The organism is Methylobacterium sp. J-076 (genome assembly GCF_022829405.1).
Lineage (GTDB): Bacteria > Pseudomonadota > Alphaproteobacteria > Rhizobiales > Beijerinckiaceae > Methylobacterium.
This window is the reverse complement of record NZ_JAKSXW010000090.1, coordinates 168,285-225,955: the sequence shown is the minus strand read 5'-3', so window position 1 is coordinate 225,955 and position 57,671 is coordinate 168,285. Positions and strand designations below refer to the sequence as shown.

At 72.0% G+C, this 57,671-nt stretch carries 42 protein-coding genes and 2 tRNA genes (2 of these 44 cut by a window edge); 23 read left to right on the top strand and 21 right to left on the bottom strand.

The annotated features are described in order from the left end of the window. From MKK53_RS08665 to MKK53_RS08640, 6 genes are all read left to right on the top strand, one after another. On the top strand, window positions 1-288 hold the end of the coding sequence (locus MKK53_RS08665) for a glycosyltransferase family 2 protein (RefSeq protein WP_243928282.1). The gene continues 639 nt to the left of window position 1, outside the view; the window shows 288 of its 927 coding nt (coding positions 640-927); its start codon lies off the left edge, out of view; it ends in the stop codon at window positions 286-288. Continuing rightward, window positions 288-1,271 carry a glycosyltransferase family 2 protein gene (locus tag MKK53_RS08660; RefSeq protein ID WP_243928281.1) on the top strand — a complete coding sequence of 328 codons (984 nt, stop codon included), beginning with the start codon at window positions 288-290 and terminating at the stop codon, window positions 1,269-1,271. The genes MKK53_RS08665 and MKK53_RS08660 overlap by 1 nt, the downstream gene beginning before the upstream one ends. A gap of 21 nt (window positions 1,272-1,292) precedes the next feature. After that, the gene (locus tag MKK53_RS08655) at window positions 1,293-2,060 is read left to right on the top strand and encodes a glycosyltransferase family 2 protein (RefSeq protein ID WP_243928280.1); all 768 of its coding nucleotides are present in this window, start codon (window positions 1,293-1,295) and stop codon (window positions 2,058-2,060) included. Further along, complete coding sequence (locus MKK53_RS08650) at window positions 2,057-2,788, top strand: TVP38/TMEM64 family protein (RefSeq protein ID WP_243928279.1); 732 nt, start codon at window positions 2,057-2,059, stop codon at window positions 2,786-2,788. The genes MKK53_RS08655 and MKK53_RS08650 overlap by 4 nt, the downstream gene beginning before the upstream one ends. After that, window positions 2,785-4,230 carry a DUF2142 domain-containing protein gene (locus MKK53_RS08645; RefSeq protein WP_243928278.1) on the top strand — a complete coding sequence of 482 codons (1,446 nt, stop codon included), beginning with the start codon at window positions 2,785-2,787 and terminating at the stop codon, window positions 4,228-4,230. The genes MKK53_RS08650 and MKK53_RS08645 overlap by 4 nt, the downstream gene beginning before the upstream one ends. A gap of 72 nt (window positions 4,231-4,302) precedes the next feature. Next, window positions 4,303-4,719 (top strand): DUF4864 domain-containing protein, encoded by a 417-nt coding sequence (locus MKK53_RS08640; RefSeq protein WP_243928277.1) that lies wholly within the window; start codon window positions 4,303-4,305, stop codon window positions 4,717-4,719. On the opposite strand, the gene MKK53_RS08635 is transcribed toward MKK53_RS08640, so the two are convergent. Then, the gene (locus tag MKK53_RS08635) at window positions 4,709-5,188 is read right to left on the bottom strand and encodes a hypothetical protein (protein WP_243928276.1); all 480 of its coding nucleotides are present in this window, start codon (window positions 5,186-5,188) and stop codon (window positions 4,709-4,711) included. The genes MKK53_RS08640 and MKK53_RS08635 overlap by 11 nt on opposite strands. Beyond that, on the bottom strand, window positions 5,175-5,408 hold the full coding sequence (locus MKK53_RS08630; RefSeq protein WP_243928275.1) for a DUF4160 domain-containing protein: 234 nt from the start codon (window positions 5,406-5,408) through the stop codon (window positions 5,175-5,177). Before MKK53_RS08630 ends, MKK53_RS08635 begins: the two co-directional genes overlap by 14 nt. Window positions 5,409-5,620: 212 nt before the next feature. On the opposite strand from MKK53_RS08630, the gene thrC reads away from it, so the two are divergent. From thrC to MKK53_RS08605, 5 genes are all read left to right on the top strand, one after another. Next, a complete protein-coding gene (gene thrC, locus MKK53_RS08625) occupies window positions 5,621-7,033 on the top strand; it encodes a threonine synthase (RefSeq protein ID WP_243928274.1) in 1,413 nt (470 codons plus the stop codon). A gap of 7 nt (window positions 7,034-7,040) precedes the next feature. Further along, on the top strand, window positions 7,041-8,336 hold the full coding sequence (locus tag MKK53_RS08620) for a M16 family metallopeptidase (RefSeq protein WP_243928273.1): 1,296 nt from the start codon (window positions 7,041-7,043) through the stop codon (window positions 8,334-8,336). 310 nt (window positions 8,337-8,646) lie between these two features. Further along, window positions 8,647-11,511, top strand: coding sequence for an EAL domain-containing protein (locus MKK53_RS08615; protein WP_243928272.1), 2,865 nt, complete (start codon window positions 8,647-8,649; stop codon window positions 11,509-11,511). A gap of 224 nt (window positions 11,512-11,735) precedes the next feature. Continuing rightward, a complete protein-coding gene (locus tag MKK53_RS08610) occupies window positions 11,736-12,044 on the top strand; it encodes a hypothetical protein (RefSeq protein WP_243928311.1) in 309 nt (102 codons plus the stop codon). A 119-nt stretch (window positions 12,045-12,163) separates the two neighbouring features. Then, a complete protein-coding gene (locus tag MKK53_RS08605; RefSeq protein WP_243928271.1) occupies window positions 12,164-13,099 on the top strand; it encodes a ferredoxin--NAD(+) reductase in 936 nt (311 codons plus the stop codon). A 6-nt stretch (window positions 13,100-13,105) separates the two neighbouring features. Here MKK53_RS08605 and MKK53_RS08600 read toward each other — a convergent pair whose 3' ends face one another. From MKK53_RS08600 to recO, 5 genes are all read right to left on the bottom strand, one after another. Further along, on the bottom strand, window positions 13,106-18,370 hold the full coding sequence (locus MKK53_RS08600; RefSeq protein ID WP_243928270.1) for an alpha-2-macroglobulin family protein: 5,265 nt from the start codon (window positions 18,368-18,370) through the stop codon (window positions 13,106-13,108). 152 nt (window positions 18,371-18,522) lie between these two features. Next, a complete protein-coding gene (locus tag MKK53_RS08595) occupies window positions 18,523-20,553 on the bottom strand; it encodes a protein meaA (protein WP_243928269.1) in 2,031 nt (676 codons plus the stop codon). 211 nt (window positions 20,554-20,764) lie between these two features. After that, window positions 20,765-21,418: an SGNH/GDSL hydrolase family protein gene (locus tag MKK53_RS08590; protein ID WP_243928268.1), complete on the bottom strand. Its 654-nt coding sequence runs from the start codon at window positions 21,416-21,418 to the stop codon at window positions 20,765-20,767. Continuing rightward, window positions 21,418-23,664, bottom strand: coding sequence for a DNA topoisomerase IV subunit A (gene parC, locus MKK53_RS08585; RefSeq protein ID WP_243928267.1), 2,247 nt, complete (start codon window positions 23,662-23,664; stop codon window positions 21,418-21,420). Before parC ends, MKK53_RS08590 begins: the two co-directional genes overlap by 1 nt. Before the next feature lie 162 nt (window positions 23,665-23,826). Beyond that, window positions 23,827-24,546: a DNA repair protein RecO gene (gene recO / locus MKK53_RS08580; RefSeq protein WP_243928266.1), complete on the bottom strand. Its 720-nt coding sequence runs from the start codon at window positions 24,544-24,546 to the stop codon at window positions 23,827-23,829. Window positions 24,547-24,592: 46 nt separating this feature from the next. Here recO and MKK53_RS08575 point away from each other — a divergent pair, with 46 nt between their 5' ends. Next, entirely contained in the window at window positions 24,593-25,333 is a 741-nt protein-coding gene (locus tag MKK53_RS08575; protein ID WP_243928265.1) for a gamma-glutamylcyclotransferase, read from the top strand. Window positions 25,334-25,474: 141 nt separating this feature from the next. Here the strand turns inward: MKK53_RS08575 and MKK53_RS08570 are convergent, their stop codons facing one another. Next, complete coding sequence (locus tag MKK53_RS08570) at window positions 25,475-25,618, bottom strand: hypothetical protein (protein WP_238249536.1); 144 nt, start codon at window positions 25,616-25,618, stop codon at window positions 25,475-25,477. Between the two features lie 158 nt (window positions 25,619-25,776). Between MKK53_RS08570 and MKK53_RS08565 the strand changes: the two genes are divergently transcribed. Continuing rightward, window positions 25,777-26,310 (top strand): hypothetical protein, encoded by a 534-nt coding sequence (locus MKK53_RS08565; RefSeq protein WP_243928264.1) that lies wholly within the window; start codon window positions 25,777-25,779, stop codon window positions 26,308-26,310. Between the two features lie 102 nt (window positions 26,311-26,412). Here MKK53_RS08565 and dnaE read toward each other — a convergent pair whose 3' ends face one another. The 5 genes from dnaE to MKK53_RS08540 form a co-directional block, all read right to left on the bottom strand. Further along, on the bottom strand, window positions 26,413-29,931 hold the full coding sequence (dnaE, locus tag MKK53_RS08560; protein WP_243928263.1) for a DNA polymerase III subunit alpha: 3,519 nt from the start codon (window positions 29,929-29,931) through the stop codon (window positions 26,413-26,415). A 567-nt stretch (window positions 29,932-30,498) separates the two neighbouring features. Next, the gene (locus tag MKK53_RS08555; RefSeq protein WP_243928262.1) at window positions 30,499-31,212 is read right to left on the bottom strand and encodes an ABC transporter ATP-binding protein; all 714 of its coding nucleotides are present in this window, start codon (window positions 31,210-31,212) and stop codon (window positions 30,499-30,501) included. Between the two features lie 10 nt (window positions 31,213-31,222). After that, complete coding sequence (locus tag MKK53_RS08550) at window positions 31,223-32,473, bottom strand: lipoprotein-releasing ABC transporter permease subunit (RefSeq protein WP_243928310.1); 1,251 nt, start codon at window positions 32,471-32,473, stop codon at window positions 31,223-31,225. An 81-nt stretch (window positions 32,474-32,554) separates the two neighbouring features. Beyond that, complete coding sequence (gene proS / locus MKK53_RS08545) at window positions 32,555-33,880, bottom strand: proline--tRNA ligase (protein ID WP_243928261.1); 1,326 nt, start codon at window positions 33,878-33,880, stop codon at window positions 32,555-32,557. A gap of 523 nt (window positions 33,881-34,403) precedes the next feature. Next, the gene (locus MKK53_RS08540) at window positions 34,404-34,601 is read right to left on the bottom strand and encodes a hypothetical protein (protein WP_243928260.1); all 198 of its coding nucleotides are present in this window, start codon (window positions 34,599-34,601) and stop codon (window positions 34,404-34,406) included. A gap of 176 nt (window positions 34,602-34,777) precedes the next feature. On the opposite strand from MKK53_RS08540, the gene MKK53_RS08535 reads away from it, so the two are divergent. Next, window positions 34,778-35,056 carry a hypothetical protein gene (locus tag MKK53_RS08535; RefSeq protein ID WP_243928259.1) on the top strand — a complete coding sequence of 93 codons (279 nt, stop codon included), beginning with the start codon at window positions 34,778-34,780 and terminating at the stop codon, window positions 35,054-35,056. Window positions 35,057-35,325: 269 nt separating this feature from the next. On the opposite strand, the gene MKK53_RS08530 is transcribed toward MKK53_RS08535, so the two are convergent. From MKK53_RS08530 to rocF, 5 genes are all read right to left on the bottom strand, one after another. Continuing rightward, complete coding sequence (locus tag MKK53_RS08530) at window positions 35,326-36,921, bottom strand: hypothetical protein (protein ID WP_243928258.1); 1,596 nt, start codon at window positions 36,919-36,921, stop codon at window positions 35,326-35,328. Window positions 36,922-37,683: 762 nt separating this feature from the next. After that, a tRNA-Asn gene (locus tag MKK53_RS08525) sits at window positions 37,684-37,759 on the bottom strand. Window positions 37,760-37,994: 235 nt separating this feature from the next. Continuing rightward, window positions 37,995-38,068, bottom strand: a tRNA-Cys gene (locus tag MKK53_RS08520). Window positions 38,069-38,172: 104 nt separating this feature from the next. Then, window positions 38,173-39,042: an urease accessory protein UreD gene (locus MKK53_RS08515; RefSeq protein WP_243928257.1), complete on the bottom strand. Its 870-nt coding sequence runs from the start codon at window positions 39,040-39,042 to the stop codon at window positions 38,173-38,175. Further along, entirely contained in the window at window positions 39,042-40,010 is a 969-nt protein-coding gene (gene rocF, locus MKK53_RS08510; RefSeq protein WP_243928256.1) for an arginase, read from the bottom strand. Before rocF ends, MKK53_RS08515 begins: the two co-directional genes overlap by 1 nt. A gap of 154 nt (window positions 40,011-40,164) precedes the next feature. On the opposite strand from rocF, the gene urtA reads away from it, so the two are divergent. From urtA to MKK53_RS08480, 6 genes are all read left to right on the top strand, one after another. Continuing rightward, the gene (urtA, locus tag MKK53_RS08505) at window positions 40,165-41,460 is read left to right on the top strand and encodes an urea ABC transporter substrate-binding protein (protein WP_409564295.1); all 1,296 of its coding nucleotides are present in this window, start codon (window positions 40,165-40,167) and stop codon (window positions 41,458-41,460) included. Window positions 41,461-41,740: 280 nt separating this feature from the next. After that, the gene (urtB, locus tag MKK53_RS08500) at window positions 41,741-43,315 is read left to right on the top strand and encodes an urea ABC transporter permease subunit UrtB (RefSeq protein ID WP_243928255.1); all 1,575 of its coding nucleotides are present in this window, start codon (window positions 41,741-41,743) and stop codon (window positions 43,313-43,315) included. Between the two features lie 91 nt (window positions 43,316-43,406). After that, entirely contained in the window at window positions 43,407-44,552 is a 1,146-nt protein-coding gene (urtC, locus tag MKK53_RS08495) for an urea ABC transporter permease subunit UrtC (protein WP_243928254.1), read from the top strand. 14 nt (window positions 44,553-44,566) lie between these two features. Beyond that, window positions 44,567-45,355 carry an urea ABC transporter ATP-binding protein UrtD gene (gene urtD, locus MKK53_RS08490; RefSeq protein ID WP_243928308.1) on the top strand — a complete coding sequence of 263 codons (789 nt, stop codon included), beginning with the start codon at window positions 44,567-44,569 and terminating at the stop codon, window positions 45,353-45,355. A gap of 184 nt (window positions 45,356-45,539) precedes the next feature. Continuing rightward, complete coding sequence (gene urtE, locus MKK53_RS08485) at window positions 45,540-46,235, top strand: urea ABC transporter ATP-binding subunit UrtE (protein WP_243928253.1); 696 nt, start codon at window positions 45,540-45,542, stop codon at window positions 46,233-46,235. A 226-nt stretch (window positions 46,236-46,461) separates the two neighbouring features. Beyond that, the gene (locus tag MKK53_RS08480; protein ID WP_243928252.1) at window positions 46,462-48,618 is read left to right on the top strand and encodes a methyl-accepting chemotaxis protein; all 2,157 of its coding nucleotides are present in this window, start codon (window positions 46,462-46,464) and stop codon (window positions 48,616-48,618) included. 224 nt (window positions 48,619-48,842) lie between these two features. On the opposite strand, the gene MKK53_RS08475 is transcribed toward MKK53_RS08480, so the two are convergent. Further along, window positions 48,843-50,258, bottom strand: a complete 1,416-nt coding sequence (locus MKK53_RS08475) for an ATP-binding protein (RefSeq protein ID WP_243928251.1) — start codon at window positions 50,256-50,258, stop codon at window positions 48,843-48,845. Beyond that, window positions 50,255-50,974: a response regulator gene (locus MKK53_RS08470; protein ID WP_243928250.1), complete on the bottom strand. Its 720-nt coding sequence runs from the start codon at window positions 50,972-50,974 to the stop codon at window positions 50,255-50,257. The genes MKK53_RS08475 and MKK53_RS08470 overlap by 4 nt, the downstream gene beginning before the upstream one ends. A 137-nt stretch (window positions 50,975-51,111) precedes the next feature. Between MKK53_RS08470 and MKK53_RS08465 the strand changes: the two genes are divergently transcribed. From MKK53_RS08465 to MKK53_RS08455, 3 genes are all read left to right on the top strand, one after another. Then, on the top strand, window positions 51,112-52,338 hold the full coding sequence (locus MKK53_RS08465; protein ID WP_243928249.1) for an acyl-CoA dehydrogenase family protein: 1,227 nt from the start codon (window positions 51,112-51,114) through the stop codon (window positions 52,336-52,338). A gap of 104 nt (window positions 52,339-52,442) precedes the next feature. Further along, the gene (locus MKK53_RS08460; RefSeq protein WP_243928248.1) at window positions 52,443-54,311 is read left to right on the top strand and encodes a glycoside hydrolase family 15 protein; all 1,869 of its coding nucleotides are present in this window, start codon (window positions 52,443-52,445) and stop codon (window positions 54,309-54,311) included. A 245-nt stretch (window positions 54,312-54,556) separates the two neighbouring features. After that, window positions 54,557-56,248: a methyl-accepting chemotaxis protein gene (locus MKK53_RS08455; RefSeq protein ID WP_243928247.1), complete on the top strand. Its 1,692-nt coding sequence runs from the start codon at window positions 54,557-54,559 to the stop codon at window positions 56,246-56,248. A gap of 113 nt (window positions 56,249-56,361) precedes the next feature. Here MKK53_RS08455 and MKK53_RS08450 read toward each other — a convergent pair whose 3' ends face one another. Further along, window positions 56,362-57,671, bottom strand: the 3' portion of a protein-coding gene (locus MKK53_RS08450) for a DUF2336 domain-containing protein (protein ID WP_243928246.1). 154 nt of this gene lie beyond the right edge of the window; only the last 1,310 of its 1,464 coding nucleotides appear in the window; its start codon lies off the right edge, out of view; it ends in the stop codon at window positions 56,362-56,364.

Below are 57,671 nucleotides of genomic sequence, written 5' to 3'. Positions count from 1 at the left end.
GTCTCCCTCCCCCACCGGGTGGGCGGCGGGACGATCCGCGCCTTCGGGATCGCGATGCCCCGCCAGCCCCTGTTCCGCATGGCGACCTACCTGAGGAACAGCGTCTACGCGTGGCGGCTGCCGCACCTGCCCCTGTCGTGGAAGCTCGCCCAGGGGCTCTACCTGCCCGCCCAGGCCGCCCTGTACTGGGCCGATTCGGGCTGCCGGCCCGCCGTGCTCGGCCGCCTCGCCGGGGCGGCCCGCGACGGGCTCCTCGGCCGCCTCGGCCCGCCGGGGGACCTGCCGTGATGGCCGCCGCCGCGGATCTCGACGTGGTGATCGTCAACTGGAACGGCGGCACCCTGCTGCGCGACTGCCTCGCGGGCCTCGCCGCCTCGGACGGCGCGGCGCGGGTGGCGGTCACCGTGGTGGACAACGCCTCCACCGACGCCTCCCTCGACGGGCTGCCCGCCCTCCCCGGCCCGTTCCGGATCGTCCGCAACCGGGAGAACCTCGGCTTCGGCCGGGCCTGCAACCAGGGCGCGGCGGGGGGGACCGCCCCGGCGATCCTGTTCCTCAACCCCGACGCCCGGGTGGCGCCCGACGCGCTCCCCCGCGCCCGCGCCGCCCTGCTCGCCGAGCCCGGCTGGGGGATCGTCGGCGCGCGCTTGGCGGAGGCGGACGGCACCACCGCCCGCTCCTGCGCCCGGGCGCCGACGCCGGGCGGGATGCTCGGCCGGGCTCTCGCCCTCGACCGGCTCGGCCTCGTGCCCCCGCATTTCCTGCGCGACTGGGACCACGGGGACGACCGGGCCGTCGATCAGGTGATGGGCGCGTTCCTGATGATCCGCCGGGACCTGTTCGCCGCCCTCGGGGGCTTCGACGAGCGGTTCTTCGTCTACTACGAGGATGTCGACCTGTGCCTGCGGGCCCGCCGGGCGGGCTACGCCGTGCGCCACCTCGCCGGGCCCAGCGCCCGGCACCTGGGCCAGGGCACCACCCGGCAGGCCCGGGCGCACCGGCTGTTCTACATCCTGCGCAGCGAGATCCTCTATGCCGGCAAGCACCATGGCCGGGCCGTCGCCCTCGCCCTGGTGGCGACCGCCTTCTGCGCACAGGTCCCCCTGCGCCTGAGCCAGGCCCTGCTCCGGCGCTCCCCCGGCGAGGCCCGGGAGGTCCTGCGGGCCGCCCGCCTCCTCGCCGCCGCCCTGCCGGAGATCGGGGCCGCCCTCCTCCGCCCCGCGCCTTCCCCCCCTTCCGCCGCCGCCGCCCGTCCCGGCGAGCGGGCCTGAAGCCTGCCGAAGATCCAGCCGATGCTCCACGGACACCGAATCGCCGTCGTCCTGCCCGCCTACAACGCGGCGGCGACCCTCGATCGCACCCACCGGGAGATCCCGTTCGACATCGTCGACGACGTGATCCTCATCGACGACGCCAGCCGCGACGCCACGGTGGCGGTGGCCGAGCGCCTCGGCATCCATACGGTGCGGCACGGGAGCAACCTCGGCTACGGCGGCAACCAGAAGACCTGCTACCGCACCGCCCTGGAACGGGGCGCCGACGTGGTGGTGATGCTCCACCCCGACTACCAGTACGCCCCGCGCCTCGTCACCGCGATGGCCTCGATGATCGTCTCGGGCGAGTACGACGCGGTGCTGGCCTCGCGCATCCTCGGCAACGGCGCGCTGAAGGGCGGGATGCCCGTCTACAAGTACATCGCCAACCGCGGCCTCACCCTGGTGCAGAACTGGCTGATGGGCCAGAAGCTGTCCGAATACCATTCCGGCTACCGGGCCTGGAGCCGGGCCGTGCTGGAGGCCCTGCCCCTCGACCGGTGCTCGGATGACTTCGTGTTCGACAACCAGATGCTGGCCCAGGCCATGCACCGGGATTTCCGGATCGGCGAGATCTCCTGCCCGACCCGGTATTTCGACGACGCCTCGTCCATCAACTTCCGCCGCTCCTGCATCTACGGGCTCGGCGTCCTGCGCACGAGCCTCGCCTACCGCCTGCACCGCTCCGGCCTGCGGGCGGACCCACTCTTCGCCGACGGGGCGGCGCCCCTGGAGGTGCGGCCGTGAGCCTGGCGACCGCCTCCCGCCTCGCCGGCCTCGCGCTGCTGGCGGCCCTGGCCGCGGCGCCCCTGGCGGTGGGCCTCCTCGCCCCGGACGCCGCGGAGCGGCTGGCGGCCGGCCTCAGGGGCCTCGGCCCGGCCGGGCCGGCGATCCTCCTCGTCGTGCAGGCCCTGGTGGCCGCCTCCGGCGTGGTGCCCGCCTCCGGGGTCGGCATCGCGGCGGGCGCGCTCCTCGGGCCGGTGGAGGGGTTCTGCGTCGCGGCGATGGGCACCATGGCCGGCGCCCTCGTCACCTTCGGCCTCGCCCGGACGGTCCTCGGCGCCCGGGCGCTGGCCCGGCTCGGCGGACGGCGCCTGGCCGCCCTCGACGGGGCCCTGGCCGCGGAGGGCTGGCGCCTCGTCTGCCTGATCCGCCTCTCGCCGATCATGCCCTTCGCGCCCACGAGCCTCGCCCTCGGGGCGAGCGCGGTGTCCTTGCGCGACTACGCCCTCGGCACGCTCGCCGCCCTGCCGGCCCTGTTCGCCTACGTCGCCCTCGGCGCCCTGGGGCGCGGGGGCGGCCACCTCCTCTCCGGCGCCGGCCCGGCGGAATGGCTGCGGCTCGGCGTGCTCGGCGCGGGGGCGCTGGCCACGGCGCTCCTCATGCTGCGCCTGCGCCGGATCCTCGGCCGGGCCATGCCCGAGGGTGCCCCCGTACCGGGCGGGACTTCCCCCGGCGGAGACATCGCCGCGTGATCCGCCTGCCCTCCGGCCCCCGGTTCTGGTGCCTCGCCTACCTGTGCCTGTGCGCCCCGGTCTGCATCGCCCTGGCGCTGATCGTGCCGCCGGGCGAGGTCGCCGACGAGGCCGCCCACCTCGCCCGCGCCGCCGCCCTGATGCAGGGCGATGTCGTCGGCCACCGGGAGAGCGTGCGCTATGCCGACGGCTCGACCCATGTGGCGGCCGGCGTGCGGCTCGATCCCGTCTGGGCGCGGGCGGCCCTCTCGCGCCCCAAGGATTTCGGCGGCAGCCTCGCCGCGGAGGACGGCGCGCCGGATGCCAGGGGCCGGGTGTTCGTGCCCCTCTACACGGTGGGGACCTACCCGCCCTTCCTCTACGCCCCGGCCGCGGCGGGGCTCGCCTCCGGGCGGCTCCTCGGGCTCGCGCCGGAGGTCTGCCTCTATCTCGGCCGACTCGCCAACGCGACCGCGACCATCGCCCTCTCCCTCGCCGCCCTGGCGTTGGCGACCCGCGGGCGGGTGGCCCTATTCGCGCTGCTCGCCCTGCCGATGACCCTGTCGCTCGCGGCCTCGTTCAACCAGGACGCGCCGATCATCGCCCTCTCCGCCCTGGCCGCCGCGCTCCTGACGCCCCGGCCCCTCGCCGGGCCGGGCGCCCGCCTGCGCCTCATCGGGGCGATCCTGAGCCTCGCCCTCGTGGTGCTGGCCAAGCCGCCCTATGCCGGGCTCGCCGCCATGCTGCTGGTGCCCTTCCCCCGGGCCGGCGACGGCGACGGCGGCGGCGGCCTCGCCCGCCACGCCGCCCGGCGCCTCGCCGCCGCCGCGCTGGCGGTCCTGCCCGCCGCGCTCTGGACGGCGGCGGCGACCGCCACCGTGGCGACCCCGGTGCCGCGCAACGCCTACGAGGCCGGGCCGCTCTGGTCCGGCCCCCGCCCGGCGACCTTCGCCGCCACGGACCCGAAGGCGCAGGGGCAGGTCCTCCTCGACCGGCCCGCCCGCCTCCTCACCCTGCCGGGGCACTACCTCGGCACGATCAAGCACCTGACCATGCTGGCCAAGGGCGCCATCGGCATCTTCGGCTGGCTCGACAGGCCGCTGCCGGCGGTCGTGTACGGGACCTGGGCGCTGGCCCTGCTCGCGCCCCTCGTCCTGCTCCGGGGCGGCGTGCCCCCGCCCTGGCCGGAGCGCCTGATCCTGCCCGCCGCCGCCCTGGCCTGCCTCTGGCTGGTGCTGCTGTCGCAGTACCTGACCTGGACGAATGTCGGCGAGAGCCGGATCGACGGGCCGCAGGGGCGCTACCTGCTGCCCCTCGTGCCGATGCTCGTCCTGGCCTTCGCCCGCGCCCGGCCCGGCGCGGCCCCGGCGGGGCGCTGGCCGGCGATGCTGCCGGTGGCCGCCGCGGCCATCGACCTCGCCGCCCTGCCGCTGGCCGCCCTCGCCGCGGCCGTCCCGGCCTGAACGCCCCGGGGCGCCTTGCCGGGACGGCCGGGGCGCCTACAATCCATGGTTGCTCCCGTGGAGTGACCACCGATGCGCGCGCTCACCTGCCTCGTCCTCGTTCTGGGGTGCATCGGGTCCGGGGCTGCGGCCGGCGAGGCGGAGCAGGCCGCGGCCCGGACCGTCATCTCCCGGCAGGCCGAGGCCTTCGGCCGGGACGACGCGCCCACCGCCTACGCCCAGGCGGCCCCGGCGATCCGGGACGTCTTCCCCAACGCGGACCTGTTCCTCGGGATGGTGCGCACCCAGTACCAGCCGGTCTACCGCCACCGGAGCTTCGTCTTCGGCACGGCCCGGGACCTCGGCGACACGGCGGTGGGCCAGTCGGTGGCGATCCAGGACGAATCCGGCACCGACTGGACGGCGGACTACACCCTGGAGCGCCAGCCCGACGGCGAGTGGCGCATCACCGGCTGCCGCCTCACGAAGGCGCCGGGGATCAGCGCGTGAGGACGCGATCCAACTCCTTGCAGGCGAGCGCGACGAAGCGCGGGATCTCCCGCTCCTTGGCGTAGTAGGCCACGAGCCGCCGGGCGATCCCGAGATGGGCGGCGGCGGCATCCAGGGTGAGGTTGTTGCGCTTCAGGAAGACCGAGAAGTCGGCATTCGTCATGGCCGCCTCCGCCATGTCCTCGATCGTCTCGGCCCCGATATCGAGGTCGTCATGGCCCGGCCAGACCACCGAGGCGCCCCAGTCGCCCAGGCGCAGGTCCGCGAAGGGCACCGTGCCGTCGCGCAGGGGCCGGAAGACCTTGAAGGTGAAGATCACCGGCGCGAGGTCCACGAGATCCGTGCGGCCGGCGCGGCCCCCCTCGGCCCAGCGCGCCACGACCGTGAAGCGGCGCGGTCCCGGCGCGACGCCCGCGAGCTTCGGGAGCGGACGGCCGATGGTGACGATGTCGGTGTCAGTCTCGCTCATTGAGGCGCCTCCACTCGCTCATCAGGGCGTCCGTCCGCTGCCCCGCCCACGCGACGGCCTCGGCCAGGGCCTTCCGGGTGTACGTCCCCTCCAGAACCTCCAGGGTCCTGATGCTGACGAGGGCGTGGAAGTCCGGACCGATCATATGGAAATGCGGCGGGTTGTGATCCCGGGAGCGGATGTCGATCCGGAAGCCGTCGCAGCGATGGACCGTCGGCAAGGCCGGGTTCCGTGGAACAGGATAGTAGTGCACCCTGTGCACCGGGGCAAGGCGACGAATCCCCCAGCCTGGGGTTGGCAGGGCCGGGGCCGGGTCCGGACGAGAAAGCATCGCCGGGCCGCCCTGTGCCACCCCCGCCTCGCGCAACCCGCCCCCGTTTCGACATGCCCGCCCGCATCGTGTAGAGGGACCGCCTTCCCACGGAGGCCCCTGTGCTCCACGTCTCGACCCGCGGCGAGGCCGCCCCGCTCTCGTTCTCGGATGCGCTGCTCGCCGGATTGGCCCGCGACGGCGGGCTCTACGTCCCGCAGACCTGGCCGCGAATCGGCCGCGACGCCATCGCCGGACTCGCCGGCAAGCCTTACGCGGAAGCCGCCAAGCTGGTGCTGCGCCCGCTGGTCGATGGCGAGATCGCCGACGCCGACCTCGACCGGATGATCGACGAGTCCTACGCCACGTTCCGGCACCCGGCGGTCTGCCCGATCAGCCAGCTCGACGACAACCTGTTCCTGCTGGAGCTTTTCCACGGCCCGACGCTCGCCTTCAAGGACGTGGCGATGCAGCTCCTCGGCCGGCTGATGGACCATGTCCTGCGCCAGCGGGGCACCCGCGCCACCATCGTCGGCGCCACCTCCGGCGACACCGGCTCGGCCGCCGTCGAGGCGTTCCGCGGGCTCGATCAGGTGGACGTGTTCATCCTCTACCCGCACGGGCGGGTCTCGGAGGTGCAGCGCCGGCAGATGACCTCGGTCGAGGCGCCCAACGTCCATGCGCTGGCGCTCGACGGGACGTTCGACGATTGCCAGAACATCGTCAAGGCGCTGTTCCAGCACGGGGATTTCGCCGACGCGGTGCGCCTGTCGGGGGTGAACTCGATCAATTGGGCCCGGGTCGCGGCGCAGACGGTCTACTACTTCACCAGCGCGGTGGCGCTCGGGGCGCCCCACCGGGAGGTCTCCTTCGCGGTGCCCACCGGCAATTTCGGCGACATCCTCGCCGGCTGGGTCGCCAAGAAGATGGGCCTGCCGATCAAGCGCCTGATGATCGGCACCAACGCCAACGACATCCTGGTCCGCACCCTGGAGCACGGCGCCTACGAGCTGCGCGGCGTCGAGCCCACCACCTCGCCCTCCATGGACATCCAGATCTCTTCGAACTTCGAGCGGCTGCTGTTCGAGGCCCTGGGCCGGGACGCGTCGAGCCTGTCGCGGCTGATGGCCGGGCTCAGGCAATCGGGCGGGTTCCAGCTCGATCCGGCGGTGCTGGCCAAGGTCCGCGACGAGTTCGACGCCCACGCCGTGCCCGAGCGCGCGGTGATGGAGGAGATCGCCCTGACCCATGCGGCCACGGGCGTGACCCTCGACCCGCACAGCGCCATCGCCGTGAACGCCGGCCGGCGCCTTTTGGAGAAGGACCCGGCCACGCCGGTGGTGGCGCTCGCCACCGCCCACCCGGCGAAGTTCCCCGACGCGGTCGCCAAGGCGACGGGGGGGCGGCGGCCCGCCCTGCCCCCGCACCTCGCCGACCTGATGGACCGGCCCGAGCGCCTGACCCGCGTCGCCGCCGACCAGGGGGCCATCGAGCGCCTGATCCGCGAGCGCGCCCGCATCACGAAGGGCGGGTAGCCGCGCGATGAACCAGCATTTCTCGACCCACGCCGCCTCCCCCACCCTGCGGGTCACGCGGCTCGCCAACGGCGTCACCGTCGTCACCGAGCCGATGCCGGGAGTCGCCACCGCGAGCCTCGGCGTCTGGGTCGGGGCGGGCTCCCGCCACGAGCGGGCGGACGAGAGCGGCCTGTCTCACCTCATCGAGCACATGGCGTTCAAGGGCACGGGCCGTCGCTCGGCCCGGGACATCGCCGAGGAGATCGAGAACGTGGGCGGCGAGATCAACGCCGCCACCTCCACCGAGACCACGAGCTACACCGCCCGGGTGCTCGGGGAGGATGCCGGCCTCGCCCTCGACGTGATCGGCGACATCCTCACCGGGGCCACCTTCGACGCGGACGAGCTCGCCCGGGAGAAGGGCGTGATCCTGCAGGAATACGCGGCCATCGAGGACACACCGGACGACGTCGTCTACGACGCCTTCACCGAGGTGGCCTTCCCCGGCCAGGCGGTGGGGCGGCCGATCATCGGCCGGCCCGAGACGATCCGCAGCTTCGACGAGGCGGGCATCCGCGCCTACCTCGCCCGCGAATACACCCCGGACCGGATCGTCGTGGCGGGGTCGGGCAGCGTCGCGCACGAGGCCATCGTGGCGGCGGCGGAGCAGCATTTCGGCGCCCTCCCCGCGAGCGAGGCGCCGCCGATGGAGCCCGGCCGCTACGGCGGCGGCGGCGAGCGGCGGATGAAGCGCAAGCTCGAACAGGCCAACCTCGTCATCGGCCTGCCCGGCCTGTCCTTCCGGGACGAGGGCTACTACGCCCTGCACATGTTCGCGCAGGTGCTCGGCGGCGGCCTGACCTCGCGCCTCTGGCACGAGGTGCGCGAGACCCGCGGCCTCGCCTACGAGATCCAGGCCTTCCACTGGCCCTTCTCCGATTGCGGCCTGTTCGGCATCGGCGCCGGCACGGCGGGGTCCGACGTGGCCGAGCTGATCGAGGTGACCCTGGAGGCCACCACCCGGGCGGCCCGGGACCTCGACGGGGTCGAGATCGCCCGGGCCAAGGCGCAGCTGAAGGTCTCCCTGCTCTCGGCGCTGGAGACCCCCGGCGGCCGGATCGAGCGCAACGCCCGCCAGATCCTCGCCTGGGGCCGGGTGATCCCCGCCGCGGAGGTCATCGCCAAGGTCGATGCGGTGACGGTGGACGACGTGCGCGCGGCCGCCGCGACGATGCTGGCCGGCGCGCCCACGCTGGCCGCCATCGGCCCCATCGCCGGGCTGCCGAGCCTCGACCGGATCGCGAAGGGCCTGCGGGCCTGACCGACGGAACCCCGACACCCGCCTGATCCTGAGGTGCCGCGCAGCGGCCTCGAAGGAGCGCTCCAAGAGTCGCTGCGATCCCTGGAGTCCTCCTTTGAGGCCCGCCCCCGGCGGGCGCCTCAGGATGAGGGTGAGGGTTGGAAACAGAGGGCGGCAAAGGGGCCTTCAACTTGATTTGGCCGCAAAAGGGCGCGATCCGCGACAGGTGGGCCGGCGCGCCCTCGGCCTTGCCGGGTGTGAGCGTCGCCTTTACCAATCGTGGTCGCCAGGGCGGCCGAAGCCAACACCCCCGGCCGGACACGTCAGCCCTTTGCGCATCCTCGCCCTCCTCCTGATCCTGGTCGGCGGCCTCGTCACCGGCGGCCCCGCCCGTGCCGTCGAGGCGGTGCGGGTCGGCCTCGACCAGCCGGTGATCGACCTGACCGGCGCCATCGAGCGCTACCGGTCGGACGGCGACCTCGTGCAGATCTCCACCGCCGCCGGCAAGGACGGCATCAAGCGCCGGATCGTCGTGAAGGCCCGCGACGCCGGCGCCCGGCCCGATTGGATCGCCTTCGCGCTGACGAACGACACCGACGAGCAGATCGACCGCATCCTCATCGCCCCGCATTTCCGCCTCGTCGGCTCGGGGGTGATCTGGCCCGACCTCGGCGGCTCGCGCATCGCCGCCATCACCGCGAGCCAGGGCATCCGCCCGGAGCGCGACGAGAACCCCGACGCGGACCAGTTCACCATCACCCTCGACCCCGGCACGACGGTCACCTACGTCGCCGAACTGCGCACCCCGAACGTGCCGCAGCTCCACCTGTGGGACCAGGACGCCTACCGCCGGAAGACCTCCGGGCTCACCCTCTACAAGGGCATCATCATCGGGATCAGCGGCCTGCTCGCCCTGTTCCTGACCATCGTGTTCGTGGTGAAGGGCGCCATCATCTTCCCCGCGGCGGCGGCGCTCGCATGGTCCGTGCTCGCCTATGCCTGCATCGATTTCGGGTTCCTGCAGCGGGTCTTCCCCGTCACGGAGCTGGCCGAGCGGGTCTACCGGGCCTCCGCCGAGGCGGTGCTGGGCGCGACGCTGCTGGTCTTCCTGTTCGCCTACCTGAACCTCGCCCGCTGGCACGTCCGCTACAGCCACGTGGCGTTCTTCTGGCTCGCCTTCCTGGCGGGCCTCGTCGGGCTCGCGGTGTTCGATCCGCCGGTGGCGGCGGGCGTGGCGCGCATCTCCATCGCGGCGGTGGCCGGCATCGGCCTGCTGCTGATCCTCTACCTCTCGGTCCATAACGGCTACGACCGGGCGATCCTGCTGGTGCCGACCTGGCTGCTGCTGGTGATCTGGGTGACGGCGGCGGGCTTCGCCGTCACCGGGCAGATCGGCAGCGACCTCGTGCAGCCGGCGCTGATCGGCGGCCTCGTGCTGATCGTGATGCTGATCGGCTTCACCGTGCTCCAGCACGCCTTCGCGGGCAGCGGCCTCTCCCACGCCCTCGTGTCCGACACCGAGCGGCGGGCGCTGGCCCTCACCGGGGCGGGCGACGTGGTGTTCGACTGGGACGTGCCCGCCGACAAGATCTTCGCCGGCCCCGAGATCGAGGCGCAGCTCGGCCTGTCCCGGGGGGCGCTGGAAGGCCCGGCCGCGAACTGGCTCGGCGCCCTGCACCCGTTCGACGTGGAGCGCTACTCGGCGGCCCTCGATACGGTGATCGAGGAGCGGCGCGGGCGCATCGTCCACGACTTCCGCCTGCGCTCGGCGGCGGGCAGCTATTTCTGGTACCGGCTCAAGGCCCGCCCGGTGATCGGGGCGGACGGGGAGGTGATCCGGGTGGTGGGCACCATCGCCGACGTGACCGAGGTGAAGACCGCCGAGGAGCGCCTGCTGCACGACGCCGTGCACGACAGCCTCACCGGCCTGCCGAACCGGGAGCTGTTCGGCGACCGGCTCGACGCCGCCCTCGCCTTCGCCGGACAGGACGCCCGGCTGAAGCCCACCGTGCTGGTCCTCGACATCGACCGGTTCACCGGCATCAACGACGCCATCGGCCTCTCGGCCGGCGATTCGATCCTGCTCACCCTGTCCCGCCGCCTCGGCCGGCTGCTGCGCCCGCAGGACACCCTGGCCCGGCTCGCCGGCGACGAGTTCGCGGTGATCCTGCTCTCCGAGCGCGACCCGGACCGGATCCTCGCCTTCGCCAGCATGATCCAGCGGGCCATCGCCACGCCGATCACCTATGCCGACCGGGAGATCTTCCTCACCGTCTCCATCGGCCTCGCCTTCTACGAGGGCGGCCTGAAGCGCGACGAGGTGCTGAAGAACGCCGAGGTCGCGATGATCCAGGCCAAGCGCCAGGGCGGCGACCGCATCGAGGTGTTCCGCGCCCACATGCGCGCCGAGCGCTCCGACCGGCTGATGCTGGAGGGCGACCTGCGCAAGGCCATCGAGCGCAACGAGATGCGGGTGCTGTTCAACCCGGTGGTGCGCCTCGACGACCGCACGGTGGCGGGGTTCGAGACGGTGCTGCGCTGGGACCACCCGAAGCTCGGGCGCATCCCCGCGGCCACCTTCATGCCGCTGGCCGAGGAATGCGGGCTGATCGTCAACCTCGGCATCTTCGCCCTGGAGCGCACCGCCCTCGAACTCGCCGCGTGGCAGCGCTCCCTCGAAGTGGAGCCGCCGATCTTCGCCGCCTGCAACCTGTCCTCGCGCCAGCTCCTGCGCCACGACCTCCTGCACGATGTGAAGACCGTGCTCGCCCGCTCCGGCGCGCTGGCCGGCTCCCTGAAGCTGGAGTTCAGCGAGAGCCTGGTGATGGAGAACCCCGAATACGCGGCGCAGATGCTCTCGCGCATCCACGACCTCGGGGCGGGCCTGTGCCTGTCCGATTTCGGCACCGGCTACTCGGCCCTGTCCTACCTGCAGCGGTTCCCCTTCGACACGATCAAGGTCGACCGGGCCTTCGTGCGCCAGATCACCTCCGGCCAGACCGGGATCCTGCGCTCGATCGTGAAGATGGCGAGCGAACTGAACCTCGCCATCGTGGCCGAAGGCTGCGAATCCGAGGCCGACGCGGTGGCGCTCGCCGAACTCGGCTGCGAATACGCCCTGGGCCCCGCCTTCGGCGAGCCGATGACCATGCTCCAGGCCCGGCAGATCGTCGGCGCGGCGCCCGAGGCGGCATAGGACCCGCGGGCCGGCGCCGCGGGGCGATCCCCGCCGCGCCCCGGTCCGGGACGGCCCGCCTCGCGTCGCCTGCGATGACGTCGGGAGGGGCCGGGCGGGTCGGATTAAGCCCCCCTTAACCACGTTCCCTCAAGGTCATCCACAGGTCGCGTGTGGGGGATCAGCGGATGGCCGAGGCGGCGAGACGTTTCCAATCGGCGGGGAGCCCGGATCTGGTGCGCCGCATGATCGCCCGCCCGGTGCGCCTCGCGCATCAGGCGCGCACCCGGCTGCCCGGGCCCGATGCGGCCCCGGTTCCCGCGCCGGAGGCCATCCCTTCCGTCCTGGCCCTGGGCCGGACGGAGGCCATGGTCGCCCGGCTGGAGGGCGAGCTCGGCGTGATGAAGGCGGTGGTGCGGGTGCAGCGGCAGGAGATCGACTCCCTGCGGGCGCAGCGCCGGCTGCTCACCGAATCGTCCCCCGACGACGATGTGCGGGCGACCCGCGAGCGCTGGGCCGCCCTGGTCGATTCCCTGATCGCCCGCCCCTGCTGAAGATCCCGGCGAGCCGGATCCCGTCGCCCGTCCAGGATGAGCCAGTGTCGCACGATGTCCGTGGGAATCCGGATCCCCCCTTTCTGCATCGTGTCGTGAGAAGGGGCGAGGGTCCGGCCATGCGCGCGCGCTGCTCGCTCGTCGTCAACGGCCGTGCGGTGCGCTGCTCCACCGGGGACACGCCCCTCGAAGCCGCCCTGGCCGAAGGCATGATCGCCCCGGTGCCGGGGCTGCACGGCGTCAACCTCCTCGGCCAGGGCGCAGGCCCCGCCGCCCGCCGGTCCCAGGGCCGCCGGGGCCGGGAGGCGCCCGCCCCCCTGCCCGACGTGCCCGAGAGCCGCCCGGCGGAGCACGCCCCCGCCCGCGCGCCGCAGGAGCGCCCCCGCCAAGCCACCCTCAAGGGCACGCTGACGGAGGTGCGCCGGCTCGGCCCCGGCATCCTCGAGGTCGTCGCCACCCTGACCCGCCGCCCGCTCCACGAGCCGGGCCAGCAATTCACCGTGACCCTGCCCGGCCTGCCCCCCATGGCCCTGAGCCCGACCCTGCGGGTCGATGGCGCGGCCGAGATCAACGAGGCGGTGTTCCACCTGCCCCGCGACCCGGACGGCGACGGGACGGACACCCTCGCCCCGGGGGGCGAGGTGAGGCTGAAGGGCCCCACCGGGCGGAGCCATTACCGCCCCGGCGGCGGACGCCTCGTCCTCGCCGCCACGGGGGCCGGCTTCGGGCCGATCTGGGCCATCGCCCGGGCCGCCCGCTACATCGAGCCGGAGCGCGACATGGCGCTCTCCATTGGCGCCCCGGACGCCCTCGACCTCTACATGCGCGAGAGCCTCGACTGGCTGCGCGCCACCGGCGTCGGCCGGATCGTGCTCTGCGCGGAGCGAGGGCGCCAGCGCCCGCCGGACGTGCGCCCCGGCCCCGTGGGCGCCCACCTCCCGCAATTGCGGGCGAGCGACGTCATCCACGTGGCGGGCGACATCGGCACGGTGGGCGCCGTCCAGGCCCTGGCCGGCGCCGTGGGGGCGCGCTGCTACCCGATCGTGGTGGGCTGACCGGGCCTACCCGCCCTCCCCCACCGTGAGGGATCCGGTGCCCGTCCGCCCGTAGCGGGCGGGCCGGTACATGTCCTCGACGGTGGCGCCGGGGTGGCGATAGGTCCCCGGCGAGACCGCCCGGACGGCGTAGGCCACGGTGAAGAAGGCCGGCTGGCCCGGCTCCCGGGTGTAGGCCGCCACGAAGCGGTCGTCCCGGAACTCCGTATGGACCGGTTGCACCTCGGACTTCGCGAAGGCGAGGCCCTGGAGGGCGTCCGCATCGAGGAGCTTCGGGTTGTCGATCTCCAGGCCCGCGGGCAGGTGGTCCACGAGGAGCAGCCGGGCGGCCTCGGCCTTGGCCTCCGTCACCTTGAGCACCACCACGAGGCGGTCGTTCTGCCGGATGCCGGCGGCGGGATCCACCACGCTGCCGTCCAGCCGGTGCAGGCTGCGCTCCAGCGTGTAGCCGCGGGATTCCGCGGGCTCGGGCACCCGCGGCTGGCCGGACACGCCGAGGGCCACCTGCACCGGCCCGGTGCCGGTGTTGACGAGCACAGGGCCGCCGCCGGCCAGCTCGGCATCCCGGTAGGCGCGGGCCAGGGCCCCGGTCCGGGGCGCCCCGTCGAGGGTGAAGGACAGGTCCTTCGCCCGGTCCGCCACGCCCGCGGCGGCGAGCAGCATCCACGCATCCTCCTGGGTGCTGGTCGGCCGCCCGTCCGCCCGCTCCTGGCCGAGCACGGCGGCGGCGGGGGCGAGGGCGGTGCCGGACAGGCCCGCTTCGGCGGCGAGCGCGATCAGCCCGGCCCCGTCCCGCAGGCGGGATCCGTAATCGGCCCGGTAGCCGCCCCCGTCGCGCCCGGAGGACAGGGCCGCCACGGCCGCCTCCATCGCCCGGGCCGCCCGCCCCCGGTCGCCCAGCAGCGCCAGGGCGGCGGCGATCTGCGCCTTGCCCAGGGGCGTGCGGACCTCCCTGAGCTTCGCATCGGCGAGGTAGCGCAGGTCGCCCATCACCGGCCGTCCGTTGCGGGCCAGCACGTAGGCGGCATAGGCGAGGGCGGCGCCCCCGTCGCCGACCTCGCCGGCATTGGCGACGGCGTTGCGCAGGCGGTCGAGGGCGAGGCCGAACGGCCCCTGGGGCACGGCGAAGTGCCCTTCGCGGGCGCGGGTGAGGAAGTCGGTGACGTAGGCGTCGAGCCACAGGTCGTTCGACCCCTCCGCCGACCACAGGCCGAAATCGCCGCTCGAATCCTGGCGGGAGAGGACGCGGGCGATGGCCTCGCGCACCCGCGCATCCGCATCCGCGTCGGGGGCCGGCCGGTCGAGCCCCGCCAGCCGGTTCGCCGCGAGGAGCGGCAGCGCCCGGCTCACCACCTGCTCGGAGCAGCCATAGGGGTAGCGGTCCAGCGCCTGGAGCAGGGCGGGCACGTCGATCCCCGGCAGGGTCGTGGCGGAGAGCGAGACCTGCCCGGTGCCGGGGATCACGTCGTCCAGCAGGTCCGGGGTGAGCGTCAGGCTCTCCCCCGGCGCGAGGGTTCTGACCTGCCGCCGGAGCAGCGTCCCCGTGCCGGGGGCGATGCCGAGCGCGAGGCTCTGCGCGAGGGGCCCGGCGAGGCCCGGCCCCGTCAGGGCGATGGCGAGCCGGGCGGTGCCCGGCCCCGTCGCCGTGAGGGGCACGGCGAACCGGCCCTTGCCGGCCGGGGCGAGGTGCAGGACCGTGCGCCGCGCCCCGCCGCCGATCTCCACCGGCCCGGCCTGCGTGACCTCGGCGGTGTAGTCGCCGGCCTCCCCCTCCACGTTGTCGAGGGCGACGGACAGGCGCGAGCGGTCGCCGATGTCGAGGAAGCGCGGCAGGGTGGCGCTCACCGCCACGGGGTCGCGGATCGTCACGTCCGCCTGCGCCTGCCCGACGCGGGTGCCGCTCCAGGCGGTGACCATCACCCGGGCGGTGCCGTTGAAGGCGGGCACGGGGAAGGTGACGCGGGCGGTGCCGTCCGGCCCGACCGTCACCACCCCGGAGAACAGGGCCAGGGGCGCCTGGGTCGGGGGTGCGTCGGCCAGCTCCCCCCCGCCCGCGTCGCCGCCGGAGCGGATCGCCCCGGCGCTGCCCTGCATCCCGTCGATCAGGTAGCCGTAGACGTCGCGGAACTCGGGCCCGAGCGCCCGCTGGCCGAGGAAGTGGCCGGTCGGGTCCGGGGGGGCGTAGCGGGTGAGGGCGAGGATGCCGACATCGACCATCGCCACCGTGACCCGCGCCTCCTCGCCCGGGGCGAGGCCCGCCACCGCCACCGGCAGGGTCAGGTCCTGCCGGGGCCGGGCCTTCTCCGGCGCCGCCACGGAGACCGCGAGGGTGCGGGCCTCCCGGTCCACCGAGAACCATGCGAGGCCGAGCGCCCGGCCCGGCTGGCGCTTGGCCGCCTGGTCGAGGGGCCGGTAGGCGGTGGCGACGAGGTAGGCCCCGGCCCCCCATTCCGCCTTCACCGGCAGATCGAGGGTGGTGCCGCCTTCGGCGACGCCGACCTCGCGGATCTCGTGGACCCGGTCGCTCACCACCATCACGCTCGCCCGGCCGGAGAATTTCGGGCCGAGGCGGACGTGGAGCGTCTCGCCGGCCCGGTAGGCGGCCTTGTCGAGGGTGAGGTCGAGGAGGTCGGGGGCCTGCGCCGTCTCGGATCCCGCCCAGCCGACCTCGAAGCCGAGGCTCGCCGCCGCGTCGGGAGCCCCCGGCGCCGCGACGTCCAGCCGGTAGGCCCCGAGCCCGACCGGCGCCTGGAGGCGGCCAGGCGCCCCGGCGGCGAGGTCGAAGGTGCCGCTGGCGACCCGCTTCGTGGTCTTGGCCGCCTCGAAGGACCAGCGCCCGTCCGCCCGGTACCATTGGTAGGTCGTCTCGACCTTGGAGAGGGTCCAGGTCACGCCCGCCTTCGGCAGGCGGCGCCCGTCCGGGGCGGCCATCACCACGTCGAAGCCGGCGAGGTCGCCGTCCTTGAGGTCGGAGAAGCCCTTGCGGATCGCGAGCACCGGCCCGGCGGGCAGGATCGGCAGGGTCACGCTGTGGGACAGGGCCCGCCCGCCGGGCTCGGCCACCGCGAGGGTGATCCTCGCCTCCAGGGGCCGCGGGGCGACGATCTCCGGCACCGGCACGGAGACGCTCGCCGCGCCCTGCCCGTCGGTGGTGGCGTGGGCGGGGAGGTCCCGCGTGGTCGTCTCCACCGCCTCGTCGTCGAGGCCCACCGTGAACCCGTCGAGCCCCGGGATGCCGCTGCCGGAGGCCGGCTGCACCGTGACGCTGCCGGACACGTCGAGCCCCGCCCCCGGCGCCCCGTAGAGGAACCGGGCGGAGACCGCGACCTGCGCCGGCTCGCCCCGCCTCAGGCGCGGCGCGGCGGGGGTGAGGGTCACGTCGAGCCGCTCGGGGACATAGTCCTCCAGCAGGAAGCTCGCCTCGCCCACGGGGGGCGCCTTCGGGTCGGCATAGGCCGCGATCCGCCACGTCCCGTGCATCGCCCCCGGGAGAAGGGGCAGGGGGTAGGCCCGGCCGCCGAGCCCCTGGTCCGCCACCGGGACCCGGCGCTCTTCGACCCCGTCCGGCCTCCTGACCACCAGGGTCAGGGGCAGGTCGGGCACGGCGTTGCCCCGCGCGTCCCGCAGGAGGGCTTCGACCTGCACGGTCTCGCCGGAGCGGTAGACCCCGCGCTCGGTGAACAGATAGGCGTCGAGGCCTCCGCCCTCGGGGCGGCCCTTCACGCCCCGGTCGGTGAGGTCGAAGGCGCCCTGGTCGAGGTCGAGGAAGCCGTAATCGTCGCCGATCGCGGCCACGACGAGACTCGGGGCGGTGCCGCCCTCGCCCCGGCCGAGCCCGGCCTCGAAGGCGGCGTGGCCCTGCGCATCGGTCCTGCGGGTCGCCAGCACCTCGTTGTCCCGGGCGATCAGGCGGATCTCGGCGCCCTCCATCGCCCGGGCGGTGCCGAGGGAGCGCAGCACCACATGGACGCCGTCCCGGCCCTTGGTGGCGGTGAGGCCGAGGTCGGAGACGACGAACCATTGCGTCGCCTGCTGCGCGTAGCCCTCCTCGTCGGCGGCGGCCGGGCCGGAGGGGCGGGCGATCATCACGTAGACGCCCGGTTCCAGCGTGCCCACCGCCCGGAGCACCGGGAAGGCGGTGATCGCCTCCCGGTTGGTCTCCGCCTTGGCGGTGTCGAGGCTGCCCGCCCAGACCCGGACGCCCTTCTGCGCGGCGATCCCCTTCGCCGTGGCCCCGCTGAGCTGGCCGAGGAAATCCTCCGAGCGCAGGGTCGGCAGCAGGCCGCGGTCGCCGATGCGCAGCACCTCCACGTCGAGCTTCGGCGCGTTGACCGAGACGATGGGGATGCCCGCCTGCCCCGTGCGGGGCAGGACGTAGGTGCGGCCGGTGAAACGCGCCTGGGGGGTGCGGTCGCGGATGAAGACCTCGTAGTCGGCGGCCTTCTGCAGGCCCTCCCCCACCGCGGAGGGCAGGCCGGGGCGCAGGACCACCGCGTAGCGGCTGCCGTGCATCAACCCATCGATGCAGACCTGCGACCCCTCCCCCGTCACCGCCGCCGCGGTGCCGCCGGCCACGGCGACGTAGGGCGCGAAATCCGCCTTCGGGGCCACGGCCTCGGAGAAGGTGAAGCACAGGCGCGGGGCGGCCGCGTCGGAATCGACGGTGTAGGTGAGGATGCGGAAGCCGTGCCCGGCGCGGAGGGCCTCGTAGGTCCCGCGCACGTCGGCGTCGTCGGCGAGGGCGAGGCTCGCGGCGTAGGCATCGAGCGCCGGGCGCCACTCCTCCTGGTCCGCCGCATTCTCCCCGAGCAGCGCCAGGGCCTCGGCCGCCTCCGGGGCCGTGCGGGCGCGCTCGTAGGCCCGGTAGGCGGCGGCCAGCGCCCGGCCGCGCAGGAGGGTGCGGGTCTTGACGTCGCCCTCCTCCGTCCCGCCGGCCGCCGCCTGCGCGGCGCGGGCGAAGGCGCGCCAGTGGGCCGGGTCGGCGGGGTCGGCCGCCACGGCGGCGGCGAGGGGGGACAGCGCCTCGGCGGCCTTGTCGGCCTCGAGCAGGGCGTCGCCCCTACGACGGGACTGGGCGGCGGGCGGCAGCGGCGCGGGGGCCTCCGCCTTCAGGGCGGCCTCCAGGCGGACGGCGTCGCTCGCGAGGGTCGGGCGGGCGAAGGTCTTGGGGACCGGAGCGGGCGGGGGCTTCGTCTGCGCGGCGGCCGGCGCCGCCATCAGCAGCAGCGCGGCGAGGCCGCCCGCGACCGCATCGATCCACCCCCGCGCCATCGGCCCCTCCCCCCACCGCCGCGACGCGAATCGCGGCGGACCCAGCGAGGGAGAGAGTACAGGGCACAGGGGCGAAGGGAACCGGCCGGTCGCGCCCTGAATCGGGGCGGCCGACGGAAGCCCCATCCGTCCCCGCGGGCGGGGTGTCCCCGTCAGTACACCTGCGCCGGCTCTTCCTTCGGCCGCTCGTTCGACCGTGCGTCGAGGCTCTTCTCGATCACCTTGCCGAGGCCGATCATGATTGCGTCGATGGCGTAGTCCTTGGGCGTGTAGACGGCGCGCACGCCCATGTTCTTCAGCACCAGCTCGTCCTCCGGCGAGATGATGCCGCCGACGACGACCGGGATGTGGTCGAGCCCCGCTTCCCGCATCTTGGCCCGCACCTCCCGCACCAGCGGGACATGGCTTCCGGACAGGATCGACAGGCCGACCACGTGGGCGCCCGTTTCCTTCGCCTTGGCGACGATCTCGGAGGGCGTCTGGCGGATGCCGTCGTAGGTCACGTCGAAGCCGACATCCCGGGCGCGCAGCGCGATCTGTTCGGCGCCGTTGGAATGGCCGTCGAGGCCGGGCTTGCCGACGACGAGCCTCGGCGTCTCGCCGAGCCGCTCGCCGAGGTCGGCGATCAGCAGCCGCGCCTCCTCGGCGGCCCCCGCCGAGGCGGTCTCCAGGGTGACGCCGGTCGGCGCCCGGTACTCGCCGAACACCGCGCGCAGGCAGGAGCCCCACTCGCCGGTGGTGACGCCCGCCTTCGCCGCCGCGATGGAGGCCGGCATGATGTTGGTGCCCGAGCGCGCCGCCTGCTCCAGGCCGGCCAGCGCCGCGCGCACGGCGGCCGCGTCGCGCCCCTCGCGCCAGGCCTTGATGCGGCCCGCCGCCTCCATCTCCACCGTCTCGGAGACGGAGAAGATCGCCCCCTCCCCCGCCGTCAGCGGCGAGGGTTCGCCCTGCTGCCACTTGTTGACGCCGACGACGATCTGGTCGCCCGCCTCGATGGCGGAGATGCGCCGGGCGTTCGATTCCACCAGGGCGCGCTTGAGGGCGCCGGTCTCCACCGCCGCCACGGCGCCGCCGATTCCGCCGATCCGCTCCAGCTCGGCCCGGGTCTCGGTCTTCAGGGCCTCGACCTTGGCGTCGATGACGCGGCTGCCGTCGAAGATGTCGTCGTATTCGAGGAGGTCGGTCTCGAAGGCCAGGATCTGCTGCATCCGCATCGACCATTGCTGGTCCCACGGGCGGGGCAGGCCGAGGGCCTCGTTCCAGGCCGGCAGCTGCACGGCCCGGGCGCGGGCGCGCTTCGAGAGGGTGACCGCCAGCATCTCGATGAGGATGCGGTGGACGTTGTTCTCGGGCTGCTGCTCGGTCAGGCCGAGGGAGTTCACCTGCACGCCGTAGCGGAAGATGCGCTTCTTTGGGTCGTGGATGCCGTAGCGCTCCTGGGCGATCTCGTCCCAGAGTTCGGAGAACGCCCGCATCTTGCAGATCTCGGTGACGAACCGGAGCCCCGCGTTCACGAAGAACGAGATCCGCCCGAACACCTCGGGGAAGCTCGCCTCGTCGAAATCCGGGTCGTCACGCACCGTGTCGAGGACGGCGATGGCGATGGCGAGCGCGTAGGACAGCTCCTGCACCGGCGTCGCCCCCGCCTCCTGCAGGTGGTAGGAGCAGACGTTCATCGGGTTCCACTTCGGCACCTCCTTGGTCGTGAACAGGATCACGTCCTTGGTGAGCCGCAGGCTCGGGGCCGGCGGGAACACGTAGGTCCCCCGCGACAGGTACTCCTTGATGATGTCGTTCTGCGTGGTGCCCTGGAGGGCGGCCATCGGCGCCCCCTGCTCCTCCGCCACGGCGAGGTAGAGGGCGAGCAGCCACGGGGCCGTGGCGTTGATGGTCATGGAGGTGTTCATCTGCGCCAGGGGGATGTCCTGGAACAGGGTCCGCATGTCGCCGAGATGCGCGATCGAGACGCCGACCTTGCCGACCTCGCCGCGGGAGAGCTCGTGGTCGGGGTCGTAGCCGGTCTGCGTCGGCAGGTCGAAGGCCACCGACAGGCCGGTCTGGCCCTTGGCGAGGTTGCCCCGGTAGAGCTTGTTCGATTCCGCGGCAGTGGAATGGCCCGCATAGGTGCGGATGATCCACGGCTTGTCGCGCTTGACCTCGGCGATTTCGGCGCTCGCGCCCATTCCCGTCGTCTCCCGTGCCGCATTCTGGTGCCGCGCCGAGGGCGCCGCTTGCGGCGGAGCCTACCCGAGGCACCGACCGGCGTCATCCACGTCGGGTTGCACGAAAAATCCGGGTTGACGGTGAATTGGATTTGAGACGTCCCCGCGTGAGGCGGGGAGCCAGGTCCGGACGGCGGGAGGGGGCGGACCGCGCCTCGCGCCCGCGGCCCCCTCACCCCAGAATCGCCCCCACCCGCGCCGCCGCGGCGGCGTAGTCGGCGAGGTGGACGCCGTCGCTCAGGGCCCCCGGGCGGGCGAGGCCGCCCGGGCCGGCGCGCAGGCCGGCGCAGGGATCGGCGACCTCGCCGCCGTGGTCGCCCGCGATCCGGGCGAGGCGGGCCGAGTAGTCCTCCACCGCCGCCGCCTCGCGCTCCTGGCCGGGCACCTGGGTGATCGGCGGCAGGGCCAGCACCACGACCCGGTCGGCCCGGGCGTGCAGCCACACGATCAGCGCCGCCGCCGCCGCCTCGAAGCGGGCCACCGCCTCCGGCGAGAGGGGGCGGACCCGCACGGAGAGGTCGTTGCTGCCGACGACCAGCACGGCGACCCCCGCCCGGTGGCGGAACCGCAGCGCGGGCAGGCGCTCCGCATAGCCCCCGGTGGAGATCCCGCCGATCCCGCCGTTGACGACGGGCCGGCGGCCCAGCGGGTGCGCGCACAGGAATTCCGCGTGGGAATCGCCCATGACGAAGGTGAAGCCCGGGTCGGCCGCGGCGAGGTCCCGCTGGATCTGCGGGATCCGCATGGCGATGCGCGCCCGGCAGATCCGGCGGTAGCGCCGCCGCTGGAGCGCCCGCCTCAGCCAGCCGAGCGGCCCCGCCCCCATCAGCGCCCGAACCGCTCGAATTTCGGGAAGCTGCGGGCCATCATCAGGCCGACCTCCGCCCGGTGGCCGACCCACTTCTCCAGGATCGCCGCGCTGGCGTGGCGCCCCTCCACCGAGCCGTCCTGCCAGGGCAGGCCGTCCTCCATGCGGAAGACGTGGGCGTGGGTGAGCGTCCCGCTGCGGCACCGCTGGAGCCGCACGCCCTTGCCGCGGGCCAATTCCGCGACCTCGGAGATGGGGAAGATCAGCAGCAGCTTCTCCGTATTGAGCACGGCGACGTGGTCGCCCTCCGCCGGGACCAGCACCGCGGCGGCGGCATCCCCGTCGAGGCCGAGCACGCCCTTGCCCTTGCGGGTGTTGGCGACGAGGGCGTCCGCGGGCGCCACGAAGCCGCGCCCGTCCGAGCCGGCGATGAGGAGCTTGGTCTCCGGCCGGTAGGGCAGCGCGGCCACCACCTCGGTGCCGTCGTCGAGATCGACCATCAGCCGCACCGGGTCGCCGAAGCCGCGCCCGCCGGGGAGCTTCGAGGCGTCGAGGGTGAAGACCTTGCCGTTCGAGGCGAGCAGCAGGATCTTCTGCGTGGTCTCGCTCGGGAAGGCGATCTTCAGCCGGTCGTCGCCCTTGAAGGCCACGCCCGACAGGTCGGCCACATGGCCCTTGAGGGCGCGGATCCAGCCCTTCTCCGAGACGATCACCGTGATCGGCTCCCGCTCCACCAGGGCCGCGGTGAGATCCACGCCGGCCGTGTCGGGCGGGTTCTCCAGGCTGGTGCGGCGGCGACCGAGCTTGGTCTCGGGGCCGAAGGTCTTCTTCACCGCCCGGATCTGCGCCTGGATCGACTTCCACTGCGCCGGCTCGGAGGCGAGCAGCGCGTCGAGCCCGGCCTTCTCCTCGGTGAGGGCGTCGAGCTCGCGCTTCAGCTCCATTTCCTCCAGCTTGCGCAAGCTGCGCAGGCGGGTGTCGAGGATGGCGTTGGCCTGGACCTCGGTGAGGGCGAACCGGGCCATCAGGGCGGGCTTGGGCTCGTCCTCCTCGCGGATGATGCGGATCACCTCGTCGAGGTCGAGGTAGACGATGAGTAGGCCGCCGAGGATCTCGAGCCGCCGGTCGATCTGGCCGAGGCGGTAGCGGGAGCGGCGCTGCAACACCACCCGGCGGTGGTCGACCCACTCCCGCAGGCACTCCACGAGGCCGATCACCTTCGGCACGAGGCCGCCGACGAGGACGTTGAGGTTGAGCGGCACCCGCGCTTCCAGCTCGGTGAGCCGGAACAGCGATTCCATCAGGATCACCGGATCGACGCTGCGCGAGCGCGGCTCCAGCACCACCCGCACGTCCTCGGCGGACTCATCGCGGACGTCGGCCAGCAGCGGCAGCTTCTTCTCCTGCAGGAGCTCGGCCATCTTCTCGATCAGCCGGCCCTTGGGGATGCCGTAGGGGATCTCGGTGACGACGATGGTCCAGGTGCCGCGGCCAAGGTCCTCCTTGTGCCAGCGGGCGCGGACCCGGAAGCCGCCCCGGCCGGTGCGGTAGGCCTCGGCGATCGACTCGGCGGAATCCACCAGGATGCCCCCGGTGGGGAAATCCGGCCCCTGCACGAACTTGGCGAGCTGGCCCGAAGTCGCCTGGGGGTTGTTGATCAGGTAGAGCGCCGCGTCGCAGAGCTCGGCGGCGTTGTGGGGCGGGATCGAGGTCGCCATGCCGACCGCGATGCCCTGGCTGCCGTTGGCGAGCAGGTTCGGGAAGGCCGCCGGCAGCACCACCGGCTCCTCCTTCTCCCCGTTGTAGGAGGGGCGGAAATCGACCGTGTCCTCGTCGATCCCGTCGAGGAGCAGGCGGGCGACCTCGGTGAGCCGGGCCTCGGTGTAGCGGTAGGCGGCGGGGCCGTCCCCGTCGATGTTGCCGAAGTTGCCCTGGCCGTCCACCAGCGGGTAGCGCTGCGCGAAATCCTGGCTCAGGCGCACCAGGGCGTCGTAAATCGCCTGGTCGCCGTGGGGGTGGAAGTCGCCCATCACGTCGCCGACGATCTTTGCGCACTTCTTGTGCGCGGTGTTCGGGTCGAGGCGCAGCAGGCGCATCCCGTAGAGGATGCGGCGGTGGACCGGCTTCAGCCCATCGCGGGCATCGGGCAGGGCCCGGTGCATGATGGTCGAGAGCGCGTAGGCGAGGTAGCGCTCCTCCAGCGCCGACTTCAGCTCGACGCTCTCGATGCCGTCGCCGGACGGCGGCTCGAAGGGCTGGCCCATGACGATTCCCCGACTCCCCCTCTGCCGTCTCCGTCACGGCGGGTGGAGCGACGCGATCCAGGGCAGCGGGACGTCTCCGACCGTGGCCGATCCCTGGATGGCGTCGCTCCCCGCGCCATGGCGACGGAGCATGCAGCGGCCTAATAGAACAGAGCGCGAACGTTACCCCGCGCCGACGCCGAGCGCAACGAATCGCGCCCGCTCCTCCGGGGGCGCGAGGCCGCGCGGACCCCAGACGTGCCGGTCGAGGAAGTATCCCGTCAAGGTAAACCCTTGCGCAACGCCGTCCGGCCCCGGCGCGCCGCCCTGGTGCAGGAAGCCGGGCAGGGGGAGCAGACGGTCGCGGAACGGCTCCCCGGCGGCGGCGCTCACCGCTCGGCCGGTGCGGGGGGAGACGTAGGCGAGGCGGTCGTTGCCGCCGGTGGCGGCGCAGGCCGACAGGTCGAGGCCGAAGCCCAGTTCGGAGAGCACGGCGAGTTCGAAGCGCACCATCAGCGGCGGCGCCACGGCGGCGTCGTCCAGGTGCTCCACGAGGATGCAGGCCGCCTCGTAGAGGCCGGGATGGGGGTCGCGCTCGGGCAGGAGGCGCATCAGGGCGGCGAGGGTGCCGAGCCCGTAGAGGGCGAGGCCGGAGCCGATCATCCGCGAGACCTCGGAGGCCAGGGGCTCGACCGCGAAGGCGCCGAGCCCCTCGTCGAGCCGCGCCCGCCACGTCACGCGGACGCGGTTGCCCGGCTGGAGCACCGGCTGCATCCGCCGCGAGCGCCCGCCATGCACGAGGCCGAGATGGCGGCCGTGCTCCGCGGTGAGGGCCTCGAGGATGACGCCGCTCTCCCCGTGCCGGCGCAGGCCCAGCACGAGGGCGTCGTCCGTCCATTGCATCCGCGGGATATAGGTGTTTTCCGCGGGGACGCATTAGCTTTGTGGCATGCCACCTCCCCTGCCCCCTTCTTCGCCCCCGCCCGCCCCCCGCGCCCTCGACCTCACCCTCGACCTGATCCGCGCCGCCCATGCGGGGCCGGTGGCCGACGATCCCGCCGCCCTCACGGTGATGACCGACGAGGAGCTTCGGCCGGGGCTGGAGGCGATCGTGGCGGGCCGGGAGGGGGCGGCGCTCTGGGTCTTCGCCTACGGCTCGCTGATGTGGCGGCCGGAATTCCCGGTGGCGGAGCGGCGGCTCGGCACGGTGCGCGGGTTCCACCGCCGGTTCTGCCTGCTGCAGCGACGCTTCCGCGGGACGCCGGAGCGGCCGGGCTTCGTGCTGGCGCTCGACCGGGGCGGCCTGTGCCGGGGCGTGGCCTTCCGCCTGCCGGATGCGGAGATCCGCGAGGCGCTGATGCCCCTCTGGCGGCGGGAGATGCGCGGGCGCGGCTATGTCGCCCGCTGGCTGCCGGTGGAGACGGAGGGCGGCACGGTCTCCGCCCTCACCTTCCTCGCCAACCGCGCCAACGACCGCTACGCCGGCCGCCTGCCGGACGCGGAGATCGCTGACCGGATCGCCCTGGCCTGCGGCCATGCCGGGCCGAGCGCCGAGTACCTGTACCGGACGGTGGAGGCCTGCGAGGCCCTCGGCATCCGCGACCGGCACCTGTGGAGCCTGCAGGCGCTGGTGGCCGCCCGGCTGCGGGAGGGCGTCCATGCCCCCTCCAATCCTCTGCCCCCGTCCTGAGGTGCCGCGAAGCGGTCTCGAAGGAGAATTCCAGGACCCATGGCGCGATCTCTGGAGCGATCTGGGGGGCTCCTTCGAGGCCTGCCGCTCACGCGGGTACCTCAGGATGAGGCGGTGGGTCGGATGGGCCTGGCCGTTGCCTCACACCCAGGCCCGCTTCGTCGCGACGATGCTGCGGGCGCCGGCGTGCTCGGCATCCGGGTTGCGCAGCTCGCGGAAGCCGGGGGCCCGGCCGTCGATGAGATAGACGACGAGCATGAGGCCGAGGGTGATCTTGATGCGCATGGCCACGCCTGAGGACTTAAGCGTGGCTGTGTAGGATCGATCGCTTTTGAATGAGTTGCTGCAGCGCACATCAACCGCAGGCTGAGCGCCCCTTTCCTCCCGTCGTGGTAAAGCGATCCTTCCCGGCCGCCCGGCGGCGTCAAGGATCCAGGACACCCATGCGGAACGTCGCCCCGGCCCTCGCGCTCCTGCTCCTGGCCTCGCCCGCCCTGGCGGCGGGGGGCGAGACGGAGCTGACCGGCGAGGCCACCCTCGGCGGCGAGGCACGCCATGTCACCCTGCGCCTCGCCTGCGACCCCGCCCATGCCGGGCTGTCGGCGGCGCTGACGGTCCCGCGTTACGCGGATCTGGCACCGCGGTTCGACTTCCATGCCTTCGAGGGGCCGGACGGCACCGGCAAGCCCCTCACCGCCCTGCGGGTCTCGGGGGGCAGCGGGGTGCGCAGCGTGATCGCCCCGGCGAGCGGCGCCGTGGCCGCCGACCCCGCCACGAGCTTCGTCCTCACCGTCGCGGGCCCCCGGCGCAGCGAGAACCCGCTCCGCAGCATCGCCGCCGACCTCGCCCGGCCGGACGCGCGGATCACCTGGGCGCAAGCGAGCCCGCGCCCCGGCGACGCCCCCCTCACCGCGACGTTCAGGATCGAGGAGGCGGGCCCCCTCCGCACCGCGCTGGAGCCGTGCTTCGGCCCCTGACGCGGCGTTCTCCCGACCCCCATGCGGGGGCCACCCTCCCCCGCAGAGGGGGGAGGGAGCGCGCGGGGTGGGGGCCGACAGCCGCGCCCGAGGGGGCGCGCCTCAGCTCACCTCCACCTGCGCCACCCCCGGCATGGCCCGGAGCATGCCGGCGACCTGGGGGGTGGCCTGGTACCGGCCCGGCAGGCGGATCTCCACCTCGCGGCCGCCGCCGTCGAGGCGGAGCACCAGGGACACCTCCCCCTCCCCCCGCATGGTCAGGCGGCTCTGCACCGCCTGGATGCCCCGGGGATCCTCCAGATGGATGCGCATGCCCTTCTGGAACCGGGCCACCGCCGCATCCAGGGGCTCGGCGGTCATGATCCGGGCGCGGACGTCCTCGCCCTCCAGGTTGGCCTGGAGCTGGAGCACCAGCGGGCGGCCGGGCTCCAGGATGTCCCGGTAATGGCCGAGACCCTCGGAGAAGATGATCGCCTCGAAATGCGCCGTCCGGTCCGAGAGGGTGACGATGCCCATCTTGTTGCCGGTCTTGGTGCGCCGCTCCGCCCGGTCGAGGACCGAGGCGGCCACCCGGCCGACGCTCGTCGTCCCCGCCCGCACCGCCCGGCAGAAATCCGCCCAGCTCTGCACCCGCAACTTGTCGAGGAGGTCGCCGTACTCGTCCAGCGGATGGCCGGAGACGAAGAAGCCGATGGCCGCGTACTCGCGCTTGAGCGTGTCGGCCATCGGCCACAGCTCGTGGGGCGGGATGCGCAGGCTCACATCCGCCGAGGCGACGCCGCCGAACATGTCGGTGACGCCCGCGGTCTCGGCCTCCACGGCGCTGGCGGCCAGCCGCATCATCGGCTCCACGGCGGCGAAGGCCCGGGCGCGGTCGGGCTCGATGCAATCGAGCGCGCCGGCCTGGACGAGGCTCTCCATGGTGCGCTTGTTGATGAGGCGCGGGTTGAGGCGCCGGGCGAGGTCGGAGAGGTCGGCGAAGGGGCGCTCGCCCCGGGCCTCCACCAGGGCGCGCACCGCCTCCCGGCCGACGCCCTTGATCGCCGCCAGCGCGTAGAAGATCCGGCCCTCCCGCACCTCGAACACCTCGCCCGAGGCGTTGATCGAGGGCGGCTCGACGGTGATCTTCAGGCGCTGGGCGTCCTGCCGAAATTCCGCGATCTTGTCGGTGTTGTCGATGTCCAGCGTCATGGCCGCGGCCAGGAACTCGACCGGGTGGTTCGCCTTCAGGTACGCGGTCTGGTAGGTCAGCAGGGCGTAGGCCGCCGCGTGGCTCTTGTTGAAGCCGTAGTCGGCGAACTTGGCGAGCAGGTCGAAGATCTCGTTGGCCTTGGCCTTCGTCAGGCCGCGCTCCTCGCAGCCCTTCAGGAAGCGGTCGCGCTGCGCGTCCATCTCGGCGCGGATCTTCTTGCCCATCGCGCGCCGGAGCATGTCGGCCTCGCCCAGCGAGTAGCCGGCGAGCACCTTGGCGATCTCCATCACCTGTTCCTGGTAGACGATGATGCCGAAGGTCTCGCGCAGCATCGGCTCCAGCTTGGCGTCCGGGTACCAGGACGCCTCGTTGCCCGCGTCGCGGCCGAGCTTGCGCTCGCAATAGACGGGGATGTTGGCCATCGGGCCCGGCCGGTACAGGGCGACGAGGGCGATGATGTCCTCGAACCGGTCGGCCTGCATCTCGCACAGGGCCTTGCGCATGCCGGCGGATTCCACCTGGAACACGCCGACCGTCTCGCCCCGCTTCATCGGCGCGTAGGTCTCCTCGTCGTCCAGCGGCAGGGAGGCGAGGTCGATGTGGATGTCGCGCTGCTTCAGCAGGTCGGTGCAGCACCGCAGCATCGTGAGGGTCTTGAGGCCGAGGAAGTCGAACTTCACGAGGCCGGCCTGCTCCACCCACTTCATGTTGAACTGGGTGACGCGCATCCCCGTCTTGGGGTCTCGGTAGAGCGGGACCAGCTCTTCCAGCGGCCGGTCGCCGATCACCACGCCGGCGGCGTGGGTCGAGGCGTGGCGGTGCAGCCCCTCGAGCTTCTTGGCGATGTCGATGAGCCGGGCGACGACGGGCTCCTCCTCCATCGCCTGCTGGAGCTTGGGCTCGCCCTCGATGGCCTGGGCCAGGGTCACGGGGTTGGCCGGGTTCTGGGGGACGAGCTTCGTCAGCTTGTCCACCTGCCCGTAGGGCATCTCCAGCACGCGGCCGACATCGCGCAGCACGCCCCGGGCGAGGAGCGTACCGAAGGTGATGATCTGCCCGACCTGCCCCTCGCCGTAGCGCTCCTGCACGTAGCGGATCACCCGCTCGCGGCCCTCGACGCAGAAGTCGATGTCGAAGTCCGGCATCGAGACGCGCTCGGGGTTCAGGAACCGCTCGAACAGCAGGCCGAACCGGAGCGGGTCGAGGTCGGTGATGAGCAGCGACCACGCCACCAGCGAGCCGGCGCCGGAGCCGCGGCCCGGCCCCACCGGGATGTCGTGCTCCTTCGCCCACTTGATGAAGTCCGACACGATCAGGAAGTAGCCGGGGAACTTCATCGAGACGATGACGTCGAGCTCGAAGGCGAGGCGCTTGCGGTAATCGTCCTCGCTGAAGCCCGGCGCCGTGCCGTGCTGCTGCAGGCGCAGCTCCAGCCCGGCCTCGGCCTGCCGGCGCAGCTCCGTCGGCTCGTCGGCGGCCACCGCCTGGGCCACCGCGCCGGAGGCCTCGGCCAGGGCCTCCGCCATCGGGGCCGCCTCGCCCCCGGCGACGCGGGAGAAGTTCGGCAGGATCGGCTTGCGGGTGCGCGCCCGGACGGCGCAGCGCATGGCGATCTCCACCGTCGCGGTGAGGGCGTCGGGGAGGTCGTGGAACAGGGCCGCCATCTCCGCCCGGGTCTTGAAGCCGTGCCGGGGGGTGAGCTTGCGGCGGCGGTCGTCCGAGACGATCCGCCCGTCGGCGATGGCCAGCAGGGCGTCGTGGGCGTCGTAGTCGTCGGGCTTGCGGAAGAAGGTCTCGTTGGAGGCCGCCACGCCGAGGCCGTTCCGGTCCGCGAGGTGCAGCAGGGCCGCCTCGACCCGGGCCTCCTCGGGCAGGCCGTGGCGCTGGATCTCGACGTAGAGCCGGTCCTCGCCGAAGGCCCGCTTCAGGCTCTCCAGCCGGCTCGCGGCGAGTTCGGGGCGGCCGGCGCGCAACGCCGTGTCGAGGGGGCCCCCCGCCCCGCCCGTGAGCGCGATCAGCCCGGGGGACAGGGCCGCCAGGGCATCCGCCGTCACCCGGGGCGCCTCGCCCAGGGGCGCGTCGAAATAGGCCCGGCTCGCCAGCCGGAGCAGGTTGGCGTAGCCGGCCTCGTCCTGCGCCAGCAGCACCACGCCGTGATAGGCCGGCAGGCTGCGCCCGTGCGGGTCGGCCGCCTCGAAGGCGACGGAGAGCTGGATGCCCGCGATGGGCTGGACCCCGTCCTTGGCCGCTTTCTCCGAGAATTCCAGCGCCCCGAACAGGTTGTTGGTGTCCGTCAGCGCCAGGGCCGGCTGCCGGTCGACCACGGCGGCCTTCACGAGGTCGCCGACCTTCACGGCGCCTTCGAGGAGGGAATAGGACGAGTGGACGTGGAGGTGGACGAAGCCGACCTCCTTGAGCTGACGTGTCATATCCGGCCTTGTTCGGGGCCGGAGAGGATCCTCCCCGGGCGACCGGGAGTCGATGCGGCCGGCTCGTCCGCGTCCGGTTTTCCACCGCTCGTGCCCCTGTGGCATCACTTGGCCCCGGGGATCGGCGGAAACCGCCCCGGAACGGGGTCCGGCCTGTGGATAACCCCGTTCCGGGGGGAACCTCCGGCGGTTTCGGCCGGGTCCGTCAATGGATCGGTGCCAGGGCTACGCTCCAGGCCCCCAGCGCCCCGAACAGAATCCCCAGCGCCATGAACTCGACCATCCCGGTCAGGATCGCCCGCTTCAGCATCGCCACCGCCTCCTGCGTCTGTCGGCGCGATTATGTTCTTGTTTTGTTCTAATGGAAGTGGCGATTTACGCACAGGGATAGGGCCGTGCGGATAGGGTGAATGAAGGGTTACGGCGGTTTTCCCCTCCCCCGCTGCTGCGCAGGGTACCCTCCCCCGCAGAGGAGGGAGGGAATGCCGTGGCCCTGACCACCCTTCCCGCCATGACGGCGCGGGTGTCGGCCCCCCTGGGGCGACGGCCCCGAAGCGGGCGGGGCGCCTAATCCAGCGGGGTGATCATCCCGTCCCGGATCGTCACCCGGCGGTCCATGCGGGCGGCTAGGTCGAGGTTGTGGGTGGCGACCAGGGCCGCGAGGCCGGAGGCCCGCACCAGGGACATCAGCACCGAGAAGACATGGCCCGCGGTGCCGGGGTCGAGGTTGCCGGTGGGCTCGTCGGCGAGCAGCAGGCGCGGGCCGTTGGCCACGGCGCGGGCGATGGCCACCCGCTGCTGCTCCCCCCCCGACAGCTCGGCCGGGCGGTGGGAGAGGCGCTCCTTCAGGCCGAGGAAGGTCAGGAGCTCGGCCGCCCGCGCCTTCGCCTCGCCCCGCTTCAGCCCACGGATGAGCTGGGGCATCGTCACGTTCTCCAGGGCGGAGAATTCCGGCAGGAGGTGATGGAACTGGTAGACGAAGCCCATCTCCTCCCGGCGCAGGCGGGTGCGCTCGGCATCGGGCATCCCGGAGGTCGGCCGGCCGCCGATATAGACCTCGCCCCCGTCCGGCCGCTCCAGCAGGCCGGCGAGGTGGAGGAGCGTCGACTTGCCCGCGCCGGAGGGCGCCACGAGGGCGACGAGCTCCCCGGGCCAGATGGCGAGGTCGGTGCCGCGCAGGATCTCCAGCGCACCCTCCGCCTGGGTGTAGCGCCGCTCGACCTGGGCGAAGAACAGGGCCGGCACCGGCTGGGCGCCGGCGGCCTGGGGGCCGGAACTCATCGTAGGGGCCTCAGCCGTAACGCAGGGCTTGCACCGGATCGAGCCGGGCGGCGCGCCACGAGGGATAGACGGTGGCGGCGAGCGACAGGAGCAGGGTCGTGACGACCACCGCCACGATCTCCCGTGGGTTCATCTCGGCGGGGATCTCGGCGAGGAAGCGCACCGTGGGGTCCCAGGCGCCGGGGAAGAGGAAGCGCTGGATCGGCTTGATGTTCAGGGTGATGACGATGCCGAGCACCAGCCCCGACAGCGTCCCCACCACCCCGATCAGCGCGCCGTTGATGAGGAACACCCGCATGATCGTGCCCGGTGTCGCCCCCATGGTGCGCAGGATCGCGATGTCGCTCGACTTGTCCCGCACCAGCAGGATCAGGCCGGAGACGATGTTGAGCGTGGCCACCACCACGATCAGGCTGAGGATCAGGAACATCACGTTCCGCTCGACTTCGAGGGCGCCGAAGAACGTCCGGTTGCGCTGGCGCCAGTCGGTGAGCAGCAGCGGGCGCTCGGCCGCCATCTCCAGGGGCTCGCGCATGTCGCCCACATGGTCGGGGTCGTCCACGTAGATCTCGATCAGCGAGACGTCGCCCTCGCGGTTGAAGAAGGTCTGCGCCTCGGCGAGCGGCATGAAGACGAAGGTCTGGTCGAACTCCGTCATGCCGACCTCGAACACCGCCTTCACGGCGTAGCTCTTGGTCCGCGGGGCGGTGCCGAAGGGCGTCGAGGCGCCCTTGGGGGTCGAGAGGGTGATCGTGTCCCCCGCCTGGAGGCCGAGGGTGTCGGCGAGGCGCTTGCCGATCAGCACGCCGGTGCCGTCGTCGAACCCTTCGAGGGTGCCGCCCCGGACCGAGCTGGTGACGGCGGCCAGGGAATCGAGGTCCTGGGCGCGCACGCCCCGCACCAGCACGCCGGAGCCGCCATATTGCGAGGAGGCGAAGGCCTGCCCCTCCACCAGCGGCACCGCGGCCTTCACCCCCGCCACCTTCGACAGCCGGTCGGACAGGTCCTGCCAGTCGTTGAAGGACCGGTCGATCGGCGTGGCGAAGAGGTGGCCGTTGATGCCGACGATCTTCGAGAGCAATTCGGCCCGGAAGCCGTTCATCACCGAGAGCACGATGATGAGGGTGGCGACGCCCAGCGCGATGCCGAGCACCGAGAAGAAGGCCACCACCGAGACGCCGCCGCCCCGGCGCCGGGCCCGGAGGTAGCGGCCGGCCAGCAGCCACTCGAACGCCGCGAAGGGCGGGGTGCCGGCGCGCATCGCCGCGACGAACCCCGTCGCCCAGTCCGCCGCACGTCCCCTCAGCCGGTCGATGGTCGCGTGCCCCGCCATCGGCCCGCCTTAGATGCGCTTGATGCGCGCCAGGAGATCGACCGCCGCGAGGCTCTCCCGCTCGCCGCCGGCCCGCCGCTTCAGCTCGACCTTGCCCTCGGCGAGGCCCTTCGGCCCGACCACGACCTGCCAGGGCAGGCCGATCAGGTCCGCCGTGGCGAACTTGGCGCCCGGCCGCTCGTCGCGGTCGTCGTAGAGGACGGTGAGGCCCGCGGCCTCCAGCTCGCCCTGGATCCGCGCGCAGGCGGCATCGGTGCCCGCATCCCCGACCTTGAGGTTGATGAGCGCCACGTCGAAGGGCGCCACCGCGTCGGGCCAGATGATGCCGGCCTCGTCGTGCGAGGCCTCGATGATCGCCGCCACCAGCCGGCTCGGGCCGATGCCGTAGGACCCCATATGGACCGGCCGCTCGATCCCGTCCGGCCCGGCGACCTTGGCGCCCATGGGCTCGGAATACTTGGTGCCGAAATAGAAGATGTGCCCCACCTCGATGCCCCGGGCGGAGAGCCGGCTCTCCGCCGGCACCTCGGCGAAGGCGGCCTCCTCGTGCATCTCCTCGGTGGCGGCGTAGCGGGAGGTCCAGGCGTCCACGAGGCCCTGGAGGCCGGCGACGTCCTCGAAATCCACCGTCTCCGGCGGGGTCTCCATGCCGAGATAGGCGTGATCGCAGAACACCGCGCTCTCGCCGGTCTGGGCGAGGATGATGAACTCGTGGGACAGGTCGCCGCCGATCGGCCCCGTGTCGGCGCGCATGGGGATCGCCTTCAGGCCGAGCCCTGCGAAGGTGCGCAGGTAGGCCACGAACATCCGGTTGTAGGCGTGGCGGGCGCCGGCCTGGTCGAAATCGAAGGAGTAGGCGTCCTTCATCAGGAACTCGCGGGAGCGCATGGTGCCGAAGCGCGGCCGCACCTCGTCCCGGAACTTCCACGAGATCTGGTAGAGGTTCTTGGGCAGGTCCTTGTAGGAGCGCACGCTCGCCCGGAAGATCTCGGTGACCATCTCCTCGGCGGTGGGGCCGTAGAGCATCTCGCGCTCGTGCCGGTCCTTCAGGCGCAGCATCTCCTTGCCGTAGGCGTCGTAGCGGCCCGACTCCCGCCAGAGTTCGGCCGACTGCACCGTCGGCATCAGGATCTCGACGGCGCCCGCCCTGTCCTGCTCCCGGCGGATCACCTCGCACACCCTGTTCAGCACCCGCAGGCCGAGGGGCAGCCACGCGTAGATGCCGGCCGATTCCTGCCGCACCAGACCGGCGCGCAGCATCAGGCGGTGGGAGACGATCTCGGCTTCCTTGGGCGTCTCGCGCAAGGTCGGCAGGAAGTAGCGGGAGAGACGCATGATCGCTTCGAACGGGAGCCGTGCGGGGCTCGCGGGCCCGGCGCCGGGCACACAACACGTCACTGTGGCAAAATACAAGCAGATCCTACGCAGGGCGAACGATCGCCCCGCCCCGCTCCGCCGGCGAAGCCTGCAACCGAGGGGTGAGAGTATGGTTCTCCGCTACTGGCAAAAAAGCGCAGATTCTTGCCTCTACCCTGGTGACAGCACGCATTGTTGTTCCTATAAGCAGGCCGCGATGTTTGCGACGCCCGGGAGGGCCGGCGCAGGGTCCGAGTCTCGGGAGGAAAAACCGGCCACCACGCAGGCAATGCGTCGGACAAATGAAGGCCGAAACGACGACCAATTCAAAAGCAAGGCCTTGGGGCCTTGCTTTTTTGTTTTCGCAATCCTTCAACCGATCTTGGCCGTGCGGCCCTGTGCTTCGGCCCGGGGCGTCGCCCCGCTCAACTGCACGTAGCGTCGCCGCGCCCCGCGCAAGCGGGCCCCGCCCCGGTCTCGCGGGGGGAGCGCTTCGGGCCGGTCAGCGGATCCCGGCCTCGGCCAGTTCCCGGCTCCAGCAGGCGGCGGAGATGAGCGCGCCCTTCTCCGTGGAGAAGGCGTAGGGCGAGCGCCGGAGCGCCGTGCCGTCCGGCCGGCGGAGGACCCAGCGGTAGCTCGGCGAGGCGCCCGTGCAGGGGACGATCTCGACGGTCAGGCTCTGTTCGGGCGTGCTGCTCATGGGGAACTAACGGTCGCAGGTGCGATATCGCTCCGCTGCGGCGCGAGGCACAGTGCGGAGGTGTGACCCCGGCGCCACAGGGCTCGGCTGTTCTGCGCGGAACGGACAAGCTGCCACACTCAGCTCGAACCCGACCTGCAAGGATGGCGCATCGCAAAACGAAAGGGGCCGAGGCCATGAACAAGCGCAGCCAGGCGGAAGAGGCGAATGTCGTGGCCTTCCCGGCCCGCCTCGCGGCGACGGTCGCTGACGAGACTGTGGCGTCGGTGATCGAGGTGCTGCAGGACCAGCTCGCCCTCGCCCGCGAAGGGAAGCTGCGGTCGGTGGCGGTGGTCTCGGTCTCCGCGGACGGCGAGGCGGTCGGCACCCAGTGGTCCTGCCAGAAGGGCGACCTCACCAGCCTGATCGGCAAGCTGACCGTGCTGACCCACGACATGATGTCGTCGCGCGAGTAGCGCGCGGCCGCTGCCCGGCCCGCACCCCTGCGGCGAAGCGGTGTCCACGGTCTCCGGACCGCGGGGGCCGCTTTCTCGTTTGCGGGATGCGCCGCGGCCGTCCAGGCAGGACGAGAGGTCCCGCACCGGGGAGGCTTCGGGCTCCTCGGCGGGACATGGGCATTGCGGGGTGAGTATCGCGTGATCTAGCTCACCCGCTGGACCACGCGATCGCAGATTTTTGCGATCTAGAATTATATAAAATCGATTATTACAATTTTCAACTATTGCTAAGCATTCGCAAGCTGCGACTTGATTTTGAATGCTTGCTGTCGGAGCTCTCGAAGTATCTCTGGCGTGACTGGCCAATCCTCCGTATCGAGCTGACGTATAAATTCATCCAGTCCATTGTTTTTGGATGCGATGTGCAGGCGCTTGCGGAGAGTGTCCTCGGCAGGGCAAACGGGATGAACTATCTTATATTCAGCGTCATAGGACGCCCCTGGCCGAAACAGATGAGCAGGGCCGATGTTGAAGCTGCGGCGCTGGTACGCCTTAGGGACGATCCAATTTAGGTCTGCAACGAGCATCCCGGCGCGCTTCAATTCTGAGGCAACGAACGCTTCGCAAAACACCCAATCTTTGGGATCGCCGCTGTGCGTCGGTTCGGTGAGTGGGCCGCTTCGCAGACGACTCAACCGCTCTTCCTCGCGCGCTATCTTAAGATGGTCAACCGCACGATTCGACAGTACAACAAACGGGAAGAATGCCGATATGACTTCGCCATAGCGGCGCGCTGCACCTGCATACCAGTGCCAGCTTGGTCCTTGATTGCTGACATCTATCGAAACCAGATCAATGTTCGGCTCTTGTTGATTCAGTAAGCGGCGCTGCATTTCTTCAATAAAGTCGTTTGCGTTCATTTCGAAATGAACGTCATATTCAATTAATGCGTAGTATTTATACTCACCAATTCGATCTCTCAATATTGGGAACAGGACATCACTCAAGTACATTAGCGTCCCATGCCAGCTGCAGGGAAACCCATTTCGCTCAAAATCGTTGGCAGTTACAGATAACTTGGTATGCTGGTCTCCAAAGTCCAATTCGCCATTCGTTTCGTTCGCGCAAATGTATAAATCAAAATCGTTTGTTTTCGAAAAACTATTTATAAGATCGAGAGTCTTGGGGTCCGTTGAGTGCGCCCTTATGATGACTGCGAGATTCCGTTTTTCATCCTTGCCCATAACTTCTTCTGGGCCGGACGTTGGGCGAAGTGGTTTGTTGCGCTGCATGAGCGTTAATCCATGCCGATAGGGTAAAGATTGCCCGTGCATCGCGTTATCGGTGTGAAAAGAAATCTCGCTATAGCCACGGCGATTGAATTCTGTGACCATCAAGCGCTCGGCTGTTTGGTGTATCCACCCATCAGCCGATTCATAAGACCACGGGACGATCTGCTTGGGGTGGACGTTCGTGTCATGCAACGCAAGTATTGTTTTGTCTGTGACCGAGCCCCACGCCTTAAGTTTCTTAAATAAATCGATTTGCCGCCGAAAGTCGTGACAGTCGAAAAATATCAGGCCAATTTCGAGGCCGCGTAAGTCTTCAGCTACAACATCTTCAATATTTTTATGTATGAAAATGTGATTTTTAGATAAAGTTTCGACATGGTCCATGTCGATGGTGGTCACAGAGCCATGATCGCCGACCGCCTGAAGAAAATTGCGTGCGCTATAACCTGTCTGGCCACCAAGTTCCAAAACGTTCTTGATGCGCATGCACTTGATCGTGGCATACAACACTAACGCTTCATCGTCTTGGATCGGGCCAACGACATTCTGTTCATCCGGTTGATTTAAATGATGCAGATTGTACTTGACCATCTACGGACTCGATGCATTGAGAATGCGACGCACGAAATTTTTACAAGAAAGTATTTCCGAGCAAAATTCTGATAGAAAATTGTCATTTCTACCTTCTTGGTGCTTCACGGAATAATGCAGCTTCAAAAGGGTGGCAAGCCGCGGGAGGGGGGATCCAGCGGGTCGCCAACAAGTGTTAGCGCGGCACACCGCTCGGAAATGGCGGTCCATCGGTTGGACCGCGAAGTTGCCAGCTGTCTGTACTGCTTAGAAACCGCCATGCAGAAAGGGCGCCCCGACCGAAGCCAGGGCGCCCCATTCACCGCAGCCGGTTCCGCCGCCTTACGAACGGCGACCGGCGCCGATCCGCGCGGCGCCGCGCCGCAATCAGGCTTCCCGTGTCAGCGTGGGCGTGATCACCCGACCGTTTGACAGGATCATCACCGGCGTCAGCACCGTTCCGTCCGCGAGCGAGACTTTGGGCGTGAGGGTCGTCGTGGCCATGCCGATCTCCGTGAAAGTCGTCCCAGGACAAGTTTTCCGGAGGGGGGCGGTTCCCAGGTCGCGTCGCCAGGGCGAGGCGCGGCGGGTCGGCCCGGCGCAGCGCGCCCCGCCGCCGCCCATGGTCATCACCGACGGGGGCGAGAGGCGGTCCCGACCCGCCGTGCCATGCGCACCGAGACAATCCCCGACCGCTGGAGCGACGGCGCCATTCCCGCACCCTCTGACCCGGTGCGGGGGTCAGGGCGAAAAGGGATGCGATCTGAGGGGATAGAAAGCCGATGGCTCCCCGAGCAGGACTCGAACCTGCGACAAGGCGATTAACAGTCGCCTGCTCTACCAACTGAGCTATCGGGGATCGCGGGGGTGTCTCTACACAGCGCAGCGGGACCGCGCAAGCCCTGATCGTGCGGATCGCCGCCATCGGGGTGAACGTGGCCGAACGGCCACGCCCGGACGGACGGAGGGGCGGGCGAAGCGGCGCCAGGGGCGGCGGGCACGGGGATGGCCGGACGCGCGAAAAGCCCCGGCCTGGGAGGGCGGGGCGGCGTCACGGCGGCGGCGTGTCAGGAAAAGGCGGTGTCGGGAAAAGATGGAGGCCTCGGAGGGAATCGAACCCCCGTACAAGGATTTGCAGTCCTCTGCGTAACCACTCCGCCACGAGGCCATCGTGTTCGCGGCCGGAGCCGCGCGGGGCCTGGCGGACGGCCCCGGAGGCCGCGTCTCTAGCAGAGGTCGGCCCCGGCAGGCAACGGTGGAGACGCGGCCAATTCAGGTCTGCCACACCCGCGGCATCGGCAGGCCGCGGTAGGCGGTGAGGAACCGGGCGACGCGCCCGCGCAGGGCCCCCACCGCCGGCCCCAGCATCCGCAGGGCGAGGTGGCCGTTCCAGGCGCTCGCGGCGGCCTCGATGCCCTCCCCCGGCCGGTCCAGCCCCTCCAGCGTGGCGCGGGCCTCCTCCAGGCGGCCCTCGGCGCCGGGGGAGGCGTCGAGGAGGGTCGCCGCCGCCCCGGCGCCCCCGCCGATGGCCGGGCGCGCCAGCAGGTCCGAGATCGGCCCTTCGAGGAGCACCGTCTCCGCGTAGGCGAGGCGCCCGCCCCGCCGCACCCGCCACGCATCGGCGAAGAGGCCCTGCGCGATCCGCTCGTGCCGGGCGGCCCGGCCGAACGCCACGATCTCCACCGCCAGGAGCCCCGCCCCCGGGGCGAGGTCCACCGCGAAGGCGCGGCGCAGGCGGGCCCGGTCGAACAGGATCGTCTCCTGCGGCAGCCACGCCAGCCGCCCGCCCTCCCCGATCACGACCCGGTTGTCGATCCGGCTCTCCGGGCCGTCCGACCGGTAGACCTTCTCCGCCGCCGTGGTGGTGAAGACGAGGTCGCTCCCCGCCGCCAGATCGAGATCGACCCGGAAGACGTCGCCGCAGGCGATCCCGCCGGCGGTGTTGACCAGCACCGCCTCCGGCGCGCCCTCCCCGCGGGGGAAGCGCAGCCGCGACGGGCCGGATTCGGCCAGCTCCCGGATCCGGGTCGAGCCGCCCTCCCCCCCTGGGCCGACCGCGAGGCGGACGTTCCCCTGGGACCGCTGCCGGCCCGCGACGTCGTCCCGGCCGCGGCCGGCTGCCCATTCCGGAGGCATCGTCATCACCCGCGCGCTGCCTGTTCCATGGGCAGCGGTTCGGGGGGCGAGGACGGCCTGTCCAGGATGCGCCGGCCGAACAGGCTGGCCACCAGCTCCACCAGCACCCGGGCCGAGCGCCCGCGCTCGTCGAGGAAGGGGTTCAGCTCCACCACGTCGAGGGAGCGCACGAGGCCGCAATCGTGCAGCATCTCCATGATGAGATGCGCCTCCCGGAAGGTGGCCCCGCCCGGCACCGCCGTGCCCACCGCGGGGGCGACGGAGGGGTCGAGGAAGTCGATATCGAGGCTGACATGGAGGTGGGCGCCCTCCGCCGCCGCCCGCTCCAGCACCCGGCGGAGCGGCGCGACGACGCCGAACTCGTCGATCTCGCGCATGTCGGTGACGCCCACCTTCCGCGCACGGACCAGGGCACGCTCGCCGGCATCCACCGAGCGCAGGCCGAACAGGTGGACCCGCCGCGGGTCCAGGGGCGGCGGCGCCGGCTCCCGGAACAGGCCCGAGAAGCCCGGCTCCCCGCACAGGGCGGCGAGCGGCATCCCGTGGACGTTGCCCGACGGCGAGGTCTCCAGCGTGTTGAAGTCGGCATGGGCGTCGAGCCACAGCAACGTCAGCGGCTGGCCGGTGCGGGCGCAATGGCGCATCGCCCCATCGACGGAGCCCAGCGACAGGCTGTGGTCGCCCCCGGCGGCGAGGGGCACGCGCCCCTCCCCCAGGGCCGCCTCCACCGCCGCCGACAGGGCGTGCGCCCAGGCCGCCACCGCCGCCAGCCCGGTGGCGCCGGGGGGCAGGCCGGCGGGGGCGAGGTCCCCCCGGTCCTCGATCTCGTGGCCGAGGTCCCCCAGCGTGCGCACGAGGCCGGCGGTGCGCAGGGCGGCGGGTCCCATCAGCGCGCCGGGCTCGCTGGTGCCGACCTCGATCGGCGCGCCGATCAGGGCGATGCGCCGCCGGGCCTCGTCGGTGTCGCGGGTCATCGGGTCTCTCCTGGGAGGGGCGAGCCCGGCTCTAGCAGAGACCGGACCGCGCCGGGATGAAGGCCGCCCGCGCCCCCGATCCGTCCCCTGCCCAAAAAACTGGCACGGGCATTGCCTCCGTCGGCCGTCGCGTCCAGACGACGAGGGGAAGACCGTGAAAGCTTGGAAGACCTGGAGTTCGGCCGCCGCCCTGGCCGCCGGATTCACCCTGAGCGCGCTCGCCACCGGCGCCGCACGGGCCGACGACACCATCAAGGTCGGCATCCTGCACTCGCTGTCCGGCACGATGGCGATCTCCGAGACCACCCTGAAGGACGCGATGCTGATGCTCATCGCCGAGCAGAACGCCAAGGGCGGCGTGCTCGGCAAGAAGCTGGAACCGGTGGTGGTCGATCCCGCCTCGAACTGGCCGCTCTTCGCCGAGAAGGCCCGCGAGCTGATCGCGAAGGACAAGGTGTCGGCGGTGTTCGGCTGCTGGACCAGCGTGTCGCGCAAGTCCGTGCTGCCGGTGTTCAAGGAGCTCGACAACATCCTGTTCTACCCCGTCCAGTACGAGGGCGAGGAGAGCGAGCGCAACGTGTTCTACACCGGCGCCGCCCCGAACCAGCAGGCGATCCCGGCGGTGGATTACCTGATGTCCGAGGATGGCGGCGGCGCCAAGCGCTGGGTGCTGGAGGGCACGGATTACGTCTATCCCCGCACCACCAACAAGATCCTCGAAGCCTACCTCAAGTCCAAGGGGGTTCCGGCCGAGGACATCATGATCAACTACACCCCGTTCGGCTTCTCGGATTGGCAGACGGAGGTCTCGAAGATCAAGGCGTTCGGCTCGGCCGGCAAGAAGACCGCCGTGGTCTCGACCATCAACGGCGATGCCAACGTGCCGTTCTACAAGGAACTCGGCAACCAGGGCATCAAGGCCACCGACATCCCGGTGGTCGCCTTCTCGGTGGGCGAGGAGGAACTGGCCGGCATCGACGCCAAGCCGCTCACCGGCCACCTCGCCGCGTGGAACTACTTCGAGTCGATCAAGACCCCGGAGAACGAGGAGTTCATCAAGAAGTGGCAGGCGTATAAGAAGAATCCGAAGGCCGTGACCAACGACCCGATGGAGGCGAGCTACATCGGCTTCAACATGTGGGTGAAGGCGGTGGAGAAGGCCGGCACGACGGACCCGGACAAGGTCATCGCCGCCCTGCCGGGCATCGAGCAGAAGAACCTCACCGGCGGCACCGCCACGATGCTCCCCAACCACCACATCACCAAGCCGGTCTTCATCGGCGAGATCGAGGGCAACGGCCAGTTCGACGTGGTGTGGAAGACCGATAAGCTGATCCCCGGCGAGGCGTGGTCGAAGCAGCTCGACGGCTCGAAGGACCTCGAGGCCGACTGGGTGAAGCTGAACTGCGGCAACTTCAACACCAAGACCAAGAAGTGCGGCGGGGCGTAGCCGCGGCATCCCCTCCCCCCGCCTGCGGGGAGAGGGCTTCGGTCATCCATCCCGGGCGCCAGCCCGGGATGGGTCCCCCTCCCCCCTCTGCGGGGGAGGGTGGCCCCCGAAGGGGGTCGGGAGAGGGGAGCGACGCTGGCGGAGGGATCGCACCGCGCGACGGTTCGCACTGCGCGCCACATCCTGCACCGTCGTTCCCCTCTCCCCCCCTGCTGCGCAGGGTACCCTCCCCCGCAGAGGGGGGAGGGACGATCCCGTCCGGCCCACCCGAAATGACCCGATGATCCGTCTCCTCACCCTCCTCGTCCTGCTCTTCGCCGGCCCGGCGCTCGCCCAGGCGCCCGACCCCTACGCGCAGCTCGCGGGCGACGGCTACGCCGAGATCGAGGCCGGCGTCGCCGGGCTCGCGGCGAGCGGCGACCCGCGGGCGGGGGCGGTGCTCTCGGCCCTGTCGGACGGGCGCCTGCTGGTGCGCCCCTCTGACAAGGCGCTGCTCATCCGGCAGCCCACCGGGCTCGTGGAGGCGCGGACCGGCGCCCCGGCGCAGGACGACCCCTCCCTCAAGCCGGTGCGCGCCAACAACCGGGTCCGCCGGACCATCGAGGCGTCGCAGGGGCAGCTGAACCTCGTGAGCCCCGAGGCGGCCAAGCGCCGGGAGGCGGCCGATGCCGTGTTCAAGGCCCGGGACGCCGCCGCCCTGCCCGCCCTCGACACGGCGCTCGCCCGGGAGAAGGACGCGGGCGTGAGGCAGGCGATGAGCGAGGCCCGCGCCGCCGTCCTCCTCGCCAAGCCCGGCACGGCCGAATCCGAAAAACTCGCCGCGATCCCCGCCATCCAGGCCCGGGGCGACGGCGACGCCATGGGCATCCTGCGCGGGCTGTCCGCCGACCCGAACGAGGCGGTGCGCGCCGCCGCCGGCCGGGGCATCGCGGCCATCGAGACCCGGCTCGCGATCCTCGGGGCGCTCCAGAACGTCTGGTACGGGATCTCGCTGGGCTCGGTGCTGCTGCTGGCGGCCATCGGGCTCGCCATCACCTTCGGCGTGATGGGCGTCATCAACATGGCCCACGGCGAGATGGTGATGCTCGGGGCCTACACGACCTACCTCGTGCAGGAGGCGATCCGCACCAAGGCGCCGGCCCTGTTCCCGTGGTCGCTGGCCATCAGCATCCCCTGCGCCTTCCTCGTGGCGGGGCTCGTCGGCGTGCTGATCGAGCGGTTCGTGATCCGCTTCCTCTACGGGAGGCCGCTGGAGACCCTGCTCGCCACCTTCGGCGTCAGCCTCGTGCTCCAGCAGGCGGTGCGCTCGCTCTTCGGGCCGACCAACCGGGAGGTCGGCGCCCCGGCCTTCATGAGCGGCGCCTTCGACTTCTACGGCCTGTCCGTCACCTGGGGCCGGATGTGGATCATCCTGTTCTCGCTGGCCGTGTTCCTCGGCCTGCTGTTCGTGCTGCGGAAGACATCGTTCGGGCTGAAGACCCGCGCCGTCACCCAGAACCGGCGGATGGCCGCGGCGATGGGCATCCGCACCCCCTATGTCGACGCCCTCACCTTCGGGCTCGGCTCGGGCATTGCCGGCATCGCCGGGGTGGCCCTGTCGCAGATCGACAACGTGTCGCCCAATCTCGGGCAGGGCTACATCATCGATTCGTTCCTGGTGGTGGTGTTCGGCGGCGTCGGCAACCTGTGGGGGACGCTGGTGGCGGCCCTGACGCTCGGCGTCGTGAACAAGCTCGCCGAGCCGTATGTCGGCGCGGTGCTCGCCAAGATCGGGCTGCTGATCTTCATCATCCTGTTCATCCAGAAGCGCCCGCGCGGGCTGTTCGCGCTCAAGGGCCGGGCGGTGGAATCGTGAGCGTGTCCGCCGCCTTCCCCTCCCCCCCTGCTCCGCAGGGTACCCTCCCCCGCAGAGGGGGGAGGGAGATGTGCGTGCGAGGAGCCGCCCCATGACCCGCCTCATCGACCTCAAGGGCGCGATCTTCCTCGGCCTGCTGGCGGCGTTCTGCCTCGCGGTGCCGGTGCTGAACCTCGCGGTGCCGGAGGGCGCGGGCCTGCACCTGCCCACCTACCTCGTCTCGCTGTTCGGGAAGTACCTCGCCTACGCCCTGCTGGCGGTGAGCCTCGATCTCGTCTGGGGCTATTGCGGCATCCTCTCCCTCGGGCACGGGGCGTTCTTCGCGCTCGGCGGCTACGCGATGGGGATGTACCTGATGCGCCAGATCGGCAGCCGGGGCGTCTACGGCAACCCGGTCCTGCCCGACTTCATGGTGTTCCTGAACTACAAGGAGCTGCCCTGGTACTGGCTCGGGTTCGATCACTTCGCCTTCGCGGCGCTGATGGTGCTGCTGGTGCCGGGGCTGCTGGCCTTCGTGTTCGGCTGGCTCGCCTTCCGCTCGCGGGTGACGGGGGTCTACCTGTCGATCATCACCCAGGCGATGACCTACGCCCTGATGCTCGCCTTCTTCCGCAACGACATGGGCCTCGGGGGCAATAACGGCCTCACCGACTTCAAGGACTTTCTGGGACTGAACGTCCAGTCCCAGACCTTCCGCGTCGGCATCTTCGTGGCGACCGGACTCGCGCTGGCGCTGGGCTACCTGATCGCGCGGGTGATGACCGTCTCGGCCTACGGCAAGATCCTGATCGCGGTGCGCGATGCCGAGAGCCGCACGCGCTTCCTCGGCTACCGGCCGGAGCACTTCAAGACGCTGGCCTTCACCGTCTCGGCGATGATGGCGGGGGTGGCCGGCGCCCTGTACGTGCCGCAGGTCGGCATCATCAACCCCGGCGAGTTCGCGCCGGGCAACTCCATCGAGGCGGTGATCTGGGTCGCGGTCGGCGGGCGCGGCACGCTGGTCGGCGCGGCGCTCGGCGCCGTGATCGTCAACTACGCCAAGACCATCCTCACCGGGGCGATGCCCGATGCGTGGCTGTTCGCGCTGGGCGCCCTGTTCGTGGTCGTGACCCTGTTCCTGCCCCGGGGCCTCGTCGGCACGCTGGTGGAGAGGTTCGGCGGCCGCCGGGCGGCGGCGAGGCTCCCGCCGGAGCCCGAGATCCCGCCGAAGCTCGCGGAAGAGGGACAGGGCTCGTGAGCGCCACCGACGTCATCGACCCTCCGGGCACCACGGCGGCGGGCCCGGCCAACCGCAGGAAGACGACGGGGGCGCTGCTCTACGTCGATGATCTCCGCGTGACCTTCGACGGCTACAAGGCCCTGCGCGGCCTGTCGCTGACCCTGCTGCCGGGGGAGTTGCGGGCGATCATCGGCCCGAACGGGGCCGGCAAGACCACGATGATGGATTGCATCACCGGCAAGACCAAGCCCGACAGCGGCATCGCCCTGTTCGACGGCAAGCACGACCTGCTCGCCCGCGACGAGCCGGCCATCGCCGACCTCGGCATCGGCCGCAAGTTCCAGAAGCCGACGGTGTTCGAGAGCCACACGGTGGCCGACAACGTGCTCCTGGCGCTCAAGGGGCCGCGGGCGGCGGCGGCCTCCCTGTTCGGCTGGCGCAACCGCGTCGCCGCCGAGCGCATCGACGCCATCCTCACCACGGTCGGGCTCATCGCCCACCGGGGGCGCCCGGCGGCGGACCTCAGCCACGGCCAGAAGCAGTGGCTGGAGATCGGGATGCTGCTCGCCCAGGACCCGAAGCTCCTCCTCGTGGACGAGCCCGTCGCCGGCATGACCGACGCCGAGACGGCCCAGACCGCCGACTTGCTCCGGCGGATTGCGGGGGACCACGCGGTGGTGGTGGTGGAGCACGACATGCACTTCGTGCGGGCGCTTCAATGCCGCGTCACCTGCCTGCACGAGGGCGCGGTGCTGGCGGAGGGGTCCATCGACGCGGTCTCGGCCGACCCGAGGGTGGTCGAGGTGTATCTGGGGCGGTGATGAACGCGTTCCTCCGATGCCTCCCCCCTCATCCTGAGGTGCCGTCGCGCAGCGAGGGCCTCGAAGGAGGGCTCCAGAGCCTGCGGCGACCCCTGGAAGCCTCCTCCGCGGCGGCTGACGCCGCGCCTCAGGATGAGGTTGTGGAGGGGAAACGCTGGTCATTCGCAGCCGGAACACCACCATCATGCTGAACGTCGATGGCATCGATCTGTATTACGGCGCGGCGCAGGCCCTGCGGGGGGTCTCCCTGCGGGCCGAGGCCGGGAAGGTCACGACGGTGCTCGGCCGCAACGGGGTCGGCAAGACCTCGCTCCTGCGGGCGATCGTCGGGCAGCAGCCGGTGCGCGGCGGGGCGATCCGCCTGGAGGGCCGGGAGATCCAGGGGCTCGCCCCCTACGACCGGGCGCGGGCGGGCATCGCCTTCGTGCCGCAGGGCCGGGAGATCTTCCCCCTGCTCACGGTGAAGGAGAACCTGGAGACCGGGTTCAGTCCCCTGAAGCGCCGGGACCGGTACGTGCCCGCCGAGATCTTCGACCTGTTCCCGGTGCTGAAGGACATGCTGCACCGGCGCGGGGGCGACCTCTCCGGGGGGCAGCAGCAGCAGCTCGCCATCGGCCGGGCCCTCGTGACGAGGCCCAAGCTCCTCGTCCTCGACGAGCCCACGGAGGGGATCCAGCCCTCGATCATCAAGGATATCGGCCGGGCGATCACCTACCTGCGCGGCAAGGGCGAGATGGGGATCGTGCTGGTGGAGCAGTACTTCGAGTGGGCCCGCGACCTCTGCGACACCTACGCGGTGATGGACCGCGGGCAGGTGGTGCTCTCCGGCCCCCGCGCCGGCATGATCGAGGCCGACGTGCTCAGGTGGATGTCGGTCTGACCCGCCCCGGATCGCGGCGCCCCGCCGGGCGCGGCCGGTCTCGCGGGCGGGCGCCATGGCGTGTGAGCGGTCATTCCCCGGCGGGCGGGCGGCCCCGGGATGCCGCCGGCGGGTGTCTCGGGACGACAATGAACGGTTGTCGAAGTGGAGATCAGCCGTCGCTTAAATCAATCGCAACATCGGCCCTTTAGTGTTCCGCTGAACGATTCACGGCGGGAATTTTGTAATGATTGTCTCCACGCGGTTGAGCACCCGCTTGCCGGCCATGACGATCGGCCTCGCGCTCTTGAGCGCGGCCACCATGGGCGGCATCAGCTGGTACTCGGCCCGGGCCAGCCTGCTGACGGCGGCGAGCGAGCGCCTTCTCCTGGCGGCGTCGGCGCGCCGGGACGGCATCGAGCTGATGGCCGACCGGATGCAGGCGGATTTCGTCGCGGTGGCGGCCCACCCCCAGGTCGCCTCGAACTTCCCCGACCTGATCGAGACCCTCGATCCGAGCCGGCCGGACTATGCCGCCGTGGTGCAGGCGTTCCGCGCCCCCGCCACCGTGGAGGAGCGCATCGCCTTCGACGGCGCCGCCACCGGGTCGATGTACGGGCGCCGCCACGCCAAGGTGCAGGAGATCGGGCGCAAGCTCGTGGCCCAGCCGGGCTACGCCGACCTGATGTTCCTCGATGAGACCGGCCGCGTCGTCTACACGACCACCAAGGGCGAGGACTTCGCCGCCACCACGGCCGAGGGAGAGCTCAAGGCGTCCGGGCTGGCCCGCCTCGTGGACCGGCTGAAGGGGGCCGACGCGAACGCCGTCCTGTTCGAGGATTTCGCCCCCTACCCCGTCGGCACCGGCCCCTCGGCCTTCATCGGCCGGGCGATGGCGAAGCGCGCCAACGTCGCCATGGGCACCGCGCAGGCGGTGGAGCGGATCGGCTTCGTCGTCCTGCGCGTGACCCCCGCCCTGTTCGATCAGGTGCTGGCCAAGCGCACCGGCCTCGGCGACACCGGCCAGGTGCTGGCCGCCGGCGGGGACGGGATCCTGCGCAGCGATCCGCCCCTCAGCCAGGCGGCCAAGGCCGGCTCGCCCCTCGCGGCGGTCGGCATCCGGGCCGACAGCCTGACCGGCGCCCCCGGCTTCACCTTCGAGGGCGGCGGCGAGGCGCATATGGGCGCCCACGCGGCGGTCTCCGTCCTCGGCGCGCCCTGGACCGTGATCGCGGAGCAGGCGCAGGCCGAGGCCGTCGCGGATGCCCGGTCACTGTCGCAGACCCTGGTGCTGATCGGCCTGTGCGTCCTGGCGGCCACCGCCGGCCTCGGCCTGCTCCTCGCCCGGTCGATCGTGCGCCCCCTCGGCGCCCTCACCCGCGCCCTGAAGGCGCTCGCCGCCCGGGAGGACCTGAACGAGGTCCCCGGCAGCCGGCGCGCGGACGAGATCGGCGACATCGCCCGCGCCGTCGTGACCATCCGCGACATGACCCTGGAGGAGGCGGCCCAGCAATTGCGGACCACCGAGGCCACCCGGATGCGGGAGGAGCAGGCGCGCCGGACCATGCTGCAGGACCTCGCCGGCCGCTTCGAGCAATCGGTGGTGGGCATCGTCGATGAGGTGACGGGGGCCATCTCGACCCTGCAGGACACCTCCGGCACCATGCGCCGCGCCGTCGAGGAGACCTCCGGTCGCTCGACCAGCGTCGCGGGGGCGGCGCACCAGACCGCGGCCAGCGTCACCACGGTGGCGGCGGCGGCCGAGGAGCTGGGCTCGACGGTGCAGGAGATCAGCCGGCAGGTGGAGCAGGCCGCCGGCATGTCGGACGCGGCGGTCCACGAGGCCGGGCGCGCGGGGCAGACGGTGGCGGAGCTCTCCGCCGCCGCCGCCCGCATCGGCGACGTGGTGCGGATCGTCTCGGCCATCGCCGGCCAGACCAACCTGCTGGCGCTGAACGCCACCATCGAGGCGGCCCGGGCCGGCGAGGCGGGCCGCGGCTTCGCCGTGGTGGCGAGCGAGGTGAAGGAACTCGCCGCCCAGACCTCCCGCGCCACCGACGAGATCGGCCAGCAGATCGCCTCGATCCAGACCGCCACCCACGGCGCGTCCCAGGCGATCCACTCCATCACCACGCAGATCGAATCGATGAACCGCACCACGACGGGCATCGCGGCGGCGGTGGAGCAGCAGGGCGCGACGACGCAGGAGATCGTGCGCAGCATGAGCCAGGCCTCGGCCGGCACCAGCGCGATGACCTCGGACATCGCCGAGGTCGCCCGCGTCGCCGACGAGGCGGGCCGCGCGGCCTCCTCGGTCGCCCAGGCCACCGGCCAGCTCTCGTCCCAGTCGGACCGCCTCCGCGCCGAGGTCGCCCAGTTCCTGGCGAACGTCCGGGCGGCGTAACACCGCGCGGGTGCCGCCGCCCGCGCGCCGGTACCCGGAGGCCGACCGAGTCGTCCGCGCCTCCATCCGTCTTCGCGGGCGAAGCGAAGCAATCCAGAGGGGCGGGACGCTTCAAGACCTCGCGCGTCCCTGGATGGCTTCGCTTCGCTCGCACAGACGGGGTTCGATGCCCGACGGGCGATCCATTCCATCCCCCTGCCCTTCACCGCCCGTCGGGGGAAGCTCTACGAGGCCAGGGCGTCCTCCGGCTCCTGCCGGGATGGGGCTTCGTGGGGGGGATGGGGCGTCCGGACCTCGGAATTGCGCGCCGCCAGCGGCAGCTCGATCGCCGCGCAGAGGCCGCCCTCCGGCCGGTTCTCCAGGGTGAGGCGCCCGTCATGGGCCTCCACGATGGCCTGGACGATCGACAGGCCGAGCCCGAAGCCGCTGGCCGCGTTCAGGTTCCGCGCCCGGTCGCCGCGGACGAAGGGCTGGAGCATCGTCTCCCGCTCGCCCTCCGGGATGCCCGGCCCGGCATCGATCACGCAGACCCGCACCCCCCGGGGCGAGCCCTCCATGACGAGGCGCGCCTGGCCGCCGTACTTCACGGCGTTGTCCACGAGGTTGGTGATCGCCCGCTGCAGCTCGTCCGGCTGGCCGCGGACGAGGACGTGGCGGCTGCGCTCCACGCTCACCGGGGCGCCGATGTCGGAGAAGCCGTCGCAGACCGTCTGCACCACCGAGGCGAGGTCCACGAGGCTGTGGCTGCCCGCGTCGCGGCCCTGCCCGTCGCGGACGAAGGACAAGGCGGCCTCCACCAGGGCGTTCATCTGGTCGAGGTCGCGCAGCGTCGCCGCCCGGGCGCCTTCGTCCTCGATGAACTCCGCCCGCAGGCGCAGGCGGGTGATGGGCGTGCGCAGGTCGTGGCTGATGGCCGCCAGCATCTGCGTGCGGTCGTCGATCAGCCGGCGGACCCGGGAGCGCATCCGGTCGAGGGCCCCGGAGACGGCGAGCACCTCCTTCGGCCCGGCCTGGGGCAGGGCGACGTGGTCGTCCCGGGCGCCGAACGCCTCCGCGGCGCCCGCGAGCCGGGCGAGGGGCGCCGTCAGCGCCCGGGTGGCCCAGACGCAGAGCAGCGCCAGGGTGAGCGCCAGGAACACGACGGTGAAGATCAGGGCGCCCTGGCGCGGCGGCCGGAGGGGGTCGTCGGCGAGGGTGGCGCGCAGCATCGCCCCGTTGCCGGTGACGATGCCGACATGCAGGCGCCGGTCCTCCTCGGAGGGCTCGAGGTCCGTCACCACGACGGGGCGGCCCGCGGCGGCCCGGAGGCGGCGGATCACCGCCCGGTCGGGGGCGGGCTTGGCGCCGGGGGGCGCCTCGCCGTCCCAGGTGCCGACCGCGACCAGGGGCAGGGAGCGGGCGCCCGCGGCGATCAGGGCGGCCCGCGACGAGGGCTCGGCCGCGTCGAGGAGGCGGGCCAGCACGCCCACCCGCGCCGCGGCGACGCCGGGCAGGGTGTCGGGGTCCTGGGGCTCGTGCAGGAGGAAGAAGGCGGTGGTGGCCACCACGTGCGCCACGGCGATGCCGGCCACGACGAGCAGCGCGATCTGCCCCGCGATGCTGCGGGGGCGCAGGCGGGCGCGCAGGCTCCCGAGGGTCATGACCGCGTGACCTCGGGGGTGAACAGGTAGCCCCCCGAGCGGATGGTGCGGATGTATTCGGGGTTGCGGGTGTCCCGCTCGATCTTCTGGCGGATGCGCGAGACCAGCACGTCGATGCTGCGCTCGAACGGGCCGGCGGCGCGGCCCTGCGTGAGGTCGAGGAGCTGGTCGCGCGAGAGCACCCGCCCCGGCCGCAGGCACAGGGCGTGGAGCAGGTCGAACTCGGCCCCGGTGATCGCCACCCGGGCGCCCTCGGGGCTGAAGAGCTGGCGCAGGGGCACGTCGAGGGTCCAGCCGGCGAAGTGCAGCCGCTTGCGCTCGTCCGGGTCCGGCGCCTCGGCCGAGACCCGGCGCAGGATCGCCCGGATCCGGGCCAGCAGCTCGCGGGGGTTGAAGGGCTTGGCGAGGTAGTCGTCGGCCCCGAGTTCCAGGCCGAGGATGCGGTCGACCTCCTCGGACTTGGCGGTGAGCATCAGGATCGGGACCTGCGAGGTCTCGCGCAGGCGGCGGCACAGGCTGAACCCGTCCTCGCCCGGCAGCATCAGGTCGAGGACGATGAGGTCGATCCGCGCCTCGCCGAGCGCCCGGTCCATCTCCCGGCCGTCGCCGGCCAGCGTCACCCGGCAGTCGTTGCCGCGCAGATACCGCGCCACGAGCGCCGAGATCTCTCGGTCGTCCTCCACCACGAGGATATGGGGCGTGGCCGGTGCGGTCATCGCGCGGGATTCTAAGAGTGGATCGGCGAGTGTCATCGGCTGATTATGCCGCGGTCGCGCCGATATTCGAAGATCGGCGGGGGAACCATTTTGTAAACCGGTGTTTCCAGCCCCCTGAGACAGAACGGGGACCGGCCATGACAGGGACCGCACGCATCCAACCGCAGCCGCCGGAACTGGCCTCCCCGTGGCGCACCGAGGCCCGCGCCGCGCTCCAGGCCGAGGCGCGGGACTTCGCCCGCGACACGGTGCTGCCGCTGGCCGACGCCCTCGACCGGCACAAGGCCGAGATGCCGCGGGCGCTCATCGCGGCGATGGCGGAGAAGGGCTGGTTCGGCATCACCATCCCCCGCGAGCATGGCGGGATGGGGCTCGGCGTGTTCGAGTACTGCCTCGTCTCCGAGGAGCTCGCCCGGTCGTGGCTGTCGGTCGGCTCGATCCTGGCCCGGGGCCAGGGGCTCGGCACCCAGACCCTCGATCCCGACCGCCGGGCCGCGCTGATGCGCCGCTCGGCCCGGGGCGAGTGGATCGGCTCCATCTCCCTCTCCGAGCCCGAGGCCGGCTCGGACCTCGCCGGGGTCTCGACCCGCGCCGTGCGCGAGGGCGACACCTGGGTGCTCACCGGCCGGAAGCGCTGGGCGGGCTTCGCCAAGGGGGCCCACTTCATCGAGGTCCTGGCCCGGACCCGGGACCCGGAGCCCGGCGAGTCGCGCTCGGCCGGGCTGGAGCCCTTCCTCGTCCTCAAGGAGCCCGGCACCTTCCCCGAGGGCGTGTCCGGCCGGGTGATCGACAAGATCGGCTACCACGGGTTCGAGACCTTCGAACTCGACCTCGACGGGGTGCGGGTGCCCGAGAGCGACCGCCTCACCGGCCTCTACGGCGACCAGGGGGCGGATGCCGATTCCGGCGGCTTCGCCTCCGTGCAGCGGGGCCTCAACATCGCCCGGGTCCACACCGCCGCCCGGGCGGTGGGGGTGGCGCGGGCGGCGGTGGAGGATTGCCAGCTCTACCTGCAGGAGCGCGTGCAGTTCGGCCACCCGATCGGCGACTTCCAGGCCCTGCGCTTCGCCCTGGCCGACATGGCCGCCGAGGTGGCCCAGGCCCGGGCGTTCTGGCAGCAGGTCGCCCACCTCCTCGACCAGGGCGAGGCGGCCGAATCCGAATCAGCCATGGTGAAGCTGCTGGCCACCGAGATGGCGGTGAAGGTCACCAACCAGGCGATGCAGCTCCACGGCGGCAACGGCTACACCACCGAGCGCCGGGTGGAGCGCTACTGGCGCGACGCGCGGCTCACCACCATCTTCGAGGGCACCAGCGAGATCCAGCGGCGGATCGTCAGCGACCGGATGCTGCCGCGGCCCTGACCCGTGCGGCGAATCGTCGAGCCGGACTCCCCCATCCCCCCTGGCCGGCTACCTCAGCCGGGAGGGATCGCCCCGCCCATGCGGCGGCCGCCACCGGAATCATCGTGTCCAAACCCATCAGCGACTACGCCCTCGTCGGCGACACCCATTCCTGCGCGCTCATCGCCCGCGACGGCTCGGTCGATTGGCTGTGCTGGCCGCGCCACGATTCGCCGGCCCTGTTCCTGAAGCTCCTCGACGACGAGAAGGGCGGCTCCTGTTCCCTCGCCTTCGACGGCCTGCGGGACAGCCATCGCCGCTACCGGCCCGAGACCAACATCCTCGAGACGACCTTCGAGACCGGGACCGGCCGCGCCCGCCTCGTCGATGCGATGCCCGTCAATCCCCCCGCGCCCGAGCCCGAGGAGGGGCCCGACGGCGAGGGCGAGAGCCGGCTGATCCGCCTGCTCACCTGCGAGGAGGGCTGGGTCGAGGGCCGCTTCACCGTGCGCCCGACCTTCGACTACGCCCGCCGGGGCTGCACCCCCATGGAGGCGCAGGGCTCGGTGCTGTTCGAGGCGGGGGATTGCCGCCTGCGCGTCAACGCCGAGCCCTGCCCGCGGATCGCGGGCGACGCGGCCACGGTGTCCTTCCGGCTGGCGGCGGGGGAGACCGCCTACCTCGTCCTCACCCACGGCGAGGACAGGGAGGGCGCGGGCATCGACGACCTCGCGGGGGCGCAGGCGCGGATCGCCGCGACGGAGGGCTACTGGCGCCGCTGGAGCGGCTACTGCACCTATCGCGGCCCCTACCGGGACGCGGTGCTGCGCTCGGCGCTGTGCCTGAAGCTCCTCACCTACTCGCCCTCCGGCGGCATCGTCGCGGCGGCCACCGCCGGCCTGCCCGAGGCGGTGCCCGGCAACCGCAACTTCGACTACCGCTTCACCTGGATGCGCGACGCCGCCTTCACGGTGACGGCCTTCGTGATGCTCGGCTACGTCCGCGAGGCGGCCGAGTTCCTGCGCTTCCTGCGCGAGCGCGACACCACCTACGGCCGCGACACCCGCCTGATGTACGGGGTCTGCGACGACATCCCCCCGGAGGAGGCGCTCACCCACCTCGCGGGCTGGAACGGGACCGGTCCGGTGCTGGTCGGCAACGCCGCCGAGGGCCAAGACCAGCACGACATCTACGGCGAACTGCTCCGCGCCCTCTGCGTGTTCCTGGAGGCGGTCGACTACGACCCGCCGGAGAAGGTGAACGACCGCCTGCCGCAGGTGCTCGACAACCTCACCGCCCGGGCGATCCGGCACCGGCACGATGCCGACAACGGCATCTGGGAGCTGCGCACCGGGCCGCGCCAGCAGTTCCACACCAAGGCGATGATCTGGGTGGCGCTCACCGACGCCGCCCGCATCGGCCGCAACATCGAGGGCGTGCCCGCGCAGAAGATCGCGGCCTGGGAGCAGGCCGCCGCCGAGGTCCGCGCCGAGTACCTCGACAAGGGCTGGAGCGAGGAGCGCGGCGCGTTCACCGGGGCCTACGGCTCGCACCACCTCGACGCGGCGGTGATGCGCGCCGCCGTGTTCGGGGCCATCGACCCCTCCGATCCGCGCCTGCGCGCGACGCTCTCCGCCATCGAGCGCGAACTCGGCGTCGGCGACCTGATCTACCGCTACCGGATGGAGGACGGGTTCGAGGGCGACGAGGGTGCGTTCACGGCCTGCGCCTTCTGGCGGGTCGGCTGCCTCGCCCTCGACGGGCGCACGGGGGAGGCCAAGGCCACCTTCGAGCGGCTGATCGCCCGGGGCAACGATGTCGGCCTCTTCGCCGAGGAGATCGACCCCGCGACCGGGGAGCAGCGGGGCAACACCCCGCAGGGCTTCTCCCACATGGCGCTGATCAACGCCGCCCTGCGGCTCGATTCCGCCATCGACCGGTTCGGCCTCGTGCACGACGGGGCGGCGGCCCCCGAGAGGCGGGCGGCGGAGTGACCGGTTGGCCCGCCGGGGCGGTGGCCGGTCCGGCGCGAGCAAGACGCCGGACCCACGCCTGCGCCCCGTCGGCTCGATCGCGGATGGCCAAGATTTCCGCAAGTTGTGCAACTCGCCGTTTATTACAACTCATCCGAATGCGCGGATGACTGAATTCGGTTCATCGAATTGTCCGTCCGACAAGCATCGTAATTCCGTTATTAAGTTCCTCGGACCATCGTAGTGGTACTCAATGGAGACCACGAATGCCCCGCTTGGCCGATCTGAAGGTTCTGACGAAAATCGCGACTGTGATCGGGCTGATCGGCCTGATCGTCGGGGGTTGTATCTGGTACGCGCAGGGGCGCATGAGCCAGATCGACGACGGCTACAGTGCCTTCATCGCACAGGAGGCCGAGGCGGCGGCGACGTCACGCCGGGTGAACCGGCTGATGTTCGAGATGAACTACTGGGTCTACCGGGTGATCGCGGAGACCGACGACGCGCAGATGAAGGCCGCCAGCGCCGGCTTCGATGCGGCGGTGCCCGCGATGGACAAGGCGCTGGGGGAGCTGCGCCGGCAGGCCCCGGGCTTCACCGGCCGCATCGAGGCCCAGGCCGAGCGGATCCACCGCTACCTCAAGGACGTCACCGAGGTCCGCCGCCTCGGCATGGCGAACCGCAACGCGGACGCGATCGAGTTCGTCCACCGGACCATCGACCCGATCTTCGCGGCCATGGTCGAGGAGGGCAACACCCTCGGCAACGACATCCGCTCCGCCATGCAGAGCGGTTCGGCGGACCTGACGACCCAGACCAACACCACGCGGATGACCCTGATGATGATCAGCGGCTTCGGCATCCTCGCCGGGTTCGTCACCGCCGTCCTCGTGGCCGTCGCCGGCATCACCCGCCCGCTGGGCCGCCTCGTCGCGGTGCTCCAGCGCATGGCGCAGGGGGAGGTCGATGCGGAGATCGCCGAGGCTCAGCGCGGCGACGAGATCGGCGCCGTGGGCAAGGCGGTGGAGGGCATCAAGCAGATGGTGGCGCAGAAGGCCGCCGAGCAGGCCGAGATGAAGCGCCTCACCGACGAGGCGGCGGCCCGGGAGCGCAGGCGCACCATGGTCGAGCTGGCCGACGGGTTCGAGGCGGCGGTCGGCGGGATCGTCGGGATGGTCTCGTCCTCCGCCACCGAGCTGCAGGCCACCGCCCAGCAGATGAGTTCGGCCGCCGCCGAGACCGCCGCGCAATCCACCACCGTGGCCGCCGCCGCCGAGGAGGCCGCCTCCAACGTCGGCACCGTGGCCGCCGCGGCGGAGGAACTCGGCTCCTCGGTCCAGGAGATCGGCCGTCAGGTCCAGGGCTCGGCGGAACTCGCCCAGGCCGCCGTCCAGGAGGCCGACCAGACCGCCGCCCTGGTCCAGGCCCTGCGCCAGACCTCGACCCGGATCGGCGACATGGTCGGGCTGATCTCGAACATCGCCTCGCAGACCAACCTGCTCGCCCTGAACGCCACCATCGAGGCGGCCCGGGCCGGGGAGGCGGGCCGGGGCTTCGCCGTGGTCGCCGCCGAGGTGAAGGAGTTGGCCAACCAGACCGCCAAGGCCACCGACGAGATCGGCGGGCAGATCGGCGAGATCCAGGGGGTCACCGACCGGGCGGTGACGGCGATCGGCGCGATCACCGGGCGGATCCGCGAGATCAACACGGTCGCCACCGGCATCGCGGCGGCGGTGGAGCAGCAGGGTGCGGCGACGCAGGAGATCGTCCGCAACGTCGCCCAGGCGTCCTCCGGCACCACGGAGGTGACGAGCAACATCGTGGGCGTGGCCCGCGCCTCGGAGGATACCGGCGCGGCGGCGGCGCAGGTGCTGTCGGCCTCGGGCGAACTGTCCCGCCAGTCCGAGCACCTCAGCGACGAGGTCGCCCGCTTCCTCGACACCGTCCGCGCGGCCTGACCGCCCCACACCCGTCGACCGCAAGACGCCCCCCGCTCCATCGAGCGGGGGGCGTCTTGCGGTCGATGGCGGGGTGGGCCCCGCGGTGGCGGTGGGTTCGGGGACGCCCCCGGTCAGGCGGCGATGGCGATCCGGTCCTTCTCCGGGGCGAGGCGGCTCGCCCGGAACTCGGCCAGGAGCGCGGCGTCGAGGCCGGCGAAGACCTCCTCCGGCACCGCTTCCGCGGGGGCCTGCCCCCGCTCGATGCGGAACCATTCGAGGATCTGGTCCGGCAGTGCGTCGAGGATCGCCCCGACGGGGTCGGTGCGCCCGGTGGCGGGGGCCGCCGTCGGCGGGAGCCCGGCCTCGGCCCGGTGGGCGGCCATCGCCTCGCGCCATGCCGCGTCGGCGGCGAGGCGCTGGCGCTCCGCGGTCTCGCGGGCCGCCGCCTCGGCCAGGATCGCGCGGGTGGTCTGGCGTGCCTCGTCGCGGGCCGCCTCGGCCTCGAAGCGCGTGAGCAGGGCGACCACCGTGCGGCTCTCCGGGCTGTCCCAGCCCTCGCAGGCGGTGATCGCCTGCTCGATCATCCGCCGCGACAGACCGGCCCCCTGCCCTGCCCCCCCCGTCGCGGGCGCGGTCTCCCGCCACGCGGCGAGCACGGCCTGCATCGCCGGCAGCAGCGGCGCGGGCAGGCCCGCCCGCTCGTGCAGGCCGGCGACGGCCCGGGGGTCGCGCATGGCGCGGGCGACGCTCGCATGGTCGAGCCCCGACAGGTCGGCGAAGACGGTCTGCGCGAACTCCGTCCGTCCGGACAGGATCGCCCGCAGGATCAGCCCGGCATTGAGCTGGTGCGTGGCGCGCAGGTGGGCCACGAGGCGCGAGGTCGCCGCGGCGCCGGCCCCGGCGGAGAGGTCGAGGGCCGACCGCTCGGCCACCTCGCAGGTCATGCGCTCGCAGCGGGCCTCGCCGAGCCAGCCGCGCCCCGTGGCGAAGGCGGACAGGGTCCGGGCCAGGGCGACGGCGATGGCGTGGCGTCCCTCCGGCGGAAGGTCGTGCCGGGCGAGCAGCGCCTCGCGCAGGTCGGCCTCGTGGCCGAACCGCTCGACCATCCGCAGCAGCCGGCCGCCGGTGATCCGGGCGGTGGGGTTGCCGGCCAGCGCCACGAGGGTCGGCAGGTCGGCGATCTCGGCCAGCGCCCCGGAGACGGCGGGGGTGAGGTGGTGGCGCCGGGCGATCACGGCGCGGGCTTCCTCCTCGCCGAGGGCGGCGGCCTCCACGAGGTCGGCCTCCGTCAGGACGGGGGAGCGGGCGAGGATCGGCGCGGCGACCTCGAACACGTCGCAGGACAGGGCCACCACCACCGGACGCGGGCTGCGGGCGGAATCGGCGCAGGCCTCGGCGAGGGCCCGGCGCACGGAGGGGGCCGGGTCGTCGAGGAGGCTGA

What these genes read in the sequence shown, in the direction of transcription:
- urtB (WP_243928255.1), top strand. Translation starts at nt 41,741, where the DNA reads ATGATCCGTCTCCTCACCCTCCTCGTCCTGCTCTTCGCCGGCCCGGCG.
- MKK53_RS08635 (WP_243928276.1), bottom strand. Translation starts at nt 5,188, where the DNA reads ATGAGCGAGACTGACACCGACATCGTCACCATCGGCCGTCCGCTCCCG.
- dnaE (WP_243928263.1), bottom strand. Translation starts at nt 29,931, where the DNA reads ATGACACGTCAGCTCAAGGAGGTCGGCTTCGTCCACCTCCACGTCCAC.
- MKK53_RS08540 (WP_243928260.1), bottom strand. Translation starts at nt 34,601, where the DNA reads ATGAGCAGCACGCCCGAACAGAGCCTGACCGTCGAGATCGTCCCCTGC.
- MKK53_RS08530 (WP_243928258.1), bottom strand. Translation starts at nt 36,921, where the DNA reads ATGGTCAAGTACAATCTGCATCATTTAAATCAACCGGATGAACAGAAT.
- MKK53_RS08655 (WP_243928280.1), top strand. Translation starts at nt 1,293, where the DNA reads ATGCTCCACGGACACCGAATCGCCGTCGTCCTGCCCGCCTACAACGCG.
- MKK53_RS08575 (WP_243928265.1), top strand. Translation starts at nt 24,593, where the DNA reads ATGCCACCTCCCCTGCCCCCTTCTTCGCCCCCGCCCGCCCCCCGCGCC.
- MKK53_RS08605 (WP_243928271.1), top strand. Translation starts at nt 12,164, where the DNA reads ATGCGCGCGCGCTGCTCGCTCGTCGTCAACGGCCGTGCGGTGCGCTGC.
- parC (WP_243928267.1), bottom strand. Translation starts at nt 23,664, where the DNA reads ATGGGCCAGCCCTTCGAGCCGCCGTCCGGCGACGGCATCGAGAGCGTC.
- MKK53_RS08475 (WP_243928251.1), bottom strand. Translation starts at nt 50,258, where the DNA reads ATGACCCTCGGGAGCCTGCGCGCCCGCCTGCGCCCCCGCAGCATCGCG.
- MKK53_RS08595 (WP_243928269.1), bottom strand. Translation starts at nt 20,553, where the DNA reads ATGGGCGCGAGCGCCGAAATCGCCGAGGTCAAGCGCGACAAGCCGTGG.
- MKK53_RS08610 (WP_243928311.1), top strand. Translation starts at nt 11,736, where the DNA reads ATGATCGCCCGCCCGGTGCGCCTCGCGCATCAGGCGCGCACCCGGCTG.
- MKK53_RS08465 (WP_243928249.1), top strand. Translation starts at nt 51,112, where the DNA reads ATGACAGGGACCGCACGCATCCAACCGCAGCCGCCGGAACTGGCCTCC.
- MKK53_RS08570 (WP_238249536.1), bottom strand. Translation starts at nt 25,618, where the DNA reads ATGCGCATCAAGATCACCCTCGGCCTCATGCTCGTCGTCTATCTCATC.
- MKK53_RS08550 (WP_243928310.1), bottom strand. Translation starts at nt 32,473, where the DNA reads ATGCGCGCCGGCACCCCGCCCTTCGCGGCGTTCGAGTGGCTGCTGGCC.
- MKK53_RS08640 (WP_243928277.1), top strand. Translation starts at nt 4,303, where the DNA reads ATGCGCGCGCTCACCTGCCTCGTCCTCGTTCTGGGGTGCATCGGGTCC.
- MKK53_RS08565 (WP_243928264.1), top strand. Translation starts at nt 25,777, where the DNA reads ATGCGGAACGTCGCCCCGGCCCTCGCGCTCCTGCTCCTGGCCTCGCCC.
- MKK53_RS08455 (WP_243928247.1), top strand. Translation starts at nt 54,557, where the DNA reads ATGCCCCGCTTGGCCGATCTGAAGGTTCTGACGAAAATCGCGACTGTG.
- MKK53_RS08620 (WP_243928273.1), top strand. Translation starts at nt 7,041, where the DNA reads ATGAACCAGCATTTCTCGACCCACGCCGCCTCCCCCACCCTGCGGGTC.
- recO (WP_243928266.1), bottom strand. Translation starts at nt 24,546, where the DNA reads ATGCAATGGACGGACGACGCCCTCGTGCTGGGCCTGCGCCGGCACGGG.
- proS (WP_243928261.1), bottom strand. Translation starts at nt 33,880, where the DNA reads ATGCGTCTCTCCCGCTACTTCCTGCCGACCTTGCGCGAGACGCCCAAG.
- urtE (WP_243928253.1), top strand. Translation starts at nt 45,540, where the DNA reads ATGCTGAACGTCGATGGCATCGATCTGTATTACGGCGCGGCGCAGGCC.
- rocF (WP_243928256.1), bottom strand. Translation starts at nt 40,010, where the DNA reads ATGACCCGCGACACCGACGAGGCCCGGCGGCGCATCGCCCTGATCGGC.
- urtC (WP_243928254.1), top strand. Translation starts at nt 43,407, where the DNA reads ATGACCCGCCTCATCGACCTCAAGGGCGCGATCTTCCTCGGCCTGCTG.
- MKK53_RS08515 (WP_243928257.1), bottom strand. Translation starts at nt 39,042, where the DNA reads ATGACGATGCCTCCGGAATGGGCAGCCGGCCGCGGCCGGGACGACGTC.
- MKK53_RS08535 (WP_243928259.1), top strand. Translation starts at nt 34,778, where the DNA reads ATGAACAAGCGCAGCCAGGCGGAAGAGGCGAATGTCGTGGCCTTCCCG.
- MKK53_RS08480 (WP_243928252.1), top strand. Translation starts at nt 46,462, where the DNA reads ATGATTGTCTCCACGCGGTTGAGCACCCGCTTGCCGGCCATGACGATC.
- MKK53_RS08555 (WP_243928262.1), bottom strand. Translation starts at nt 31,212, where the DNA reads ATGAGTTCCGGCCCCCAGGCCGCCGGCGCCCAGCCGGTGCCGGCCCTG.
- MKK53_RS08590 (WP_243928268.1), bottom strand. Translation starts at nt 21,418, where the DNA reads ATGGGGGCGGGGCCGCTCGGCTGGCTGAGGCGGGCGCTCCAGCGGCGG.
- MKK53_RS08470 (WP_243928250.1), bottom strand. Translation starts at nt 50,974, where the DNA reads ATGACCGCACCGGCCACGCCCCATATCCTCGTGGTGGAGGACGACCGA.
- MKK53_RS08660 (WP_243928281.1), top strand. Translation starts at nt 288, where the DNA reads ATGGCCGCCGCCGCGGATCTCGACGTGGTGATCGTCAACTGGAACGGC.
- MKK53_RS08600 (WP_243928270.1), bottom strand. Translation starts at nt 18,370, where the DNA reads ATGGCGCGGGGGTGGATCGATGCGGTCGCGGGCGGCCTCGCCGCGCTG.